The sequence below is a fragment of the Persicitalea jodogahamensis genome (genome assembly GCF_014651615.1).
Taxonomy (GTDB): Bacteria; Bacteroidota; Bacteroidia; order Cytophagales; family Spirosomataceae; genus Persicitalea; species Persicitalea jodogahamensis.
Window position 1 is genome coordinate 1 of record NZ_BMXF01000007.1, and the last position, 57,671, is coordinate 57,671.

General features: G+C 45.4%; 55 protein-coding genes (1 of these 55 running past the window's edge). 30 read left to right on the forward strand and 25 right to left on the reverse strand.

Translation table 11 applies throughout. The features are described from left to right. Positions 1–231: 231 nt before the first annotated feature. The 14 genes from traN to IE117_RS23790 form a co-directional block, all read right to left on the reverse strand. Positions 232–1,254 (reverse strand): conjugative transposon protein TraN, encoded by a 1,023-nt coding sequence (gene traN / locus IE117_RS23725; protein WP_229581388.1) that lies wholly within the window; start codon positions 1,252–1,254, stop codon positions 232–234. After that, complete coding sequence (traM, locus tag IE117_RS23730; RefSeq protein WP_189568125.1) at positions 1,232–2,668, reverse strand: conjugative transposon protein TraM; 1,437 nt, start codon at positions 2,666–2,668, stop codon at positions 1,232–1,234. Before traM ends, traN begins: the two co-directional genes overlap by 23 nt. A gap of 243 nt (positions 2,669–2,911) precedes the next feature. After that, the gene (traK, locus tag IE117_RS23735; protein WP_189568127.1) at positions 2,912–3,529 is read right to left on the reverse strand and encodes a conjugative transposon protein TraK; all 618 of its coding nucleotides are present in this window, start codon (positions 3,527–3,529) and stop codon (positions 2,912–2,914) included. 213 nt (positions 3,530–3,742) lie between these two features. Beyond that, the gene (locus tag IE117_RS23740) at positions 3,743–4,927 is read right to left on the reverse strand and encodes a TraJ family protein (RefSeq protein ID WP_189568129.1); all 1,185 of its coding nucleotides are present in this window, start codon (positions 4,925–4,927) and stop codon (positions 3,743–3,745) included. Continuing rightward, positions 4,924–6,108 carry a hypothetical protein gene (locus IE117_RS23745; RefSeq protein WP_189568131.1) on the reverse strand — a complete coding sequence of 395 codons (1,185 nt, stop codon included), beginning with the start codon at positions 6,106–6,108 and terminating at the stop codon, positions 4,924–4,926. Before IE117_RS23745 ends, IE117_RS23740 begins: the two co-directional genes overlap by 4 nt. A 97-nt stretch (positions 6,109–6,205) precedes the next feature. Continuing rightward, positions 6,206–8,734, reverse strand: a complete 2,529-nt coding sequence (locus tag IE117_RS23750; protein ID WP_229581391.1) for a TraG family conjugative transposon ATPase — start codon at positions 8,732–8,734, stop codon at positions 6,206–6,208. Between the two features lie 15 nt (positions 8,735–8,749). Then, entirely contained in the window at positions 8,750–9,070 is a 321-nt protein-coding gene (locus tag IE117_RS26610) for a DUF4133 domain-containing protein (RefSeq protein ID WP_189568135.1), read from the reverse strand. A gap of 15 nt (positions 9,071–9,085) precedes the next feature. Further along, positions 9,086–9,523 carry a DUF4134 family protein gene (locus IE117_RS23760; protein ID WP_189568137.1) on the reverse strand — a complete coding sequence of 146 codons (438 nt, stop codon included), beginning with the start codon at positions 9,521–9,523 and terminating at the stop codon, positions 9,086–9,088. 12 nt (positions 9,524–9,535) lie between these two features. Beyond that, on the reverse strand, positions 9,536–9,892 hold the full coding sequence (locus IE117_RS23765; protein WP_189568139.1) for a DUF4134 family protein: 357 nt from the start codon (positions 9,890–9,892) through the stop codon (positions 9,536–9,538). A 36-nt stretch (positions 9,893–9,928) separates the two neighbouring features. After that, complete coding sequence (locus tag IE117_RS23770) at positions 9,929–10,252, reverse strand: DUF4134 family protein (RefSeq protein ID WP_189568141.1); 324 nt, start codon at positions 10,250–10,252, stop codon at positions 9,929–9,931. Between the two features lie 36 nt (positions 10,253–10,288). Continuing rightward, entirely contained in the window at positions 10,289–11,023 is a 735-nt protein-coding gene (locus tag IE117_RS23775) for a hypothetical protein (protein WP_189568143.1), read from the reverse strand. Then, positions 11,020–11,562 carry a hypothetical protein gene (locus IE117_RS23780; protein WP_189568145.1) on the reverse strand — a complete coding sequence of 181 codons (543 nt, stop codon included), beginning with the start codon at positions 11,560–11,562 and terminating at the stop codon, positions 11,020–11,022. The genes IE117_RS23775 and IE117_RS23780 overlap by 4 nt, the downstream gene beginning before the upstream one ends. A gap of 3 nt (positions 11,563–11,565) precedes the next feature. Further along, a complete protein-coding gene (locus IE117_RS23785) occupies positions 11,566–12,300 on the reverse strand; it encodes a P-loop NTPase family protein (RefSeq protein ID WP_189568146.1) in 735 nt (244 codons plus the stop codon). A 6-nt stretch (positions 12,301–12,306) separates the two neighbouring features. Next, a complete protein-coding gene (locus IE117_RS23790; protein ID WP_189568148.1) occupies positions 12,307–12,714 on the reverse strand; it encodes a hypothetical protein in 408 nt (135 codons plus the stop codon). Between the two features lie 442 nt (positions 12,715–13,156). On the opposite strand from IE117_RS23790, the gene IE117_RS23795 reads away from it, so the two are divergent. From IE117_RS23795 to IE117_RS23815, 5 genes are all read left to right on the forward strand, one after another. Beyond that, positions 13,157–13,711: a hypothetical protein gene (locus IE117_RS23795; protein ID WP_189568150.1), complete on the forward strand. Its 555-nt coding sequence runs from the start codon at positions 13,157–13,159 to the stop codon at positions 13,709–13,711. Then, the gene (locus IE117_RS23800) at positions 13,701–14,564 is read left to right on the forward strand and encodes a relaxase/mobilization nuclease domain-containing protein (RefSeq protein WP_189568152.1); all 864 of its coding nucleotides are present in this window, start codon (positions 13,701–13,703) and stop codon (positions 14,562–14,564) included. Before IE117_RS23795 ends, IE117_RS23800 begins: the two co-directional genes overlap by 11 nt. Positions 14,565–14,726: 162 nt before the next feature. After that, on the forward strand, positions 14,727–15,686 hold the full coding sequence (locus IE117_RS23805; RefSeq protein WP_189568154.1) for a ParA family protein: 960 nt from the start codon (positions 14,727–14,729) through the stop codon (positions 15,684–15,686). Between the two features lie 4 nt (positions 15,687–15,690). Continuing rightward, positions 15,691–16,755, forward strand: a complete 1,065-nt coding sequence (locus tag IE117_RS23810; RefSeq protein WP_189568156.1) for a ParB/RepB/Spo0J family partition protein — start codon at positions 15,691–15,693, stop codon at positions 16,753–16,755. A gap of 140 nt (positions 16,756–16,895) precedes the next feature. Further along, complete coding sequence (locus IE117_RS23815) at positions 16,896–17,273, forward strand: hypothetical protein (protein ID WP_189568157.1); 378 nt, start codon at positions 16,896–16,898, stop codon at positions 17,271–17,273. Positions 17,274–17,324: 51 nt separating this feature from the next. Here IE117_RS23815 and IE117_RS23820 read toward each other — a convergent pair whose 3' ends face one another. Beyond that, on the reverse strand, positions 17,325–17,786 hold the full coding sequence (locus tag IE117_RS23820; protein WP_189568159.1) for a hypothetical protein: 462 nt from the start codon (positions 17,784–17,786) through the stop codon (positions 17,325–17,327). 107 nt (positions 17,787–17,893) lie between these two features. Here IE117_RS23820 and IE117_RS23825 point away from each other — a divergent pair, with 107 nt between their 5' ends. Continuing rightward, on the forward strand, positions 17,894–20,053 hold the full coding sequence (locus IE117_RS23825) for a YWFCY domain-containing protein (protein ID WP_189568166.1): 2,160 nt from the start codon (positions 17,894–17,896) through the stop codon (positions 20,051–20,053). 101 nt (positions 20,054–20,154) lie between these two features. Further along, a complete protein-coding gene (locus IE117_RS23830) occupies positions 20,155–20,571 on the forward strand; it encodes a hypothetical protein (RefSeq protein WP_189568168.1) in 417 nt (138 codons plus the stop codon). Positions 20,572–20,576: 5 nt separating this feature from the next. Here IE117_RS23830 and IE117_RS23835 read toward each other — a convergent pair whose 3' ends face one another. Continuing rightward, the gene (locus tag IE117_RS23835; RefSeq protein ID WP_189568170.1) at positions 20,577–21,197 is read right to left on the reverse strand and encodes a M23 family metallopeptidase; all 621 of its coding nucleotides are present in this window, start codon (positions 21,195–21,197) and stop codon (positions 20,577–20,579) included. A gap of 168 nt (positions 21,198–21,365) precedes the next feature. Between IE117_RS23835 and IE117_RS23840 the strand changes: the two genes are divergently transcribed. The 13 genes from IE117_RS23840 (at position 21,366) to IE117_RS23900 (ending at position 37,308) form a co-directional block, all read left to right on the forward strand. Further along, positions 21,366–22,268 (forward strand): hypothetical protein, encoded by a 903-nt coding sequence (locus tag IE117_RS23840; RefSeq protein WP_229581393.1) that lies wholly within the window; start codon positions 21,366–21,368, stop codon positions 22,266–22,268. Positions 22,269–22,312: 44 nt separating this feature from the next. After that, complete coding sequence (locus tag IE117_RS23845; RefSeq protein WP_189568173.1) at positions 22,313–22,534, forward strand: hypothetical protein; 222 nt, start codon at positions 22,313–22,315, stop codon at positions 22,532–22,534. A gap of 68 nt (positions 22,535–22,602) precedes the next feature. Further along, on the forward strand, positions 22,603–24,918 hold the full coding sequence (locus tag IE117_RS23850; protein WP_189568175.1) for a toprim domain-containing protein: 2,316 nt from the start codon (positions 22,603–22,605) through the stop codon (positions 24,916–24,918). A 267-nt stretch (positions 24,919–25,185) separates the two neighbouring features. Then, the gene (locus IE117_RS23855; protein WP_189568177.1) at positions 25,186–26,013 is read left to right on the forward strand and encodes a DUF932 domain-containing protein; all 828 of its coding nucleotides are present in this window, start codon (positions 25,186–25,188) and stop codon (positions 26,011–26,013) included. Between the two features lie 64 nt (positions 26,014–26,077). Further along, positions 26,078–26,299, forward strand: coding sequence for a hypothetical protein (locus IE117_RS23860; protein WP_189568179.1), 222 nt, complete (start codon positions 26,078–26,080; stop codon positions 26,297–26,299). 160 nt (positions 26,300–26,459) lie between these two features. Further along, positions 26,460–26,921 carry a hypothetical protein gene (locus tag IE117_RS23865; protein ID WP_189568180.1) on the forward strand — a complete coding sequence of 154 codons (462 nt, stop codon included), beginning with the start codon at positions 26,460–26,462 and terminating at the stop codon, positions 26,919–26,921. Between the two features lie 20 nt (positions 26,922–26,941). Next, complete coding sequence (locus IE117_RS23870; protein WP_189568187.1) at positions 26,942–32,011, forward strand: helicase-like domain-containing protein; 5,070 nt, start codon at positions 26,942–26,944, stop codon at positions 32,009–32,011. Positions 32,012–32,095: 84 nt separating this feature from the next. Further along, entirely contained in the window at positions 32,096–32,533 is a 438-nt protein-coding gene (locus IE117_RS23875) for a hypothetical protein (RefSeq protein ID WP_189568189.1), read from the forward strand. Continuing rightward, complete coding sequence (locus tag IE117_RS23880; RefSeq protein ID WP_189568193.1) at positions 32,520–32,795, forward strand: response regulator transcription factor; 276 nt, start codon at positions 32,520–32,522, stop codon at positions 32,793–32,795. The genes IE117_RS23875 and IE117_RS23880 overlap by 14 nt, the downstream gene beginning before the upstream one ends. A gap of 218 nt (positions 32,796–33,013) precedes the next feature. Beyond that, positions 33,014–33,256, forward strand: coding sequence for a hypothetical protein (locus IE117_RS23885; RefSeq protein WP_189568194.1), 243 nt, complete (start codon positions 33,014–33,016; stop codon positions 33,254–33,256). Positions 33,257–33,622: 366 nt separating this feature from the next. After that, a complete protein-coding gene (locus IE117_RS23890) occupies positions 33,623–34,642 on the forward strand; it encodes a PDDEXK nuclease domain-containing protein (RefSeq protein ID WP_189568199.1) in 1,020 nt (339 codons plus the stop codon). Positions 34,643–35,669: 1,027 nt separating this feature from the next. After that, entirely contained in the window at positions 35,670–36,383 is a 714-nt protein-coding gene (locus tag IE117_RS23895) for a recombinase family protein (protein WP_189568201.1), read from the forward strand. A gap of 232 nt (positions 36,384–36,615) precedes the next feature. Then, positions 36,616–37,308, forward strand: coding sequence for a hypothetical protein (locus IE117_RS23900; protein WP_189568202.1), 693 nt, complete (start codon positions 36,616–36,618; stop codon positions 37,306–37,308). A 130-nt stretch (positions 37,309–37,438) separates the two neighbouring features. On the opposite strand, the gene IE117_RS23905 is transcribed toward IE117_RS23900, so the two are convergent. Together IE117_RS23905 and IE117_RS23910 are read right to left on the reverse strand one after the other, a co-directional pair. Further along, positions 37,439–38,053 carry a hypothetical protein gene (locus IE117_RS23905; protein WP_189568204.1) on the reverse strand — a complete coding sequence of 205 codons (615 nt, stop codon included), beginning with the start codon at positions 38,051–38,053 and terminating at the stop codon, positions 37,439–37,441. 303 nt (positions 38,054–38,356) lie between these two features. Then, positions 38,357–38,770 (reverse strand): hypothetical protein, encoded by a 414-nt coding sequence (locus tag IE117_RS23910; protein ID WP_189568206.1) that lies wholly within the window; start codon positions 38,768–38,770, stop codon positions 38,357–38,359. A 173-nt stretch (positions 38,771–38,943) separates the two neighbouring features. Here IE117_RS23910 and IE117_RS23915 point away from each other — a divergent pair, with 173 nt between their 5' ends. After that, entirely contained in the window at positions 38,944–39,696 is a 753-nt protein-coding gene (locus IE117_RS23915; protein ID WP_189568208.1) for an SIMPL domain-containing protein, read from the forward strand. A 117-nt stretch (positions 39,697–39,813) separates the two neighbouring features. Here the strand turns inward: IE117_RS23915 and IE117_RS23920 are convergent, their stop codons facing one another. Both IE117_RS23920 and IE117_RS23925 read right to left on the reverse strand, forming a co-directional pair. Then, positions 39,814–40,143 carry a hypothetical protein gene (locus tag IE117_RS23920; RefSeq protein ID WP_189568210.1) on the reverse strand — a complete coding sequence of 110 codons (330 nt, stop codon included), beginning with the start codon at positions 40,141–40,143 and terminating at the stop codon, positions 39,814–39,816. Between the two features lie 45 nt (positions 40,144–40,188). After that, on the reverse strand, positions 40,189–40,641 hold the full coding sequence (locus IE117_RS23925; RefSeq protein ID WP_189568213.1) for a hypothetical protein: 453 nt from the start codon (positions 40,639–40,641) through the stop codon (positions 40,189–40,191). A 130-nt stretch (positions 40,642–40,771) separates the two neighbouring features. Here IE117_RS23925 and IE117_RS26445 point away from each other — a divergent pair, with 130 nt between their 5' ends. Next, positions 40,772–40,906, forward strand: a complete 135-nt coding sequence (locus IE117_RS26445) for a hypothetical protein (protein ID WP_262893123.1) — start codon at positions 40,772–40,774, stop codon at positions 40,904–40,906. 53 nt (positions 40,907–40,959) lie between these two features. Here the strand turns inward: IE117_RS26445 and IE117_RS23930 are convergent, their stop codons facing one another. The 5 genes from IE117_RS23930 to IE117_RS23945 form a co-directional block, all read right to left on the reverse strand. Beyond that, a complete protein-coding gene (locus IE117_RS23930) occupies positions 40,960–41,517 on the reverse strand; it encodes a hypothetical protein (protein ID WP_189568215.1) in 558 nt (185 codons plus the stop codon). 668 nt (positions 41,518–42,185) lie between these two features. After that, entirely contained in the window at positions 42,186–42,797 is a 612-nt protein-coding gene (locus IE117_RS23935; RefSeq protein ID WP_189568217.1) for a hypothetical protein, read from the reverse strand. 620 nt (positions 42,798–43,417) lie between these two features. After that, positions 43,418–44,026, reverse strand: coding sequence for an IS3 family transposase (locus IE117_RS26305; protein ID WP_445482620.1), 609 nt, complete (start codon positions 44,024–44,026; stop codon positions 43,418–43,420). Beyond that, a complete protein-coding gene (locus IE117_RS26310; protein WP_308439299.1) occupies positions 43,926–44,264 on the reverse strand; it encodes an IS3 family transposase in 339 nt (112 codons plus the stop codon). The genes IE117_RS26305 and IE117_RS26310 overlap by 101 nt, the downstream gene beginning before the upstream one ends. 62 nt (positions 44,265–44,326) lie before the next feature. After that, complete coding sequence (locus tag IE117_RS23945) at positions 44,327–44,611, reverse strand: transposase (protein ID WP_189568219.1); 285 nt, start codon at positions 44,609–44,611, stop codon at positions 44,327–44,329. A gap of 471 nt (positions 44,612–45,082) precedes the next feature. On the opposite strand from IE117_RS23945, the gene IE117_RS23950 reads away from it, so the two are divergent. From IE117_RS23950 to qatC, 8 genes are all read left to right on the forward strand, one after another. Then, positions 45,083–45,463, forward strand: a complete 381-nt coding sequence (locus tag IE117_RS23950; RefSeq protein ID WP_189568221.1) for a hypothetical protein — start codon at positions 45,083–45,085, stop codon at positions 45,461–45,463. Between the two features lie 205 nt (positions 45,464–45,668). Beyond that, positions 45,669–46,235, forward strand: coding sequence for a hypothetical protein (locus IE117_RS23955; protein WP_189568223.1), 567 nt, complete (start codon positions 45,669–45,671; stop codon positions 46,233–46,235). 1,485 nt (positions 46,236–47,720) lie between these two features. Continuing rightward, positions 47,721–50,477, forward strand: coding sequence for a class I SAM-dependent DNA methyltransferase (locus IE117_RS23960; RefSeq protein WP_189568225.1), 2,757 nt, complete (start codon positions 47,721–47,723; stop codon positions 50,475–50,477). After that, positions 50,474–52,525, forward strand: a complete 2,052-nt coding sequence (locus IE117_RS23965; RefSeq protein ID WP_189568227.1) for a DEAD/DEAH box helicase — start codon at positions 50,474–50,476, stop codon at positions 52,523–52,525. The genes IE117_RS23960 and IE117_RS23965 overlap by 4 nt, the downstream gene beginning before the upstream one ends. Positions 52,526–52,529: 4 nt before the next feature. Then, positions 52,530–53,729 carry a GIY-YIG nuclease family protein gene (locus IE117_RS23970; RefSeq protein WP_229581398.1) on the forward strand — a complete coding sequence of 400 codons (1,200 nt, stop codon included), beginning with the start codon at positions 52,530–52,532 and terminating at the stop codon, positions 53,727–53,729. A gap of 174 nt (positions 53,730–53,903) precedes the next feature. Continuing rightward, complete coding sequence (gene qatA, locus IE117_RS23975) at positions 53,904–55,874, forward strand: Qat anti-phage system ATPase QatA (protein WP_189568231.1); 1,971 nt, start codon at positions 53,904–53,906, stop codon at positions 55,872–55,874. A 6-nt stretch (positions 55,875–55,880) separates the two neighbouring features. Further along, positions 55,881–56,792 (forward strand): Qat anti-phage system associated protein QatB, encoded by a 912-nt coding sequence (qatB, locus tag IE117_RS23980; protein WP_189568233.1) that lies wholly within the window; start codon positions 55,881–55,883, stop codon positions 56,790–56,792. Continuing rightward, positions 56,789–57,671: the 5' portion of a Qat anti-phage system QueC-like protein QatC gene (gene qatC, locus IE117_RS23985; protein ID WP_189568235.1), read on the forward strand. The gene runs 485 nt beyond the window's last position; only the first 883 of its 1,368 coding nucleotides appear in the window; it begins with the start codon at positions 56,789–56,791; its stop codon lies beyond the right edge, outside the window. Before qatB ends, qatC begins: the two co-directional genes overlap by 4 nt.

Sequence of the window (57,671 nt, forward strand, 5' to 3'; positions counted from 1 at the left end):
ATAGCAGTAGTCTCTTTTCCGTGGTGGTGGTTATAGTTAGCCCTTTCTGTCTGCTGACTGACGATGTTTTCGCTGAAATTGCCCTAACGGCTGACAGACCGTTAGGGCGGTGAGCACAAACCTCTTAAAATTTGTCATCACTAGTCAAATATACCAAAGCTAAGGTTTCCAATCATACTTTCATGATGATAACTATACTGATTAAATAGGTAATTAATATAGGAGCCTTTTTCATAACCTCTTGGCCTTTATCAAAATATCGTTTCCCAAATGGAATTTCAAATGTCTTCCACCTGCTTTTTCGTAAATCTCGATTTCCAATATTTTACCATCTGATAAGGTGCTGTATGGTATCGCAATCACTTTTTCCAGACTCTGCAGGCCATTCAGGTGTGTGATACTCACAGGGTAATCCATCAATACCGAAATCTCTTTCTCTTGGGCAGCCATTCGCCTGATGTGGTTTTTATCCCGGACAAAAACTTTGATGAAATCAATTTGGTAAGGCATCAGGCTTTTATTTTTCATGTCCAATTTCAAATACAGGACATTGTTTTCGTCGAGGAATATACCCCTCAGGAGGATGTTTAAGTCGCTCTTCCGCGCTCCCACCTGTCGGATATAATCCTTTCGCACCAATACTTCAAGAGAGGATGCTTTCAATGACTCTTCCAAGTAATTACCTTCCTCCATCACGTATACGTTCGGGGAGTTATTGGAACTCTGACCTATACCCATCGACGTGGTGGCCTGGCCATCGGCTGCCATATTGTTGGAGATGTTGATATTAAAAACCGCTGGATTTTCATTGTACCTAATCAGGAAGCTGAATAGGCCACCGTCTTCTGTAAACACCGTCATATTTGTTTCGCCTGCGAAACCCTTGGTATCCGATTTCACACGAAGCACATTCAGTAGTTTTTCCGGCACAGTGGCAATCACAACGTCGCTACCAGCATCGAAATCCTGGATTTTCGAGGGAAAGATGATGTGGGTCGTTTTGCTGTACGAAAGTTCCATTGGATAACTTCCTCGCACCGATGCCTTGGCAATCGGGAGAATGAAAGGATGAGGTTCTATCTCTATGGGCCTAAGATAGTTTGCTGATCTTATAGCACTATTGGGAACGATGGAATCATTCTTAATTCGTTGTGCAACAACTACTTTGACTGACAAAGTGAATAACCAGAACAGATTTAGCGACCTTATGAGTTTTCTATTAATCATAATTTTAATTGATTTGACTTTCATCATTGTCTTGCTCTTCATCAAGGTTCATCTCAGGCGTAGCCGTCCCGGATCGTAAAAATATCTGGTAATTGGGCCTAATTGACGCCTTGGGTTGCTGGGCCTTTCGAGTCAGAATATTCTTTCCTGCATTCAATGCCATGCCCACTCCCTGGGAGGCTAGTTGGCCACCGACCTGTTGTCCGACCGAGCCTCCAACGATATAGCCTGGGCTGGCAAGCTGAGTTGAACCCTGAACAATGGAACTGCTCGCACGCTGCTTCAACTTCATATCCGGGACGTACAATCCTTTTCGACCATCGAGATCGTAGGCATCCAGATGAACGTTATAGATAAAATTATCCATCCGAATCCTACTAACGGTTATGTCTATACGATCTCCATTAATTCTTGCGACGCCGTACACCAGCGTGTTCTTTGGAAGCACAAGTGGCTCACCATCTATTCCAACTATCGTCTCGTCCTGCATCCTAATAGCTACCGACGATCCATTGGTAACTGTGATCCCATCTCCGTCACCATGAACGACCGCTCTGATTGAACCGCTTGTTTTAGTAGGTCTATTATTTCTGAGTTTGCGACCATTTAGCCCATAAAAGGCATTGCCACCTTCTCGCCCATTCGTGCCTATGGCTACATTTTGAGAAGGTTCGACATGATAATTATCTCTCTTCGCAGCTAGAACAGGATTCCCTCTTTCACTGGCACTACTCATTGGCTGGGGAACAGATGTACCAACACCCGGTTGTCCTTGCTGTTGGATTTGCTTATCAAGTAAATCGAGAAGTTTCTCATTGGCCCTGATTCGCTGTTGCTCCTCCTTGCTCATTCGTGTCTGATCAAACCTCTCCTCTCTGCTCAGCGAGGGGTTTCGGTACATTGCATCAACCGTGCTATTGACATTTCGATTAATGCCCCGCTGCTGCTCGATGCTTTTCTCCCATGCACGGTGCTTTTTCTGTTGGCTACTCAAGTTGACCTCTTTTGAGGTGGCAATGTTTCCATTCCTTGCATTGGCCACCATTTCCTCAGCCAAGGCATCTACTGTCTTATCATTATTGGACGAGATACCCATCGAAGTCCCACCTTCTCCATTCAGCATTTTGGAATTGATATTGGAATTATCGTCAAATGAAATCCCTAGTCCATTAACTTCATTTAGAGGAATTTCCGAAGAGTAATTCCCGTATTTCTTGTCTTTTTCCAAATCCTTCACTTTCGCCTCGGGAACTGACATGGCAACACCAACACCAACATCATAACCTTCTGCTCTGGCCGATTTGCCGATCCAACCCTGAATGTTACCAATGATTCCCGCAGCTATGAGAATAGGGATTGGAAGCAGTACCATAAAAATATGTTTGGTAGGCTTCGATAGCTGCTTGGCCTTGTCGGCTTTTATTTCTGTGGTCTTGTCCATACGATTATTGAAAAAAAGGAAAGAGTAAATGAGCGAAATAATAGAATGCGGCCAGCCACATGAGGCTGATTATAATCGAGGTGGCTCGTACCCCAATCTTGTGCTGAAAAGAGTTAAGCGCGTTCCCGGTCGATCGAGTTTTTCCCTCGATTGCCTTTCTGATTCCTGCTCCTACAGCGTAGCCCGAAAGCCTAGGTTCGCTTTTACTCGTTTTCACCGTATTTTTCTTAAAACGCATGATAATCACCTAGTTATTTCTTCCTTGGCGTCACTACGCTGCGTAATCCTGAAATTTCTGAGCAGAAAACCCTGAGGGTTTACCTCCGACCGGGTAACATCTACAAGGGAAGCCTCAGACGCCAATAGTCGCGTACTTTTGTTGGTCGCCCGTTCCTGAATGACTTTGAATACAGTTCTCACGCTGTAAGGATATTTCTTCATATCTACCTCTACATTTTCCACCACCACTTTCTGGTTGGTGTTGGTCTGGATCAACTTTTGATAGAACGAGTCCTCTTTTAATCGTTCAAATGTCATTTTCACGGATTCATCAGCCAGAAAAGATGCTTTTACGTAGTTGGCCTCAATGGATCGAGCATCGGGTGGATTTGTAAAGAACAGTTCATGGAAGCGGGTTACGTGAAAAATCGCTTCCGCAGGACGGTTCTCCATCACATTGGCACTAAATGCCTCAAGGGCAACACCTCTGTTAACTACAAAAATTCTCTTAGAGGCGTCCGATGAGTGTTTATAAGCCATTACTACCGAGACAATGCAGGTAATCAAGCAGCCAATCACGACGGTGATTACGAGCAACCTGGCACGCTGATGGCCTTTTTCCAAATCGAGCAGTTCTTTCATTTTCTTATTTTAGAATGGCTTCCTGATTCTCTGTGTCATCGAAAACCTGCAAGGTTACCCCGTGATTATGAATGTACGTGACGCTAGTCCTTTCGTTGAATTTTTTATAACACCAGACCACACAGCCAATTGTCATGGCCAATGAAAGCACGGAAATCACTATGGCTTCTAATTGAATTCTCATGAAACTCTCATAAATAGATTTTCTTCCCATTAGTTGCTGTGTCTAGCATTATTTGAAAAACCACGTGAAGGGCCTCTGGCGGTTGAGCCAGAACTTCCGTTAATGTGAGTATCCCCTCCCCTACCCATTCGACTACTCGCTGTGTCTTTAATCATTGAACCAATCGGACCTGAGGTTCCCATCACAGAAGTAGCCATAGTTCCGCCGGACATACGCTTGTTCCCGAATCTTCCTGCGGCATTGGTATTTGAAGCAATCTTTCCTGTCAGCCCTTGAATCATGCCCGATGAACCTCCTACCACCATAATCATATTTGTAATGGATGGAATTTGCATATACAAAACCAAGAGAATGATCAATACCCCGGTGTAAACCAGACCGAAAGCAAAGGGATCCTGGGAAGGCAGCGTACCGGACATATCTCCCGAAATCATCATTTCATCAAGGAAGCCCATATTTAGAGTGACCGCAATGTTCTGATAAATGCCCGCTACCATTGGCAGGAGGGCGTAATTCACATATTTGCCGAACCACTCCAAAACATTGTTACTCAAACCGTCGAAGATCGCAAAAGCGATGGCAAGAGGAGCTACTATCCTGAGTATAATCCGGTACACCGCCGAAATCAAGTACAGAATGATATAGGCGATGTCACCTAATAGAGAGAGCATGGACTGAGTAAAGTCGTACATGGCGGATTTAAAGTCATCCGACATTTTGCCAACGGCAATATTGAAAGACTTGGTAACGGCGGCAAACATATCATCACTTGGTTCACCGAACTCCATCGCGTAGGCATCGTCGTTATCCTCTATTTCCTTCCACTTTTTCTTGACGGCTTCTTCCCGTTTTTTCTGTAGCAAAGCTACTCGGCTCTTGACTGATTCGTTATCGGCTTGGGCAGCCACCGCAACTTTCTGGAAAGTTGTGTCGATGAGCGTGGTGATTTGAGGGACGAGCCCGATCAGAATCATCAGTGCAAAGGGGCGCAGTAGTGGAATAAAGTTAATGCCTTCATTCCTAATAATTTGACCGGATATTTTGGAAGCTACGTAGAAGAGTCCCGCAATGCCGGCAATTGCTCGAGAGGCATTCATAAGTTCGACACCGATTCCGCTGTTATAGGTGTTTTGGGCGATTTCCTTGGTGTACATTGTATCGATAACCTTCAAAAGGTCTGCACTACCAAACGCCAGAATGGTCAGACTACTCATTGTGGTTTCGGTTTGGTGGTGGACTGGCCCTTGTACTTTTCCGCTAGCGCGGCATTGGCCGCATCCAGTTTTTCATTCATTTCCTTAGTGTACTGTTCCTTGAGCGGTGTTATGGTCTCCTGAACGATCTTACTTCTTTGTAAGTCGATTTTCTTCTCGTAAGCATCCCAAAGAGGGCCACAGATCTCCTCCATTTGGTACTCCCAGTCTTTTAGCGCTTTATCGAATGCATTTTTCCCTTTATCCTCGTAATGGGTTGTGAAAGTGGCCCCGCTCGTAGAATCATAGTGCATGGTGGAAGTAAAAAAGGTATTCTGTGGAGTTAGTTGTGGAATCATTGGGCAAGCGCCTTCTCTCATCTTTATGTTAAAGAAACCTGCTTGGGTTGTTTTGGGAATCTGTAAGCTGGCCAGAGATTCGGCTTCCAGTTCGGCGATTTGCAATTTGGTATTGTACTCTTGGTAAAGCTGCTGCTGAATCATGGCTGATTCCTGCGCCATCTTTCTCTCTACGTCAAAATCAACTTCCTCATTGTCATATTCATTTCCATAAGTGTAGCCGGAAAACTCGTCCACACTCGAAAAGCTGCTTCCACCGTTGCGGGTGACATTGGAAGCAATATTGTATAAGCGAGCGGTAGCCGCTTTGTCCTCTACGCCGAAAGAGCGCCGCTGAGAAATGTAGTTTATGCGTCCCACGTAGTGTCGGATTTCGGTATTTAGCCGTTTTAATTTGTCCGAAGCCTCATTTATTCCCCGCAGACGAGCACCGTCGTCCATGGTGGAGTTCTTCTGCTGCACCACTTCCGCCAGATCGGTCGTAATAGCCGCGACTTCTTTGGCGAAAGACACGAAGTCTTTTGATATCACGCCGTATTCAGTAGAAAGAATATGCTTGTCGGCGGCCATTACCTGGCCGTAGTTATTAATCAACGAAAGCGTAGTGCTGGCTTCCTTAGCCAAATCAACCCCTCTACCCACTTGGCGAATGAATTTCGAGATTTGAACCAGTTTTTTCACGTTCCCTACAAGCTGCCCGAAAGAAGGCTCTTGGAAAAACTTGATTATGGTGGTCACTGTCGTGTGGATGGGATCATAGGTCACCATCTGTGCGAAGCCACTGTACGCTCCCAGCAACGAGCAAAGAAGCAGGAAGACGAGTTTTGTTCGGTTTGGTTTCATGCTAGTTAGAATAAAAGGTTATCAGGCTATATTACATACAGGAAATTTGTCTCCAAGGCAAAGTGACACCGTGTCACTTTGAAAGTTCTCACAATGATCAGAATGAAGCGAAATGTTCGGCGCGCTCTCCTTTGCTCCAGGCTCTGATAGCCTTCTCTGTATTTCCTTTATAGACTGTCTCAGCTAATTTTTGAATTTGCTCTACCTCGCTTTTTTTAGTGGTGAAAGCTGCGTAGGCGGTCGGAGAAACTTCAATTCCGTACACCTTAGTCAAATCTTTGAGCATCACGCAAGCCTCCCGGTAAGGCGGCCGCTTGTGGTCGAGGGAACGATTCACACTTTGCACAATAGCCGACTGCTTTGGGCTAAGCCCTAGAAGACTTTCGATTTCGGAGAACCTATTTTCGTAGTTTTTCTGATCCAGCAAAACTTTCACATCAGAATTGTTTATGATTGCGTCTTTCACTACCTCATTGCCTACCAGATCATCAAGCTCCTGGGTTACGACGATCAATGCGCCATCATGCTTCCGAACGGTTTTGGAGGCCCACCGCAGGAAGTTGGCAAATTTCTCCTTAGTCAGCGCTTTCCAAGCTTCTTCAATAATCAATGCTTTTATCACCCCTTTTACATTGAAAAGCTTTCTGACGTATGTATTCATAATCATGATGGTAGTCACCGGGAACAATACCGGATGATCCTTGATGTTATCCAGTTCATAAATGACGAAGCGAAGATCCATCAGGTCGATGTTAGCGCGTGAGTTCAATAAAAATCCGTATTGACCATCCCGGTAGTAGGGTTTGAGACAGTATAGAAAATTGGTCAAATCAAACTCCTGCCCTTCCCTACCCCCGTTGGCGGTAAATATCTCCGGGTAAGTATGCTTGGTGAAATCATAGAAAGTGTCGAAGCATGGAAAGGTTCGACCTGAATTGTGCCTATCGTTTCTGAGGGCAGCATAGTAATTGTGGACAATGTCGCGAATCGTCGTCAGCTCGGCGTTTGTCACTTTCTCATTATCAGATTTCCACAAAGACAGCAGCAGTTCAGCTAATGCATCCTCGTCCTCTTCCTGGGGACTTGCTTCCTTAAAGTAGAAAGGGTTAAAACTGATCGGATTTTCTTTTTCGTAGGTCACGTACCTGCCACCCATCACGTCGCATAACCTGCGGTAACTGTGGCCAACATCCACAATGCTTACGTGCATACCCGCCGTGAGCATATAATACACCATGTTGTTGGTAAAGAATGACTTCCCAGAACCTGAAGGGCCGACAATGAACGTGTTGCGGTTTGAAATTGACCCATTTTTTAATGGTTCATCAAAAAGATCGACCATTTTAGGATTGCCGAACCGATCCGTCATTTTTATACCTGACTTTGAAAAAGGGGCATCGTTGTAATTGGTCTCGATGGCCAGCAAACAAATAGCTTCCTCGACAAATGAGGTAAGCAGATTGTCTGCGCCTAGCTCACCAATGTTGCCAGGGATACATGACCAGTAAAGCGTTGAGACATCATGCCTAGCCAATCTTGGCACAAAACCAATATTACTTAGCGCGGATGCTGTGCTGGAACGGAAAGCCTCCGCCGTATCGCGGTCCCTTTCCCAAACCATGATATTGAAATGGGCTTTCACCGCTGTCCTGGCACTCTTTTCCATTTCAAGGAGATATTCGTCCTTATAACCCATGGAAACCTGGTTTCCTTTTTCCCACTCCGAGAAGGAGGTGTGCCTTTTGATTTCCGCAACCAGCTTCTTTGAAAGAGCGTCGCGGTCTTCGATCATGATGACCTGGTTGTAGATGTGATTGAAAGGCAACCCTAACCCCAGAAACGCGCCAGTACTAACCGGGATACTGTACCGTTCGGAAGAATAAGGCTCGTAAACGAGAGAGTTAGTCACGACCGGAGGAAATACGCCCAGTTCTGAAATGACGTAAGTGAAAGCGGTATTACCACCTACCTGAATCGACCCGTCCACGGCGGTCTCAATCTCATGCAAACTGCGGTCATCAAAACTCAGGCTGGTGTAATTTTCAAGCAAACCAGTTTTGGTCGCGTCACCAACAATTTCCTCTATGAGCAGTCGTCGAAGGCTCGCTTTACCCGACCCATTCAATAGGTACTCGAACTGCTCGCAGGTATCCAAAAAAGTCTCCCAGGTTTCGGGTAAAAGAACATCTTTCGGCACCAGGTGCCGTTTCAACAAGGAAGAGTGTTTTGAAGATTTGGAAGTTCTGCCTTTAACATCACTACTTGGCCGGGTAATGTAAATGTAAGCTCTGTGCTTCAGGCATGAGCGCTCGGAAAAATGCAGTTCATTGTCAAACGCGACAAAGTTTCCGTTCCTAATCGTGGGGCTTTTTAAGTTTGCTTCGTAGGTCTGGGATACATACCAATCCTGCTTGTGCATAATGTAGCCCACGGGTAGCGTCTTGACCGCGCTCACATAGGCTTCGGTTAGAATGTCAATCTCTCCGTCGGAAGAAGTGAAGATCTCAGGATGAGTCACTTCAAAGGCTATAGTCAAGTCACAGTTGACGGAAATGATTACTCCCGTTTCTTCGTCTATCCTAAAAATTGGATATATCTCCTCAAATTTTTTCACTCGATTTGCCATCGCTCTCAATCTTAATTACTTAGTCCTCAGCCTCACAATTGACCTGATTGATTTATATCTTACGATATGCTTTGGTTGTAGGCTTCGTACCGGAAGTTTGTCGAACCCCCACCTTCCATGCGACTTGTTGTAGCTCGTGGGAATGAGATAGGATGCCACTAACCCCGAGCCTAGAAAAACAATGTTGAACAGTATTGGGACACCAAATATGTGCAGCAGCAAAGTCGTCATAATGAACCCGACCGCCCCACCAGCCGCATAGTAGAAGTAGCGTCCACGCAGCCCCTTGAACTCGATCTCGTTGTCGATTCCTCGATAGATAGAATACTTTTTCATATTTGAATGCCTGGTTTAGCCTAAGATCGAATCAATTATCCATCCCATCATAAACAAAAACATCAAAGAGCCGAACCACTTCAACATGAACTCGTAGATGTCGTTGTCCCCCTTCTGGAATTTGCCGTACACCCTGATTAGCCCGAAAATGGCCATTGCGAGTCCCAAGTACAAGGCGGCCTGATGTGCTTCTGCTGCGTAACTCAACGCAAGGAAATGAGGAGCTGAACCTGAACTTGCCCAGGAGCCGCTATCATTGTAGATAAAAGACTCCACAGCATAAACCAACGCGGATGCTCCTGCCAATCCAACCAACCATCTGATGGCTGGTGCTTCAAAGTCTTCTCCCCGTTGCATCCCTTGGTAAATCCGCATTCCTGCGATCAAGCCTGAGACAGCGATGATCGTCAGAGCGATTATTTTGGTCATTATCCAAGCGGCAGCCAGATCCATACCTAGTGCTTTTTACTTATCCATAAAACCTCTAACGTTGGTATCGCCCTGCATTGGCTTTTGGGAAGACGCGATCCCCTGTAAAGCATAACCGATTACGAATAGGGCTATGATTGCCCCCAGCCATCGGAAGGCATGCCGCTTGACGTCGTCCTCTCCATTCATGGCCATGTTGTAAATCCTGAGTCCGCCTAACAATCCCATGATCCCACATACCGCGAAAACAAAATTGGAGAACACGTCCAAATTATTGGAGATGGGATCCGTTATGTACCGATCTACGATGGAACCATCGATAGCCCCTTCCCCGCCACCCAAGTAATGCTGCACTTGGCATAGCAATCCGAAAAGTTTGATATTTACGTTCATGGACACAATAGTTGATTTATTCGCTCTGAGATGCTTTTAGGCAAAGAATACAGCTTGTAATACGGCGGCGATTGATAGAAGAAACAAAACAGCCCCAACCCAGCCGATTGCGCTTTTTTGAACATCCTGATCGCCGTTTTGCCATTTCGAGTAGATTCTAAATCCGCCGAATAAGCCCACCAAGGCTGCGATAATATAAATCAGCGTAGTGACCGGTTCGAAGTATGCTTGGAGGTCGCTCGATGCCTGCTGAATGGCTTGTGCACCAGCTTGGATACCTGGGTTTTGGGCGAATGCCGCTCCAAAAGAGAATAGAACGGCCGATCCGGTAAGACAGAGTTTTTGTAATTGCTTAGTCATAGAATTCTTAGTTTTGGGGGTAATTGAATGGATTTTCTAGGCAGCACGATTGTGTTCTCTCATTGGGAAAGCATTGAAAATCACTTTCTCCCGAGTATTCAGCAGCGTCGAGACAATCTCATCGACACTCTTTCCTGTTTGGAGAACCAACTCATTGACTCTGTCATTGGCGACCATACATTCTTCCACTAACTCAGGATATTGCTCAGCATCGTTTAGTGTGGTTGCACGAATATTGGTAAGTAAGACAAGCTCCTCCGCAGTCAAATCACCAATGATATCACTGCTCAGTGTAAGTTCGTGATCCGAATTTTCGGTCCCGTACTCGATGGCTCTGCCTAACGCAGGCCATTCATCCTCATCCTCGTCATCGTCTATTGATGGGCTGGCAGATGGAGTTTCTATTTCCTCATCCGCCTCGTCCTCCCGTAGGGCTTCGAGTGAGCTGACTACGTATGCTTTGTTGGATTGGCTACCGTAAAATGTAGCCTCATAGTCGTAAGAGGACTCATCCCCATCGCCTGATTTTGAAGGATGAATCAGGCTCTCAATTGCGGCTTTGTCTGCTTCCCCAATATTCCGATCACCATTTCTAAGAGATTCGTAACCAGCTATTACCGGACGGTTTTGCATATCCTCCTTTCGTCCGTTCAGTAAGCCAACGGAGGATAAGTAGATGAAGGCGTAAACGATAAAGGCGACAAACGAGAAAAGAATATAACCACCATTACTTATTATCTGCAATAGCATCATGAAAGAGGCTTTAATCATTTGAATCTTAATGGTACAAGCACTTTTGTGGCATTCTCAGGCAATCTCATAGTTGGATCGACAGTATAGTTTTTGCCTAGAAGGAGTTGGTCTTTTGCCGGGGCCAGTTCCAGAAAAACACCTTGATCCTTTTTCACAATTTTGGCTGATTTGATAAGCGGTTCCAGTAAGGGTAAATTCGGATAGCGCTCTACCACGTGCTTGGCCTGCTGATACTCAGCCATCATTGTTTCCCTACTGTGGTACAACAGAAGCGCGATGCCTAAAAACACCACCGCAGTCCAAGCCCAGGCGTGCTTTCCGAATCCATATGCGAAAGAAACCATGGGATTATCCGTTGTGAAAGGTTTCAGAGAATTGATCTGGGTCATTAATTCCTTTACTGTTGTCTGTTGATTTTGTGCATCGCGATCTCCCTTTTCTCTAACCTCGTTAAGCAGCGCCGCTGTCAACGAATCCATAGCCAGCCCGTACTTTTCCTGAAAATGTCCGCAAATGCGGCGCAGTACCTCGTCGGAAATTTCTTGCGTCGCTTCCATTGACTAAATGTTAATGGCTTTCACCAGTTTTTCCATCTTGGTCTTGGCGAACCATCCAGCAGACAGAATTCCGCTGCTCCCCTCCCCTCTCTCGATATTGCTAATGATCTTGCTGGCTAAGTCAGTATTGGGTTCGATGTCCCCGAAGCTCTCAATCGTCATCCGACACTTTTTTGCTACGGATAAACACTCCTCGCGCTGCTGTGGGAAATTCTGAAAGGTGTTGGCGTTGATCCAGATTACGATCGGAAAGACATTGCCGACCGCCTTGTAAATTTTCATCAAATAATCGACGCAAGAGGTATAGGCAGTCCCGCCCGCAATGACTACGTGAAACATGAATTCTACTCCCAAAAACTGCTCGAATTGCTTAAATTCTTCTTGATCCAGATCGATTGTCAGCAAAGCAGGTACCTGCTCCGATTCTGGCGCACCAAAATCCAGATAGAACACCGCGTTAGTCAGCAGCGATAGTTGTTGAATACTATCGAAAAGCCGATCCCGGGCTATCTTGCGATAGCTGTCCAACAAATCGATTTCTCCCAGGCGCTGCTCTTTTCTTGCCAAGAATTGTAGTTGGGTAGTGCTAGTCTTGGTGGAACTATCGACATCAATGAAGGTGCGGCTGTCGTCCTCCTCGTGTTTAACAGCAATCAAATAAGTCAGGAATGATTTTCCTGCTCCACCCTTGGCCTGGATTATAAAGTTAAATTTCTTGGGTACTGCTGACTGTTCCATGCCTTATCAAGAATTGCTTTTGTCTGCCCATTTTATGAGCGAAGGGGATTTGCTGTGAGCCTCTGAAAACACGTCCATAGGTTTGAATCCATCCATTTCTTTCACAATCGATTGGTAGCCCTCTTGGCAATTGTCGTTTGCACCTTCTTGGACGTCTGCCGAAACGAATCTTTGTACAGTCGTTGACCTCATGTCCTTTACTTTATCGAACTCACCGCACTTATTTCTTAATGTCCGCATGGTCTGAATACCGACGTGAATTCCTAAATCGGCCGAAATCACTTTGGACGCACCGAGTAAAGACAATTCCTTTACCTCGCGACCAAAAAGCTTATACAGCAACTCGAATTTCCCTTTTACCATGTCATTCTCAATCAGGAAAATCAGTCTTTGTTTGTCTTGACCATCCGCCATTGCAATTCCTTATTCTGACATCTATGCTCATTGATGGGTCAAATATCAGAGGAGAAATTCAAAATAAAAAATATTAATTTAATATATTTAATAAATATTTTGCTTGCAACATATTGTCAACACGTGGCTAACATGGGAGCAACACGGGATTAACATTTGGCTAATTCGGCAGAAGCACTTTTCTAACAGAAACCTCTTCAACAGCGTAATGCGATGAGTTATATGGCCATTTTGGAAATTGCCACTTTTTTTGAAAAGTAGAATTCGGCTTAAATATTAATATTATAATGTATTAAATTTGAAATCGTAATTAGCAAGCTATGTTTTCACCCGGTCAAAATTCACCATAAATGTATTTTACCTGGATGAAAACCGCTTGCCCTGCGGGAGCCAATTTGCCAGTAGGCTCATTGTAGGTTTATAAGGAAAGCACCAGTGAAATATGAGGAGACATAAAAAGCCAGGGAGGCCACCTCTAAAAGAAGGCGAAAAGCGGCGTAAGGTTACCTTGATGCTATCTCAGCCTGAGATTGACATCCTCAAAAGGGAATACGAGGGGCATACGGTTGGATTCACAGTGTTCTGTCGTGAGAAACTCCTGAATAGAGAAGCGGCCACACTAAGCAAGCCAATGGGAGAAGACATCAAGCAGCAATTGACGGATCTTCTCAAACTGTCGAGCAGTTTAGCCCTGCTTGCCAAAAAAACCTCGGCACAAAAGTCTATTTCGGAAGACTTTGTATGTATGAGTGAAAATGTGAAGGAGGTGGTTCATCGTACCGTATACTCGGTGAATGAAATCGTTTACGGTCAAAGTCTGGTTCGGGAATTGAATTCGATTGTATCGGACTTAGAAAAAACTCTAGTCGGAGAGATGGACAACCTTTCAAACAGAGGGCAATTGCAAAATGCATTGGATAAGGTGGATTCCATGAAAAACGCTATGGAGCCTTTCCTGGAACTTTACAGACTAAAAAAGCTGCATCATGATCGGTAAAATTGGAAAGTCGGGGCAAAATTTTCTTGGAGTCCTCTCCTACTGTAAATACGAGCGCGCCGCCGTTAAGGAACCGGATGCGCTAAATGTACGCGGAGAGCTAATATACCATCAGCACATCAATGCCTTATTATTTGGTGACAAAGTACCGTTAAGCGTCATTGCCGGCGAACTCAGTAGGGCGGCCGCATTGAATTCCCGTACCAAAAAGCCAGTTAGCCACGTAAGTTTATCCTTTCCGCCTGGCGAGAGCCCCAACAAGGTAACCCTGCGGAGCATCGTCATTGACTTTGCCAAAAGCTTTGGTTTCGAGGGTAATGGTCTAATTGCCTTCAAACATTCGGACAAGGAACACGAGCATATCCACATCATTGCCAACAAAGTCGATTCACGAGGCAAGAATACGGCCCGATCCAGCTACGACTATCTGGAAATTGGCCGTTTCTGTCGAAAGATGGAAGTTAAGTATGACCTTATAAGGGTAAAACAGATGGACGTTATAGAAAGAAAAGATGCATTCGCCCCTAAATCGACTGCTTACCATGAAAAGCTTAGAAGGAATATCGACGACCTACTACCAGAATGTAATAACCTTCATGGGTTACAGATCAAGTTGTTAAAGTTTGGCTTTAAATCTAAGGTCGGGAGCGGCATCGGATTTATCTGCGCGAAAACCGGAACGATAATCAAAGGCTCGTCACTCGGCCGACAATATTCCAAGAATAGCCTTATCCAGAGAATTAACGGAACCTCCCGTGGTAAAGAAAGTCCGAATCCTAAGAAAAAAACGGATGACAAGACTGAGGCAGAGGGCCAGAAATCAGAATTGCGTTTTCATCAAAAAGTGAGGTAAAAGTAACGAGAGAAGGACAACAAAGGCTACTGATTTATCAGAAATGCACATTGAAAGTGACACCGTGTCAATTTCGCCAAAATATTTCTAAATAAAATTGGATAGAAAAACCTCTTTATTACATTTGTATCATAAAGTTTAGAGTTAAATATATCTAACCCTATGATTACTCAGGAAAAAATCGTCGATTTTATCCGTTCACGACCCGGACTCAAAATCCCGCCACTAGAGAAGGAAGCAGGTATACCGCCGCAAACGCTTTCAAAAGCACTTTTGGCTAACGCGGCCAATATTCCTAAAAAGCACCTACCCGCTATTGAGGAGGTGCTACGTCAGTACGGATATTCCGACAATTTTGATAACAGTACGAATCCCGCCCATATACTTTCCATAGTCAACCACAAAGGAGGAGTAGGAAAAACGACGACGGTCATTAACTTGGCGAAGGCGCTCAGCTTGTACGGTCTGCGCGTGCTGATGATCGACATGGATTCACAGGGGAATCTCTCCCAATGCTACAATATTCACGAGCCGGATACCCAAATCATTGATAGTTTACTATCCGATGCTGAGATACCCGTACTGCCAATTGCAGACAACCTATTTCTGGCACCGTCTGACATCCGCATGGCGGCGCGTGAGAGCGACTTGATGAATTCGATAGGCTCAGAGAGAAGATTGACCATCAAACTCAATGCGATTAAAGATCAATACGATTACGTTCTCATCGACTGTCCGCCCAGCCTCGGAATTTGTACGACTTGCTCCCTGGTGGCCTCAAGCGACTGCATCGTACCTATCCAGGCCGAAGCGTCCGCCTATCATGGGGTTGCCAACCTGCTAAATCACATATCCGACATTCGCACCTTTGCCAACCCGAGCTTGAACATCAAAGGGTTTGTTTTCACAATGATAGACAAACGGCTAAACCTCCACGCCGACATGATGGAACATATTAAAAACTCTTTCCAGGGAATTCACGTGTTCGATACGATCATTAGTCAATCCAAAGCGGTGAAAGAATCACAGGTAGCCAAGGAAGACCTGTTTACCAGCGATCCCGCCTCCGTTCCCTGGAATCAGTATAAATCCCTGGCAACCGAACTCCTCAAACTCCAATAAGATCATGGCCAAAACTAGCCCGCTCGACAAGTTAAAAGAAAAGACTGCCGACATGAAAAAACCCATGTTCCAGCAGGAGATCTTCATCAAATCAAATCTAATCGTACTTCCTGAGCTACGGAGTCTCATTCCTCCGCTCAAACAAGAAGAGAAGGAGCAATTAGAATCGAACCTGCTCGCCAACGGTATCAAAGACCCACTTTCTGTCTGGGAAACAACGCCAACCGTGGTCAGAAGCGGACTGAGTTCTGAAAGCGCTTCCAATCAACTATTGGATGGAGTGGCCGATGATTCCAAAGTGTACATACTCATCGACGGCCACAACAGACACGATCTTGCGGAAAACCACGGTCTCGACTACCGTATCAATATCGAAAGCTTTGGCGATATGGAGGCTGTCCGGGATTACATGATCAACTACCAGCTAGGTCGGCGAAACTTAACCCCAGAGCAAGCATCCTACCTACGCGGACTGAGGTATAATAAAATGAAAGAGGGGAATAAATCCGGACGAGATATAAATGTCGCCGAAAAGCTGGCCGGAGAGTACAACGTCAGCCCACGAACGATAAAGAGGGATGCGGGTTTCGCTAAAGGAATGGATGAGCTGTCGCCCGAATTAAAGCAGGAGGTACTATCGGGCCAAACTCAGGTACCACGAGGCGCTGTAAAAGCACTGACTAAGAAAAAACCCACAAAACCGGTTGAGTCCATTGATGAACTGAATGCGGTTTTGGAAAAAATGCCGAAGGCGTTCAAGAGCCTGGACGAATTAAAGCATAAGCCTGAAGATTCTGACAAGAAAAAATCTGGAACAATTGCTTCTTTAATTGAGGGAGTGATGGCTTCAGAGTCTGGCGTAGCTTCGGCGAAAGGAAGCAAGAAAACCCTAGCTGATTCAGATTCAGAACTTGTCAAATTCGTTAAAGAGGATTACTTGGCGGCGGATAGTGAAGCTGCAAAACTTCAAATAGGAATCAGAAACCTGTTGAACGAAGATCTTTCTAAAAAAGAGACTCTAAACCTACTGATTGAAAAGGCAAATCAGCTTCTAAGCGTGCTAGAATGAGTTTTGAAAGTGACACCGTGTCACTTTCAAATTAGAGTGTCACTGATAAAAAAAGCTTTGCTGAAAACAATATTGAAAGAGAAAGTTGCTTTATCAATTATGAAAAAACAATTTCTCATTCCTTTACTGATTGCCCTATTATGCTCGACCGATTGAAATACTTGAGTGCTGTCCTGCTGATATTGATGATGCTGTCATCATGTGATTCCAAAGAGCGCGCAAAGCAAGATGATGATAACCGTACGGAGGAATATATGGGGACATGGAAGAGGATTCCGAAAGAGGGACGACCCGCGACAGCTGATGCTAAGATTGTGACCTTTACAGTTTCCGAAAAGGACGGTGGGTTATTTATGCGGTACAACAACGGCACCACATATCCCCTCAAATACGAATCGGAAGGAAGCTACTATTTCGCAGTAACTCCGATGGGCAGCGTTCCGCTACTTTTCGACCAAGGCGTAATTACGATCAACAACGGATTCGAATTCAAATACAGGAAGATTGGAGAACCTTAGCAACGGTAAAAGGCGGATTTGCAATCCGCACTCTGATCGTACTGCTAAGTCTCACTTCAAGCCTTTAGCACCCATCCGCCGCTTGTATTCTGCCTGAAATGCGCGCTTGGCGTTTTCGTAGTAAGCGGGATCAGACTGGCTTCTATACAACTTTTCGTCTGCCTCTTCTTCAAGGGCCCTCTGCTGTTCTTGAGCGGAAATAATTTTCAAAACTGAAAATTGGCTGGGTATTAACACGGCTCCTTCACCCCCAATAGGTTTTTCCAGGGAGTCAGGAGTAGCCTCATCCGAGAAATCCCCAAATGCTTCTATTTCTGCATAGCTAAATGTTGGGGGGATCAAGTATTCCAGGCGTTGGCTTTCCAGCTGATTTGTGTTGTCCATTGCTTCCAGTACGCTTCTGTACTGGAGCAACTCATAGTTCTTGTACCGCTTTCCCTTAAGTACTCGGTGTTGGCAACCAATGGTTGCAGATAGAATCAGCACAGCCAGTGCAGAAATTTTCTTGTCCATAAATCCTACGGCCCATTCGGGCCTTTATGCGTTAGCGAAGAATTAATTTCCAAAGATTGAAATAAAATTATAGATTTGAAAATTAATAATATATAATTTTATTTCAAATGGCTGCTACTCACGCTGAGAAGGAGGGACGGGCGAAAGGGGTGGATTTACTACTTTCGATTGCGCTACTGCTTGTATTTCTTCATCATTATTGGTACAACAACGATCTGTTTGCAGGCATACCTTCATTCGGTTCATTCAATCCTACTACGCTTCTCAATCTAGTGTTGATCAGGCTCAACGAGCGCTACGATCTCTTTCTTCATCCACTCGTTACTAAGATCGTTGTCTTCTTTCTACTGATACTATATTCAATTGGCTCGAGAGGCAAAATCGATCCCAGCATTAAAGTGAAGCAGGTGTATCTGTACGCATCGATGGGAACGATACTATATTTCCTCAATATCTACTTTCTGTACCAGTCGTTTCTGCTTTCAACTCAAACTGCCGATATAATCTATCTGGTCTCGAACTGCATAGCTATATTTTGGATCATAAAAGCAGGTCAGAATGCATCCCGCATCATGTTTTTTAAAAACAACAACGACATTTTCAACAACGAAAATGAGACCTTTCCCCAGAACGAGGATTTCAAGGAAAATAACGACTCAATCCACTTTAAGACCTTGTATTACTACAACAAAAAATGGCGGGATGGTTGGGTGAACATCATTAATCCATATCGGTCGAATATGATCTTGGGTACTCCGGGCAGCGGTAAGTCGTTCGCCATTCTGGTGCCTGCCATTTGGCAATCCATCTGGAAAGGTTACACCGCCTACATCTATGATTTTAAATACCCTACATTGACGCTGGAGGCCTACAATGCCTATCACAAAACCATTCGGGAGAACCCAACCGCCTGGGGGCGAAATGCCCAGGGGAAGTTGATTATACCCAAATTCTACGTGATCAACTTTGACGACATCGAGTATTCCCATCGTTGCAACCCGCTTGTCCCATCCAGTATGACGGAAATTCTGGATGGCTACCAGAGTGCGGCGACCATTATGCTCAATCTCAACCGAACCTGGGTAAATAAACAGGGCGATTTTTTTGTGGAGTCGGCCATCAATTTCCTCACTTCTGTGATTTGGTACATGAAGCTGGTGACCATCAAGTACACCCGGCTGTTCAACGAAGAAATGGAAAAGCCAGCGGCTCTGCGCGATCCCGAAATGTTGGATTTATACGCTCGCTTCCAAAACGTCTGCACGTTTCCCCATATCCTGGAATTTGCTTGTCAGAAAGAGTACATGGAAATGTTTACCATAATGGCTTCCTACCCGCAATTGGAGGCTTACGTGCGCCCCTTTGCAAGTGCTGCTCAACACGGGGCGGCCGAACAGCTCGAAGGGCAAATCGCTTCGGTACGCATCCCGTTAGCTCGGCTTTCCTCGCCCACATTGTATTGGATCATGTCGGGCAACGACTTTACTCTTGACATCAATAATCCCGACGATCCCAAAATCCTGTGCACGGGTAACAACCCCGAGCGGGATGAAGTGTATGGTGCCGTTTTCTCTTTGTACACTTCCAAAATGACTAAGCTGGTCAATAAGCAGGGAAAACTCAAGTCCGCGCTTTTCTGGGATGAATTGCCCACCATGTTCCTGAAAGGCATTTCATCGCTTATGGCCACCGCCCGGAGCAATAAAGTGGCCACTTGGCTCGGTTTTCAGGATTTCGAACAGTTGGCGTCAGGTTACGGTGAACGGGAATCCAAAGTGATAATGAACTTACCCGGTAATATTTTTTCCGGGCAGGTGGTGTTCGAATCGGCGGAAAAGCTGTCCAGGCGCTTTGGAAAAACGCAGCAGGAATCTGAAAACGTTACTTTTGGAAAAGAGGAAACCTCAGTCACGCTTTCGACCGCCCTGCACGAAGTGATTCCGGCATCTAAAATATCGGGGCTTTCACAAGGCGAGTTTGTGGGCCAGTTTGCCGACAACTTCGGCGAAGAAATCAAACTCAAAACCTTTAAAGGGGTGATAAAGGTAGATCAGGAAGGCATGGAGAAGGTCCACGCTAAACCACCCGTTATCAAAGACATAGCCAAGCTGGTGAGCAAATACTATCCGGGAGAAAAATACCAAGAGAATGATAAGGAGACTTGGAAATTACGCTTGCTCGACGACAACTATCGGTCAATCAAAACCGAGGTAGCCCAACTCATCAAACTCGAATATGAGGAATTTCAAGCCGAAGTCAAACCATGATTTCTTTCTAAGAAAATAGACTTTTGATATTATTTTATTCTAATTTTAGGCCATCAGTAGCATACACACTAAATAGCACTTAGCTCAATCTTTCTGAAATAATGACCTCTAATCCTGAAATCCACCGGAAACTCGATGAAATATACTCCGAGCAGGAAGCCGTAGCCTTCTTCAACAAGCTCGTTTTCTCATTATGCCTCCAGCTTATCGTAGCTGCCAAAAGAGAAAGGGGAGAGCTGACTGCGGAAGAAGCTGATCAGATGTCGAAGAAACCTAGTGAGAAAATGCTGTTGGAGCCCTATGGCCTAAGTTATATTCAGTACAGGGCATTGAAAGATGGTAAGGGCACGGCCGCGAATATCATGACTTTCAAACGAGCCGTCGAGAGGAACGGCTATGATTTTGACAAACTCTACTACTCGGAGGAACTGGTGAATCTCGCACTTTCAAAACTGGAAGAGATAAGAAAGCAGAATCAAACACTCAGTTCAATCAGCGGCCGGGGAGCCGATAGTTGATGAGATTATTTTGCTGAGTTTTCAATCAAAGACGCCCGCAAGGCGTCTTTTCTTTTTATAAAGTCTTCGTATAAAGTGAGATAGGGTAGGGGATCCACCGCCGTACCGTTTATACTGATGGTATAATGGACATGTACACCAGTCGCTTTGCCGGAACTTCCCATCAGTCCCAATACCTCCCCAATTCTCACCGTCTCCCCTTGTTTGACATAGATGGTGCCTAAGTGGCCATAGCCAGTCGTATAACCATCGGCGTGGCTTACCTCTACCGTCAGTCCCAATCCCTTCTTACTTCTCGCAAAAATAACTCGGCCATTCGCCGTGGCGTAAACAAATTGGAAGCCTCGCCGACATACCAGATCAATTCCTAGATGTGGTTTGTGAATCCCGTCGATTGGATGTAGCCGCATACCAAAAAGTGAGGAAATCCGTGGCGATTCCCCGACTTGTAGTGGACTAATACTTGGTATGTCCTTCAAGAAATCATAGTTCGTCTTTCCCAGTTCCTGCTCCAATTGAACGGGATTGTCGGGTTGCGCCTCTTCCCACGACTTTTCGGTGTCCCGTCGCTCAACGGCATTCTGTACACTCGCAAGCGGGCTTTTCGCCTTGGGTAACTGTGCCAAGACAGTCGTGGAAAACGTCAGAAAGCAAATTATCCTCAAACCAGAGTCCATAGACGTCTTTCATTATGATGAGCTTAAAAATAAAATTAATAATTAAAATTTAATATTATTAATTTTATTTTTAAAATTGCACGGACAGAGAAAGATGACTTGAACAAAACAGTAGATATGAGAGCAGGAAAGGACATTAAAAGAATAGCGCAGAGCTATCATGGCGTCGATTTCGCCCATGTAGAAGGGGTTTTATCGAACGATGCAGAAACCAGAGCGATTCTTTCAGAAAAGGCTGTTCGGGACGATCTGATGAGAGGGGAAGTGATTCAGGTTAGGCATACCTCCAAAGATGAGGTCGGTAATCCTAGGCACTTTTTTGGATTCAAGCTACTCCACTTGAATCGACAAGCCGATGCTGCCCAACCCGTTTTGCGGATTGATCTTTCTGGACGTCCACTGAATTCTAGCCATGCGAATAGGTTAGGAGTACAATCGTTGACAGCCAAGCCAGGGTACACCCAGGAAATTCAGACAGCCTTATCGAAAAGCACTAATGGCAATAGCTCTGAGTACGAAAATGAGGTAAAGGAGATTTCCGACGTAATGAGCCAAAAAATCTCCCCCCTTGCCAAGGCAATTGAACTCAAGAGAAGTCTGGCCAACATTGCCGACTGGTATTTTGAGAGCGACTCCCACAAGCGTAGAGAGTTTCTAGCCAAAACGGAATCGCTTTTCACGCTTGGCTATAGACAGGGTACACTCATCAAGAACCCTCAGATTGGTGCCTACAGTACACACATTCGCGAACAACAAATCACACTTTCTGATCTTCCCACTAGCCACAAGGGGGTGCCTATAAGAGCAAGGCAGGTCGAAAAGCTTCTTTCCGGCCAAAGCATTACAGTGATAGCCGATCCAGAAACCGAAGCCGAAGGAATGCCCGAAGCCAGGGTCAAATTCAATCCCATTTCGGGTAATCTCATGGAAATAGGGGAGGGGCAGCCTCGGCTTTCGATTGCTGACCAGCCGAAGAAGAATCTCGAAACCGAAACGTCTTTCGTAAAGCGTCGGATATAAGGCATACCAAAGGAGATTCCACTACCAGCTTTCAACCTACCCCTATGAAAATCAAGAATGAAAATAAGTGTCCACTTTCTGTGGATTACATTCTTCAAACCTACGGTGAAGACGCCCTGGAACCTTGCTGCATTGTCACGGACGAAGAAGATGAGGAGATGATTCTAATCCCAAAAATGAGGGAGGCTATGCCCGCTGAGGCATGGTTCGATTTGTCCCAGGAATTCCGGCTCTTCGTACTCCGAGCTTTTTACGAAAGCCTTTGAGGCGGAGACATGGCCATCAAACCATATCCTGATATAATTCCCTCGTCATTCCAAACTCGTCTTCCACCATGAACGAACCCATCAATTTCGTAGATAATGATAAAGTTGAGCTATTCAACCAGTTGAACGCCAATAATGTACGCTACATGGCCTTCGGTAGCTTCTCGATCAACGCATACGAACAAGCACGAACTGACAGCACCATTAAACTTTGGATCGATCCGGCCCAGGATAACATTGTCCGGCTGAATACTGCACTCCGGGAATTGGGTCGTAAGCCGGTTGATTCGGAGGTGAACCTCGAAAATAAAAAGCCCCTGAAATCTGAATCGGAAATCTCCACTAGGGATAGCTTAGGCGTCGATTTCTACCCTGCTGTCAATGGTTTCCAGGTTACGGATTTTGTTAAGGTGTACGACCGTAAAGCGGTAATCAAAGCGCATGAATTCGCCAGCAGTACCACCGACCGAGCCTTGCAGATTGATCACATGTCGCTTCCAGACTTGTACCACAATGTCGGAAACACTAACGGTAAAGCCAAAGAGTATAATCTGGATGTCTTATTCAAGGCTGCTTCGGCCTTTGCTGTACCCGGTCAGAAAATCGCAGAACCTTCCATCTACCTTCTTATGGATACCAAAAACAAACCCGAACCAGTCGTAAAATTTTCCAAGCCCAAGAAATTCGCACCAAATTACCAGAGAAAGGATTTTGCCCAAATCCGGCAAGAACTGGATATGGAATTAGTGCTTGAGCATTATGGATACCAAATGAGCTCAAAATCCAAGCCCAAAGACAAATGGCGTATTTATAAATCCGGCATCGAAGGCGATAGCCAGCGCTTAGCGGTCATGAATAATTCCAACAGTGGGTTTAAGGGCTTTGTGGATCTCAATAACACAGCATTTAAGGGTGATGTCTTCTCATTCATCATGTTCAGAGAAGGAGATTATAAAAATGCCTTTAAGGTGGTTGATCAAATACTCGGTAGCCCGGATTACCGGGAAAAGGCGGCCCAGCTTCGACCCATAGCCGCTGCCTCGCCAAAACAGTATTTGAATGACGAGAAGCTTCGCCAATCCGACCTGATTGAAGAGTACAACCTGACGCTCTTGCCAGAAAATCAGCCAAATTATCTGACAGAAAAGCGGTTTATTTCATTGGAGGCGCTATTTGCCCCGGAATTTAAAAACCAGGTTTTGGCGTCCAAAAAGGAAGAGTATACAAATATTGTCTTTCCGCTGACCTCGGAGAAGGGGAACATTCTGTCGATGGATATCAGAAATGAGAATTTTAAGAGTTTCCCGCCCGGTCAGAAGGGAGATGCCATCTGGAAGAGTAATGAACACGCCCAGTTAACCGTAGAAAAAGAGGTATTGGTAGGCGATTCAAAAATTCGATTGGATAAAGAAACCAAAGGGACTGTGTCCAAATCAAACGGCAAATTAACCTTTCATACTGTTCATCCTACCGAAGGAAATTTATCGGTTGAAATCGAAAAGTCAGACTTTAAAATAATAACTAATCGGATCATGATCTCGGAATCTCCGATCGATTCCATATCGTACCACATACTTTCCCCACCCGTTAAGGGCGAGTACCGACAGTACATTTCGTCGGCGGGCAATCCGTCCCACCAGCAAATGGAGCAGGTTGGCAAAATAATTAAGTCCAATCCACAAGCCCAATTTGTGATTGGGATGGATGGTGACAACGCAGGAAACCGTTTTGCTATTAATTTGTTGGCTACCGAACACCCACAGCGGGACAATCGCTTCGCGATACTCCCGCATGTGGTTTATAACAACCTCACACCGGCAACCGGAGCGGGGGGGGATAGTTTGACTGCAAAAGAGGTAGGGCATAACGTGATGACAATCGAAATAAAATACCCGTTGAGTAAAGAGGTTGGATTCCGGGAAGTTTTATCAGAAAACGCGGGCGTAATCGACCGGATTTTGGACAAAATGAATATGTTTGAGCGGGTAGGTAAGAAGGCAACCGAAATGCGCCGGGAGAATCTGGTCGAAGCCGAAACAAATGTCATGCGGACGGTCACAGAAGTAAAATTTCCCAACAAGCAGTGTATGCTGGAATCTGCTCTGTATCAATTAGGGGTTGAAATAGAAAGGAGAGACGGAAAGAAACTTACGGCAGTGGTTAAGCCGACGGCTGCCCAGAATGATTTCAACGACGTCCTGAAAAGTCGGAACGGAAAAAGTTTAGCCAGCTCAAGTAATCTTTACCTAGGAGATTTGTCATTACTATCTTTTCTAAAACCTACCATGACAAAGCCGCTCATACCCGTAGTAGAAAAGAATCAGCAAAACCATAAAGATTCTAAGGAAGGGGATCCGCCAAAGCGAAAGGGGCCGAAAATGTAGTCAGATAAAACCAGCACGTTATCAAGGGCTTTCCTCCAAAGGAAGGCCCTTTTTTGTACCAAATGGGAAGAAAGGTTTTCTCTTGAAATTGTGCTTATCTAAGTTGTAGCAATCAAGATAAAGTGGTACCTTTAGGTAGTTAAGCAGTTGACAGACTGCCATTTACAAACCTCTTAATTAATTATTATCATGGTAAATCAAAATCCATCAATCACCACTTCCCTCTCAGATTGGGAGGTAGTCCAGTCCAAAATTTCCGCGTCGTTCTTGGAGAAATCCACGGAACTGCCAGGGTACAAAGCCCTGCTTCGCAGCGATACGGGAGCCTTGCTGAACGTTTGCAAGAAAGGGTATTACCCGATGTCCAACGCTTCGTTCATCCGCAGCGTCGAGCGGTTCGCCGACGTTACCAATTTTCCTATCGAAGCCATTTATGAGCTAGAAGGCGGCAAGAAAATGCTTGGGTTCCTCAAGTGCACGGAGACTTTCGAGGTCGGCGGCTTTGAATTCAAAGACCATCTGATGATTGGCAACGGCCACGACGGACAGACCACGTTTTTTGTCGGAAATTCAAATATGATGATTCGCTGCGGCAATCGTTTTGCCCGGCAGTACCGCGCCCTCAAAGTGAAGCATTCGCGCGGGCTGGAGATTGGCGTCGAAAGGATTCAGGAGGAATTTTACAACTACCGGAAAAGCCTCCGCACCTTTTACAAAACCCTGAACGACTTTTCAAAAGTGGAAGTGTCGAAAGAAATTCACGATAGCCTGGTAGCTAGGTTGGCAAACCTAAGCAGGGAGGAGCGGCTAGGCCAGGCCGAAATCAGCACCCGCAAGCAAAACATCGTTTCCACCATCGAGGCTTGCTTCAGAACAGAAATGGCCGACACTGGCTATACCATTTTTGGCCTGTTCAATGGCTTGACGAACTATACGACGCACGAAATGGGCGTAACGGCTGACAATGGAATGTCCATGTTCAACCGCGCGGAACGGCTCAATTTGGACGGCTATAACCATTGTCTCAGCATCGTAAACGGACACCAGCTTTTGAAATCCTGCGACCTGCCCGTTTTCGCTGACTTGATAGCCTAGTTTTCCCATCTGTTTCCAGTCCGGGTATTCTACCGGACTGGAAACCCTTTTTAAATTCCACAACATGAATATTCAGAACGAAACCTGCTCGCAGAAAATGAGCCAGCTTGCCAAGGAGAAAGTGAGCGCCTACGTGGTCAGAGACAGAGACTTGTTTGTTTTTGGAACCGAAGAAGCCTGTTCCAGACTGTTGCAATTTTTTCAAGGAAGCCACCAATGCGCCACTCTGAATTTTGCCGTTGATCCATGGTATAAACACTACGTGACTGTTTTCGACTATTTTTGAAAACAACAAGGCAGGAGCAAAAAAGGCCGATAGCAACAAGCTATCGGCCTTTTTTGCTCCGTTGGGATTCCAAAATCCGAAAATAGGTGAGCCAATTTATTCGAATCAAAATAAAAATTATAAATTTGAAATATGGAAATTAAAATTTAATATTTCAACTATGATTGAACCAGCAGACACAAGTGGGCATCAGGAGGGATATTTTGAAAACAGGATTAAAAATTATCTGACCGATTATCACCCGGATTTGATTCAGAGCCAGGATTTTGAAACTCATCTGTCAGAGTTGACCCAAGATGCCATCACCCTTTTTCAAGCCTTCGATCGGGCGGGGATGGCAACCTACGAGGCGATGGAACGTGCGCTAACTGAAACCCTGGAAAGCATTATCTCGCCCTATGACATACTGAAAGACTTCTTACTGGAAAACCAGACTTTCCTTACGTACGCGACCGGAATCGAAGATTTGGACGAGCTAGACTTGGTGATGCACATACTTGTCGAAAACACAGCCACCGTTTCTGCCCTCCAAATGGCGACCACGCCCGAAGATGTGGTGAGAGCCAATAAGGAACTTCTCAGCGGAGTCAGGAAAACGCTACTCTCTATCAACAAACATTAAAATCCCGCCCCAACCCACCCATGAACAAGTTGGAACAAATGGGGTCAAACCTGACCGCGCTGCGCCTGGCGTTTGAACTTCACCTAAGTTTTAGAAATGCCAATCCCCAAGAAAACGAGGTATTGTCTCAGTACGTCGGATTTGGCGGCCTAAGTGAGATTTTGATGGATCCAAAGGAAGACTCCCATTGGAGCGAGTCCAATAGGCGGATGCGTCCTGTGGTTCAGGAATTTCACGATTTGGTGGATTTGTACATGCCGAATGACTCAGCTAAATACATCGAGTCAGCCAAGAACAGCGTCCTTACCGGATTTTACACGCCTACCCCTATCATCGAAGCATTTTCTTCTTCCTTGAAAGCGAGCGGTATTCCTTTGAATTCCGTACTTGATCCGTCGGCGGGAAGCGGTAGGTTCATCGACGTGATTAAAACGGAACATCGTCCGAGCGATGTCCTCATGTTCGAAAAGGACTTGCTGACTGGGCTATTGCTCTCGGCAGAATTAGGGGATTCGGTCAGAAATGAAGGTTTTGAAAACGTTGGTGCGCAAAAAGACAATCGATTCGACTTGGTGGCCAGCAACATTCCGTTCGGTAATATCTCAGTATTCGATCCGGCCTTTGCCAGGAAAGGGTCGGTCGAAAAACAGGCCACCGGGCAGATTCACAACTACTTTTTCCTAAAAAGTGTCGAACTTGCTCGACCCGGCGGTTTAGTCGCGTTGATTACCACCGATAGTTTTGCCAATACGGAAAGCAATCGCGTGTTCCGCCAAAACCTCCTCCAAAAAGCCCGACTGATTTCGGCGGTAAGATTGCCTAACAACCTTTTTAAGGATGCAGGCACCCAGGCAGGATCTGATTTTATCATTGTCCAAAAACGAGCAAAGCCTGTCGGTACGCTTTCTGAGCAGGAGAAGCTATTCCTACAAACCTACAGCCCTGTTCCCGATGCAGAGGCTGTCAAATCCAACCTTTATTTTGAAAGTGCGCCGAACAAAATAATCAATACAAGCAGAGACATTGCCACCAATCAATACGGTAAACCCGCGCTCATCTACACTCACTCCGGAGAGGCCGAACAAATAGGAAAAGAGCTTTTTGAGGTATTTCAACAGGACATACTTAAAGAGTTTGATTACCGACTTTACCAGGCAAAATCCGTCACCAGCACAAAACGAAAGTCAGTGTCGGCTGGTCAGCTTGATCTGTTTTCATCGCCCTCGGTAGCGCCTCCTTCCCTGCCAGCTTCAACTGATTTTACAGGCGAGCTTTATGAACACCTCTCCCAGGGCAGCATTGTAAATCAGGCCGGAACGATAGGAAAACTTCAACAAGACGAAGCTGGGAAAGCGGTTGTAGAACCCATGCGCTTGTCCTCTTCGCAGCGAGTGCGTTGGGAGACCCTGATCGATATCCGGGACAATTACTTCAAACTGGTTCACCAGGAGCGGGATAACCAAACCGAAAGTCCACAATATCGCGAAAAGCTTAACGAAAGCTACGATTCTTTCAAATCAAGCTTCGGCTCACTGAAAGACCGCGCGAATATTGACACCATCCTGATTGACCCATCGGGCCGTCAGCTTCTTTCGCTGGAAACTTACAGTGAGGTATTCAAATCCTACGAAAAAACGGATATTTTCCATCGCCCGGTTCACATCGCTAACGCTCAGGTATCTTCCTTTACTCCCCAAGAAGCACTAGCCGCTTCTCTGAACCGGTTCGGGGGAGTCAATTTGGAATACATAGCCGAAATTTCCGGCGAACGAACCGATGGACTGTTGATTAAATTGGCCGAACAGATTTACTATAATCCAATCGGCGGCGATTACCAGATCAAAGATGTATTGGGATCGGGAAATATTCAGCAAAAAATTGAACAAATAACCGCCTTAGGCTCGGGAGCGCAAGTCGATCCCACGGAAATTGAAAGAACCCTCCGTTATCTGGAAAGCGTTAAGCCCGAACCCGTTCCATTTGAATTGATTGATTTTAATTTGGGTGAAAGGTGGCTTGATACGGATTTGTACTCACGCTTTGCTTCACAATTCTTTTCAACCGAAGTCGCGGTTAGCTATTCTTCGGCCATCGACGACTTCGGAATTAAGGGATTCGACCATCGTTACAACCCCAAGCTGACGGAAGAGTTTGCCGTACAGTCCAGCAGCAGAAGCTACACAGGTTTGGATTTGCTCCACTACGCCCTGTTGGACAATGTACCCAATATCACCAAAAAGATTAATGACGGCCAAGGTAAGGAAATCACTGTCCGGGATTCGGAGAAGATCAGGCTGGCTTCCCAAAAGATTGATTCGATTCGAAACGGTTTCGTTGACTGGATGGGACAGCTGCCACATCCTGAGAAAAAAGTGGTCGAGGAAACCTACAATCGGCTGTACAACTCGGAAGTAAAGCAGAAGTACGACGGTGCCCATCTGAAATTTCCGGGATTGCGTCTCCAAAACTTAGGCATCAGGGAATTGTACGGTTCTCAAAAAGATACTGCCTGGATGCTGATACAAAACGCCGGAGGTATCGTGGACCACGAAGTTGGAACCGGAAAAACGCTAACGATGATCGTCACCGCCTACGAGATGAAACGCCTGGGCCTGGTGGCCAAGCCGATGATCGTGGGTATGAAGGCGAATGTCGGGGCCATTGCTGACACTTTCAAAGCAGCCTATCCCGATGCTCGTATCCTCGCGCCATCCGAAAAAGATTTCTCAAAACAGCGGAGGGAAATGCTCTTTGATGCTATGGCCAACACGGCCTGGGACTGCATTATCCTAACGCACGACCAGTTTGCCAAAATCCCCCAAAGTTTGGATGTCCAGAAAAGACTGATAGGTAGTGAGGTCGCTAATCTTGAAAAAGACCTAACTGAACTCAAAAGAAACGACTACAGAGTAGGTACCGCGCTGTTAAAAGGTCTGGAAAGAAGAAAGGTTTCCCTAACGAACAATCTGAATTCGGTTCTTCACCAGATTGACGAGAAGAGAGACGATACCCTTGATTTTGAGAAGATGGGGATCGATTTCCTCCAGGTGGATGAGAGCCATAAATTCAAGAACCTTCTTTTTACCACCCGGCACGATAGGGTGGCTGGCCTAGGGAATCAGGTGGGTTCGCAGCGAGCGCTCAATATGCTTTTTGCCGTCAGAACCATTCAGGAAAAGAGGAGAGGGGATTCCGGGGTTGCATTTTACTCTGGGACACCTATTTCTAACTCTCTGACGGAGCTGTACTTGCTTTTCAAATACCTGCGGCCAAAAGAATTAGAGCGACAGAAAATGGAAAACTTTGATTCCTGGCTGTCTGTCTATGCCAAGAAGACTACTGATTACGAGTATTCCGTCACGAACCAGTTGATCGAAAAGTCCAGATTCCGGCACTTCATCAAAGTGCCGGAATTAGCCGCTTGTTACAGCCAAATCACCGATTTCCGTACGGCAGAAATGGTTGGTGTCGATCGCCCCTCCGCCGTTCACCAATTGATGAACATCAAACCGACCGAGCAGCAGGCCGCGTTCACCGAAAACCTCGTCAAGTTTGCGGCCAGTGGCGATGGTACTTTATTGGGCAGAGGGCGGCTTTCGGAGTCAGAAGAGCGGGCCAAGATGTTGATCGCTACAAATTATTCGAAGAAGTCGGCACTGGATATGCGGCTAATTGACCCTACGGCAGGCGACCATCCGAATAACAAGGTAAGCCAGGCGGCGGCGGTGATTAGTCGACATTATAAAGAATCGACGCCATTCAAAGGCACCCAGATCGTATTCTGCGACTTGGGTACTCCCTCGGGAACTTCCCTTTTCAACGTGTACGACGCCTTGAAGGCAAAACTGATTCAGGAATACGAACTGCCCGCTAAGGAAATCCGATTCATCCACGATGCAAAGAATGACAAGCAGCGTCAGCAAATCATTCGGGACACCAACGAAGGCCGGATCCGCGTGTTAATGGGATCAACCGAGAAGCTCGGAACCGGTGTCAATGCGCAAAAGCACATCGTGGCCATGCACCATCTGGATGTTCCCTGGAAGCCTTCGGATTTCGAGCAGCGTGTCGGCCGGGGCGTAAGGGCGGGGAACCTAACCGCTAAAAACCATTTTGGTAACCAAGTGCAAAACTATGTCTACGCCGTAGAGCGCACGCTGGATAATTTCATGTTCAACTTACTCCAAAACAAAGCACTGTTTATCTCTCAGATTAAAAACCAAAACCTTTCGGTTCGGCGCATCGACGAGGGAGGAATGGACGAAACCAACGGCATGAATTATGCCGAGTACGTTGCCCTACTCTCGGGGAATAAGGATTTGCTGGAGAAGGCCAAAATCGAAAAGCAAATTGCTAGTCTGGAATCAGAGAAGACAATTTTCAACAAAGACATGGCCTCCCAGCGCCGATCCTATTCCGTGTTGGAAAAATCGCTGGATAGGGTAGGGGAGGTGCTGGAAAAAATCAGGGCCGACCAAAAACGTCTCTACGGCGATAAGAAGGAAAGTCTTCCTTTGGTGGCAGAGGAAAAGATAGAGGATTTGGGCATAGCCATGCTGACTGCCCAGCAAAAGCGGGCAATTGGAATTACGAAAATTGCCGATTTCAGAGGCTTCGAACTTTCGGTGGACACGTTCAGGTTCGATGGTCACACGCAGCATAAATGGGAGGTACGGTCGCCCAATGGTATCGTTTACCGCCACAATAACGGCTACCTCAACTCAGAAAAAATCAGAACCGCCGGGGAGTACGTGAACAAAGCCACTTCGAGCGAACAAATTGCCAAATTGTTAAAGCAGCAGCAGGAAAGGCAGGAGGAATTGGCGCGTGATATAAAGATTGCCTCGGAAGCACAAAACAAACCGTGGCCGAAAGAAGCAAAGCTGAGAGAGTTCAAAACCAGTCTTGCTGACGTTGAAAGACGCTTGACCGATAGCTTGAAGCCAGAAGGCGAAAGTAGCATTCAAGGTACGGTAAAGAATCACGAGACCGAGACGATTGCACGTTCAAAGGAAATTGAAGAGTCAATGAGTAAAGAGCCACTCACCCCGATGATGTATCAAAAATCCATCCGCGCCTTGGGGCAATGATTGATTCGTTTGAATCAAAATTTCCATATAGTTTGCTGGGCTTGAATTTTTTATAGGCACAACCCTTACGCTGACGGATTCATCATGGCAAGCTATTTTCCCTATTATTTTTACCGATCCTATAATCTGAGCGATCTGCGATTTCATGCAACCTACGGCGTGATTTTGTCCCTTTATGTCCCTTTTACCCTGATATTTACTACGGAATATCTGCTTTCAGGTAACATTGACAGCGCCAGCGCCCAAGGCCTGATTATCCCGGCAGGGTACAGTTTGGTACTGGCATACGTCATGTTCAGAGCCATCCGAAAAGCTTTTGAGAAGGAGATAGAAAATCGGGAGTATTTGGAAGTGATTGGGATCTACTTTTCGGTTGTCCCGTTCGTGGCCATAGCTTTCTTCCCCGGCATTGATCAGGTCACTGAGGCGATTATTACCAATCTTGGGTTCACCATCCTAACCATTCTGTTCATTCGTCGCTCCATTCTCCAAGCCAGGACTGACCGTGATGGAAAATCTTGAAACCGAGCCACCCCTTAACGGTATCGTCAGCGAAATCGAGAAGAACATCCACATCTTCGAGATCAATATGTCCCTATTTAAACTAACAACACGGGAGAAGCAGGTGGTTCGTCTGGTAAGGCTAGGAAAAATGTACAAGGAAACCGCCGAAGAATTGCACATTGTCGAGCGGACAGTCAAGAAGCACGTCGAAAATATTTTCCAGAAGGCCGCGGTTACCAATAAGGCTGAGCTGCTTCACAAAATGATGCAGAACCACTAGAATGGCCGTTTTTTAGGCTATGTACGTATTTGTACGTATGCGATTCTCTCCCCTTTTTTAGTTGCCGCTCTTCAAAAATAAGGCTAAGTACGTATTGACCCGCCCGATGATTCCCGCTAATTTTGGCCGACCGTAAAACTCTATCCGTTTGGTAGGACAATCTGGACGGATCGGATTCAGGTGTGTGTGTAAGATATGTTGAATGGAAAACCTAACCGATGAAATCAACCAAGCAATCTCCTTTTAAAAATCTCAAAACTAAATGTCCCCAACTACAACAAATTCTCGATCGTTATGGTCAGGACGCTCTTCACCCCAAATTTTTGACTGCCCTATCCGAAGAGGGAACCGACATTGAGCTGGTACCCAAAATGCGCTTCGACATGACCTGCAAAGATTGGTACGCTCTCTGCCCAGATTTAAGGCTGTTCGTTTTGAAAATGTTTTATGAAAGCCTTTGACTTAATCTGGAAGTAATCGGACTTTAGTTTAAATAATGGGTACTTAGTCATTACTTGGGCGCTTGCTCAGTCGTCCACAAAGCTTTAAAACTCCTACTCAGTTCGCAAAAATTACCGTAAATTCGGGTTCAAATTATTCACTTCCGACAGGGACGCACTAACTTGTGTGTCCTTGCTTTTTTAGCTGAACTTGATTAATCCGAATGTCCGGCGATCTTACGAAGAATCTTTACTAGCAAACAGAAACTGCCCTAACTTTCAAAAAAGTCTACTTCAGAAACGTTTGGTGTAGAACCCAGCCGTTGGCCGTTCATTCTTCACATTTTGCCGTAGTGTTTGGCCTCCTAACCCCGCATCGAAATTAGTATGGACCTCATTAATGAACGATACTCTTTTATAGCAGAGATAAAAACCAAGGTTCGCCAGGCTCAGTATGAGGCTTTAAAGGCGGTAAACGTGCAGTTGATCGACCTATACTGGGAAATCGGCAAGTCCATCGCAGAAAAGCAGAGCGAGAGTTGGGGCAAATCCATCGTTGCTTCGCTATCCGAAGAACTGCAAAAAGAATTTCCGGGCGTGGGAGGCTTCTCAACGGCCAATTTATGGCTGATGGCTCAGTTTTATAGTGAATATCAAGGTGTTACAAATCTCGTACCGTTGGTACGAGAAATTAGCTGGAGCAAACATATCACCATTTTAAAAAAATGCAAGGATGATTTGCAAAGGCAATTTTACATCCAGGCGACCAGTAAATTTGGCTGGACTAAAAACGTCCTCATTCACCAGATTGAAAACGAAACGTATGAAAAATACCTGCTGAATCAGACCAGCTTTGACCGGACGCTGCCAGAAGACATGAAACATCGGGCTCATTTGGCAGTCAAGGACGAATACACCTTCGATTTCCTCAATCTTTCCGAGGAGCATAGCGAGAGCCAATTGGAAACTGCGCTCGTCAAAAACATTCGGAATTTCCTGCTCGAAATAGGACACCAGTTCACTTTCGTGGGCAATCAATTCAAGGTTCAGGCAGGTAGTAAGGAGTACTTCATCGACCTGCTGCTCTACCACCGTCAGTTGCAGTGTCTGGTAGCGGTAGAGCTCAAAATAGGGGAGTTCATGCCGGAATACAAAGGTAAAATGGAATTCTACTTATCCATCCTGAATGAAAGCGTTAAGCTGTCGCATGAGAACGATGCTATCGGTATCATTATCTGTAAAGAAAAAGACCGAACAGTGGTAGAATATTCCCTCAAAACAAGCAATATGCCTATCGGGGTAGCGACTTACACCACCATGGCAAAGCTACCGAGTCAATACAAAGAATTGCTACCGGGAAGGGAAGAAATCGCATCCAAAATAGATGAATACTTTGGAATGAAATAAACTTAAAAAATGTCCATTCAACCAGTGAGGGCAAGAGGAAAAGCATACCCGTCTCAGCGTAAATGAATATGAGTTTGCGAAGGTCATCAAATAACTCTGCTAGGAAAATAAGAAAGTTAGCACAGCTCCCGTCGGCTAGGATGATTTCAAAACTGCAAATCGACTTGGGGTTTTCACCCCTCATTCTATGCTAAAAGCCGTTTAGAATTGTCTGAGCTGCATTTTTCTAACCCAATGTTCATAAACCGTACCCCACCATTAAAAAAAAGGTTAAATCGCTTTCGTTAACATGACCCTGGCCAAAAAAGACCGGGCATGTGAAGACTAAGCTTATCCGGAACAATTGTTTCGAGCATCTTTGGAAATTATGTAAATATTCTTCCTGATTCAATTCTTGGGTATGGAAGCACATTTCAGTACCAACAAGTCAGATTGAAAGCTTTCAACGACCAAAGTCCACTTTCGATCTTGCCGATTTCAATACCAGAAAGTCAGATTGAAGGTTTGTGGTCCTGACTGTACTGGCGGCGCTGACCTTATTTCAATACCAGAAGGTCAGATTGAAAGACTTATCATTAAACTTTCCGGACAAAGCAAAGAACATTTCAATACCAAAAGGTCAGATTGAAAGTTTTTTGTGCATTAATTAGGAGAGCATCAAAAAGTGTGGTGGCCCGCCGCTGCGGGGTAATCTAGATTAAGCGGCAATCGAAACGTGTTTCTAGGAAACCTGGCCAAAGCCCGGATAGCGTTGCCGAAAACAGACGTCCCATCCCTCATACAGCACCTTCCTGCGAGCTAGAAATAAGAGGTATTTGACACATTCCGGACGACCGGTCGTTGCTGAATCTCCGCCATGTATGTAATTTTATCAAAATTACTCAGTTGCCCCACACTTTTTGCTGCACTCCAATTACAGACCAATGAGGGTCGTCGTAGGTTTGTAATACCCGCCCGGTTTGGCTACTTTCGCCTGACATTCCGGCAGCAGTGCCGATGGATAACCTGGAAAAACCGAAAACACGTCATGATTGAATTCAACCAGACCGAGCCCGCGGAGTACGTGGCCTACTTCCGCGTCTCGACGCGCAAGCAGGGCGACAGCCAGCTGGGGCTCGAAGCGCAGCGCGCCTACATCGACCACTTCTACCAGGGCAAGAACATCATCGACAGATTCACCGACGTGCGCAGCGGCAAGGACATCAGCGGACGCCCGCAGCTGCAGGCGGCGATGGCGCTCTGCAAACTTCGGAAGGCGACGCTGGTGGTGGCCAAGGTGGACCGCCTCAGCCGGGACACCGAGCAGGCCCTGTGGATTTACCGGGAGTTGGAGACCCGGCTGGAAAGCTGCGATGTCCCCAACCTGGACAAGTTTACGCTGACCCTGTTCATGGCCATCGCCGACCGGGAGCGGGAGCTGGGCGGCATCCGCACCAAGGCCGCGATGCAAGTGAAAGTCGAGCGGGACGGGGAGTGGCGCGTAGGGAGCGAGGCGTTCTACAGCGGCGAGGCAAGCCGACTGGGAACCGCCGAGGTGCGGCGCATCGCCCGGTCGAACACCAACAGCCGCCAGGCGATGGCCCAGATCCGCCACCTCAGAAGCCAGGGGCACGACTACGCCAGCATTGCCCGCCAGTTGAATGCCGATGGGTTTCGGGCGCCCAGGGGAGGGGAATATGCCACCGTCCAGGTGCGGCGGCTCTGGCATCGTATCATGGAGACGGAAAGCAGCACACAGTGAATCCGGATTTTATTTAATATAGTTGGCAAGGAGTTCGGGCTGGTTCATGTGAAATGTTTGGCGAGGCTTCACCACCGATAAATGGCTCCGGAGCCAATATTTCATATGTCTTCTACCGCTGCACAGCCACAACATAGCACAGGGTTATTTCGGATTGATATATTAAAGGATTAAGACAGCGTTTACTATAAACTAATCTATCTATGAGTAACACTTAATCGGTGCGGCAGTCATGATGTACGATCTCTCGTTGAGAACAGGAACATATATTTACTATAAAAGACTGTTGATAAACACATTGAAACTCTTGAACCTGACTGTAATCCTGATGTGCACCGGGTTGCCCGGGTGTGTGAATTCGCGAAGGGATCTACCAAAGGGTGGCAACACCGAAGATAGGCGCGGTATTTTCGTGCCTGGGGGAGGCAAAGCCAGCGTCAATGGCGAAGAGTGGATCGGCACTACGTCGGCTATGAAACATGATAGAGAGGGACTGCCCGTAGCAAAACTGTTTGCGCTTGCCATCTCCGGGAAGACGGAAAGCATGGATGAGTACTATCAGCAAACTGTATTTGTACAAAAAATTCCGTTGAGAACTGGAAAGTTTTCTCTTGATGAGCTTCAAAAGAACATGAAGGCGAATGAACCAGCAGCTTATCTCACTCTAATAGCAGGAGGTGACATGGTTTTTGGGAGGTACTACCCTGTGGGATTAAAATTCAATTCACAGAGTAAAGATGCCGAGGGCCCTGATTCCCCCAATAATTGGATCCAGATAAAAAGATATAACAAAAGGACTGGCCGTGTTACAGGGACTTTTGAGATTACATTTCGGGGAAAAGGATACCAAGACACCGAAATAAAGACATATAGGTTTCTACAAGGAACATTTAAAGCTAATATTATTGAGAACAATATTGAGTGAAAATTTCAAAACTTAAACTATCCGGTAGACTGGGAGAGGCATTACCTGCAAAATCTCACTTCTGCCTTTAACTTCCTAATATCGATCATTTCTTTCCACGCCAAGTGCAGACATTATATTCACCTTGTTTTTAATGAATTATACCGATTTGCTTGGCGAGCCTAACCATGTTGATTCGGTGTCCCTTCTGATGTCGCCAGGCAATCAATTTTCTCAACTCGGCGTAGGCTTCCTCACGACTGCCCAGCCGAGCCAGCATCTGCATACGGGCCGTTGAGGGATTGGGAAGCCCGGCCAGGATGTCCTCGATTGAATCGAATTGATCTAAGTAAGGTAGGATACGAGCCTGCAATAAATCACGTAAATAGCCAATCATCATCCGCTCTGGAACTGTCCCGTCAAGAGCCAGCCACCGATCGCCCCCCAGCTTGTTGTAAAACTTACCCAAGGGTAATTCAAATACGTAGTAACGGTAGTCTTGGGAAGGTAGAACAGGAACAGTCTCATCTGGATAATTCATTTTCCAGAAGTCGTCAGAGGCAATTCTGACGTGAATCGTAAACATTACCACTTGGCCATGATGGGGATGATCCATACCCCGTGTAACAGTGATTAGCTTACCTATCCGTCCCGACTTAAGGTAAAACTGGCTGTCCTTTCGCTCGTAGCCTCTGGCTGAAAGCAGTTTAACGAACGACTCATGGATGACGCGACTATACCGGTTATCGATGACTGATAAATACATTAGATGGGCTTTGGTTCGCCGAACAAACATTCGCGCCGGTCGACCCGGCTTTTCTCATCGGCTTCTCGGACTGATTACAACTCGGCCGCATGGGCGTCCTTTAATTCGAGCACCGGTTTCCCAGCGGAAACGCTCACCAGGGCTTGGGTACGGGTCTTCGCGCCCTAAACTCATGCCAAAGGCTGGTGAACAGCGTGACGCCTGGGACTTGCCCTATGTATCCCAACGACGTACGGTGCGATACATTCATAACGGATGGCAAGACATTCTAATGAATTTTGTCTTTGACTAGATGTCCGCACCTTAAAGAGCAGCGTGAATGGTGCGTTTGATCAACCATAGCAGGAAGCTGTCCCGCGCAAATAAGGTGAGCATGCATATAATGCCCGTAGTCGGCAATGCCACCAGCCGGGCAAGCTCAGGGCGCTGATCCAGCCAGACGGACGCATTGGACCGGTTGAAACGGTACAGCAGCCAAAGCAAACCCAGCCATTCAATGCCTGCAATCGATAACTGAGCCAGGTACCATCCCGTTCGGTCGGCCCTCAGACCGCCGGCCTGGTCCCATCGCAGACTGTTGGGAATAAACACGCCATTCAGATAGCTGTGGGCGTAACCGACGGCATACGGAATAAACAAATAGCCGGCCAGATTGACTGCCACAAATATAATAAAATGCTTCGGCCTGGTATTAACCGTTACGCCCTGACTCATCATACAATGGTAAGTTTCTTTGATCACCACACCTGGGCAAAGTGATTCGTTTCTTCCTAAGAACCCAACAGCCTAACCCCGCCCACGCAACGGGTGCAGATACCTGGGCCTGCTTATTGCTTATACCGAATCGTTGGACACGGCCGTTTTATTGGCTCACCATTTACCGCCTCACCATGTCAGTGCCGTTTTCCGAAGTAATAAGTACAAGCCGGATTTTCATTCTGGTATCGCTAGTAGGAGTGAGCTGTTTGGCTGCTCCGGCGGCAGCGCAGTCTGTCGAAAACCGCATCGTTCTTTTTGGCGATGCCGCCCAGGAAGTGCCCGCCGACGAGGCAACGCTCCAGGTTAACCTGAGCTTCAGCGACGAGCGGGACATAAAGCCTGTGTACGGCGAGCATGAGAAAGCCAGGCTGCAGTTGGTCGACCTGCTCGAACAATCAAAGATTCCCCTCAAAGATATTCAGTTTTCTCAGCTGTTGACCCGTCGGGGGCGGGACAGTTACCGCGGCCAGCCCGGTGAGCGATTCACCAGTTACCAGCGGGCCATGATCAAATTCACCGACCTTGATCGGCTCAGAGAGGTGCAGCAGACTCTGACGACGGGCGGCTTCACGGATCTGACGGCCACGTTTTCGGTAAGCAACCAGCGGCAAATTGAACTTGACCTGATGGAGAAGGCGATAGGCCGCGCCAAGGAGAAGGCCAGTCAGGCGGCCAAGGCCACCTCGCGTACCATCAAGCGAATTGTGCGAGTCAGTGATGTTGGGGAGAACGAAGGCTTCTATTCTTACCGGGAAAATTTCCGGGCCAACCTACCCCAGAATCAGGTCAGTTACGACAACGACGCGCTGCGCCAGATGATGACGATTCCGCAGGTCTTCCGCTTTTCCGCTCTGGTTAGGGTCGACTTTGAGCTGAATGAATGAAACAGGGAGTGACGGTATTGCTCCAAGAATAAAAACCAGGGCTTTGCCATTTACATGATTGCCGCTCATGCGTTGCACTTAGGAATCGGTAGACAAGGCGATATAAAAAGCCGCTATTCAGATTGCCTGCGTTACTCCCACCACCACGGTGGCAGTTTTAGCTGCCTTCATCTGAGAAGGCTTCAACCATTCCTTACCGTACCAAAAGTTAAATTTATTCACCAACCACAGTAGCCAAAAGAGCTCCACGTAGCTGATGGCACAAGACAGGGCATACCAAATCCCAATGTATCGACTTTTGGCCCCGTCGTGCCATCGTAGTCGATCCGGAATGAGAAAGCTGTTGATGCCTGTACCATGAAGATAGAACAACACCCAAAGTGCGACAAGCGAAAAAAGCGACAGCAGCTTCAGGTGCATTATGACCTTGGCAACGGTTATGGGCATTAGTCAGAATATTGGATTATCCCTGTTTAAAGCCTAAAGCAACGATTACAGACTGACTATCCACTTTCCAGCCTTCACCTGGTCGAGCGTCAGCGAATAAACTTTTTTCCATTTTTTGCCTTCCAGAATGCTTTTCCAGTCATTTTTGAGCACCGTCTTGGGTTCAAATATATACACCCAAAGGTGACCGCTGCCGATGTGACTTTCCCAACTACCCACGCCCAGTTGCGCCGATATAGTGTCACCCGGCAGCAGGTAATCCGGGCTGTCAACCAGGACGCTATCCCGGTAACTCCGGCTTGTATCGGCGCGATGAATTTCGTGGAACGGGTCGTAGTCTAAGGAGAGTCCCCTGATAGAATGGTTGGTTCCTTCGGTGTTGTAAAAGATAAGTACGGGTTGATTCGATGTATTGACGATCTTCAACTTTGAATCAATGGGCGGGTCGCAGGCTGCCAAACAAAGGGTTAAGCAGAAGCCGAGTAGGATATTTTTCATAGCCAATATTTCAGTATTAATTTCTCCCCTCTCAAAAGCTCCTTTTTCGCTCGAATCGAAATTCCCAGCTAGGAGTTCGGTTCACCTGGCATGTTTATTTAAAGAACAAAATGGCGAAACTCACTGAACCATGAAGAAAAAAACGATTCTTATTATCCTGATCTCGGTGGTGCTACTTCTGGCGGCTTTTGCAGTGGCGGATTATTTCGCTCTGTCCAATCCATCGACCAAACAAATAGAGGTTAGGAAAGTTAAGACGGAATAAGCTTTTCCAGTGGATATTTAGGAAATACTGCGTGTGCTCTCCACCGCTTCGCCCTATGGGGAGGGCAGGCGTTTGAAAACGAAACTCAGGCCGGTTCTTGGCCCGTACATAACCAGGGTCTCCTCACAGACCAGGATTGTGTTTTTGTATATGTGTGCGTAAGGGGAATCGGGTTTATAGTACCGCCCGGCCCTCTTATCGAGAAAAGACGGGAAAAAGTCAAAATAGGCAGGGGCTCGCGTCTCTTCCATAATGAAGCGAAGTTGCCCCCAGTAAAAATGGAAACTTAATTGAAATGTAGTCAGAAGCTCCCCACCCTGGTAAACCGTTCCCTTCCCCTGATCGGTCAGTACCATTTCCGTATACCGGTCAGGCGCATGGGCAGCCACAAAGCAAGCACCCGCGCCCATCTCCACCAGTTGCCAACGACCCGGCAGCAGTCTGGCCAGTGAGTCGGTCACCAGCTGCCTCCTGACCGAATCGGTTTCAGCGACCCAAATACGATCAAACTGACAAACCTTATAAGGTAATGGGGGAGATTGCAGGCGCTGACCCCAACAGAATACAGGAGCTACCAGTATGTAAATGAATATCCATCGCCGGGAACGCATATATTGTCATTCTTTTTTTGAAATTTAACAACTAATCGACTGGTAAATTATTGCGCCCTTACAACAATTGAAATCACTTGGAAAACCTCGCTGATCTCCCGTCTTCGGAATTTTCAAGCATACCCTGCTCTAATTTCTGCGAGAAAGGAGTGCTTGCCTTTTCTTATTCTTTCCCTTTTAGCCCTCGCCTGTTTGGTCATGATGAAGCCTAAATTCAAATTAGACCCCACTGACGTCATCGATTCATTTAGAAACGGCATCAGTGAAGGCAGTAAAGGGCAATTCTCCAAAAAATCGAGGGCCAATGGCCTGACTAGTTGCACAGTGGTATTGACTCATAAACCGACGGGCGTGAATGTAACGGAGGAAATACCAAGAGGCCATTACAGCCGTCAGGAAATGATCAGACGAAGGGCACAACTGAGCGATAAGCTTTTACCAGAACTGGAAAAAAGTGTCTGCGTTTCTTAGGTTGCCGGGGCGTTGATATGCTGACAGCACATCGTCTGTCCCGTACCTCAAAACTCATGTACATTTAGTTGTAGATAGTGTAGTAAACAGGGCTGCCTAACTTCTCTTAGATGCATCTGTATATAATTCGAATTATACAGCACAAAAGAGCCGCATCATGCGGCTCTTTTGTGCTGTATAACTTAGTACCTGCTACTTCAAGTTATTGTAGTAAACCGCTCGTAGAGGGTTGTGATGGTCACTTCTTTTACACCTTCTCGCGTGTAAATACGACGTTTATTGATTAGCCGAAGTTGATCCCTTGCTTCAATGAAGACCGATTCGGGCCTAGCCCATCGAATTTTGTCCGCTTTTTCATTGGCAGCAACAAAAATCTGTCTCAGATCCTCAGAAAATGAAAACCGATACGGGCCTGCTTGATTAGCATAATTCACTGAATATGCAGGGTTATAACTAAGGGTATCCAATCCATTCCATTCGGGGTTAGGTCCCGTATATGTGTTGACATACTGCTCAGGCCAAGATTGAGAAAACAAAAACACTGAACGGTCCGGATATTTCACCCGTAGTTCTAAGTGAGCTCCGTTACTGCCCAGTCCCGGTATTTCGCTTAGTAAGTTGGTCGAGAAAACACCATCAAAATTCACGTCGAGCGGTTGGCTGCTGATCGAGCTAACTATCCTGTATTTACCGTGAAAACGTTGATAAAGTAATTCCATGTCGTCGTTAGGATTGACCCCAGAGTCTCCGCGTTTACAACTGAGTGTTCCAATACTGATCAGCAGAATGAAAGTCAGAGCAGTTTTCATAAGTCGAGTATATCAGTAATAAATCAATAAATTAATCTCCAAATAGTGAGGTATTTGGTTTAATTGTAGGCGTTTAGTTATCGTAAATGCACTGACAAAACAGGAAAGGCTAAAATTTTTCGAACAGATACCAGAACTCCTTTACAGTCAAACCCGCAATTACCAACCCGGTGACCACAGTCGTTAACCGGGCGATTGAAGATACCCTCTGACCTGATACAAAGTGACCATACTTCATGTTAAATCGGTATAAACCAATTAATAACCCGATCAACTCAGCAGCAATGATTAACAGCATTAACGAATATAAAGGGGTCATATTTTGATTAGGCCGCGTGACGCTGTAAAAGAATCGCCTTGGAATGAACAGGCCGTTGATAACGTAATGTGCCCAAGCCAAAAAACGTGGGACAAAATAGCAAGCGAAGATATTGACGACTGCACATATCAGAAAACGCCTTATCATGTTAGTTCGCCGGTTTGTCTTAACAGAAGACTAATTAATAAGACTGTTCTGATATTTAGGAGGTATTCCGTTAAGTGCAAAAATCTCAGAAGAGTCGTTTAATATGAAAAGGGATATGTTTCCAACCTTCTGTGAAGCATTGGGGTGGTCTAATTTAGCGGCACACTTTACTTGCGAGTTTTTGGTAGTACTGATTCTCAAAATGTTCCGGGCTTTGGTAGTCCAGCGACGAGTGCCTACGCACCCGATTGTAATAGATTTCAATGTAATCAAACATCTCCGCTTGGGCGTCCTTTGCATCTATGAACGCTCCGTCTTCCAGCATTTCTGCTTTCAGTCGGCTCCAGAACGACTCGGCAAAAGCGTTGTCGTAAGGGTCGTCGGCCCGGCTCATACTGGGCCTTATCTTCCACAACCTGACCAGTTCCCGCAGGTCGTTTGACGCGTACTGGCCGCCACGGTCAGAATGAACCACCAGGCCCGCGACGGGTTGCCTCGCCTGTAGGGCTCTGCGCAATGGAACGATGACCAGTGAGTCTTCCATGTTATCGTCGACCCACCAGCCCACTATCTTCCGGCTGAATAAATCCATCCAACTGGCCAGATAGGCCCATCCCCCGCCCACCAGAGGCAAGTACGTGATGTCGCTCACCCAGACTCGGTCAGGGGCACCGGGTAGCGGCTGATCCAGCAGCAGGTTGGGCGGCATGGGCCGTCCCACAATAGCCTCTCTTGTGTGTGCTGTCGGTTGTGCGCGGCACAAATGACTTGGGCTGGATAGGTCGTAACCCACTGGCTTTCATTAGGCTTCGAACCTGGTACCTTCCCAACTCATGGCCCCGTTCTCGCAACTCAGCCGTGATCCGACGGCTCCCGTATCTGCGCTTGTGTTCGCCAAACACGCTTTCCACTAAAAGCTTTTTTTCTTCCCTTCTAGCCGTGGGCTGGTAGCTGCCGCCTCTCCTGTAACGGTAGTAGGCAGTACGACTGGCTCCTAACACTGAGCAGAGCGTACTGATGGCAAACTCGCCGGACAGGGTGTCGATCAGCTCATAGAGCAGGTTCAGTTCGCGCGGCTGAAAATGCTCAAGGCTTTTTTTAAAATATCCCGCTCGGTTTCAAGCTGGCGAACCCGGTCTTTGAGCTGCTGGTTCTCAACTGAAAGCTCTCCCTGCTGAACCGACTTCCCCTTTCCCATTTTGTTCTTGCTTTTCCAGGTGTAAATTAAGCTTTCGGAGATTCCCAGGGCCTCAGCGATATAGTGGGCGGATTGGCCGCTGTCCACCATCCTGAGCACCTCCGCTTTAAAGGCTGCGTCGTACTTGCGGCGTTTTTTCTGTTCATGCATAAGCTTGCTAAGTTAAGCAAGTTCACTGTGCCGATAAACCGGACCATCTCACATCAAGGTCTATGGTGCAAAACCGACACTATGCGAACGACGGCTATTTTATCCTTATTCATTTTATTGAGTTGTAACGACCCTATAAACCAACGATGTGTGAAAGGTCGGTATATCACCAATTATTGCGGGGGTGTAGTTATCCAAGTTCTAAATAATAATCCAGTTGGCAGGGAGTTCAGGGTCAATTTTACTGAACCTGGCCAACGTTACGTGGTAGCGAGCTTGGATAGCGTTGTTTTTAAAGGCTTATCCAATTCAATTCTAACGCAGAGAGATTCTACTTTTTACTTTCAATATCGGGAAGGTGGCTATCCACAGAAAGCGTACGTGCTTTGCAAGCAACCCCCTTTCATAACAATTACTGCCCTGTCAGAGGGCAACTGTAAGTAAAACTATTTCAGTATTCAACGATAGCCCATGAAGATTTTCAAGATGACATATTTATACGCTACGCTGCTGGTGGTGAGTCTTGTATCTTGTAAAGATACAGAACCAAATATTGGTTTAGTATGTGACTGGCCGGCACAGTATAAATATGAAATGACACTGACTGACCAAGTCGGTAGAATGAGGAGCATTTTAAATAGTGGCAATGATACGATATATGTGATTGATGCCTACGGCGTGTCTGACAAAATTACATCAGGGAGTTTACTGACGTGTAATCTTCCTGGAAAAGCCAGAGTTGACGGTAAAGCCGTAAAAATCAGTGGTTATCTGTTGACTTTCCCCAATATTGACAGAACAGACATACCTGGGAATCCCTTCGAGATAACCTCTATTGAGTTAATAGAATAATGGCCGCTCCCGATGGGTAGTAGAGTAAAGGCTTGTTATTTCTTACTCTTCCCGTCTGGCTTGTTTACCTGCTCGGTTAGTGTTTTGGTATCGTTGGGGGCTTCCCGCGCAATTTCGGGCTTCTCGTCTGCTTGCTCCAGCTTTAGTGTCCACTGAACAGGTTTGGGAGCATACCACCTGTCATTGCCTTTGAGACATACTCATCATGAAACAGAATTTCAAGCTTCCAATACTCGAACAACACATTATTGTCAGAAGACGAAACAGGTTAATTGTAAGACTGCTTTACATTCTGCTATTTACTTCTCTTACCGCAGTGAGTCAGTCTGTGGCAGCTCAGGAGGAAAAATCTACTACCGTCCTGATAGCCCCTGCTTCTCAGGCAGACAAGTCGGGACTTTCCGACAGCAGTACGTCCAAATTGACAAGAATGCAGCAGTCTGGAACCTACGGGCTGATTTTGTTGGTCAAAGTGGGCAATCTGGCAAAAATTCAGAAGAATGGTGTCCTGACATTCACTATACCTGGCTTCAATGAGAGCGCTATCTATAAGGCAACGAAAGTGGTCGCCTATTCCGATTCGGATTTCACCTGGTCTGGCTCTTCGGCTAACGGACAACAGGCCCTTTTCATTTGCAAGAACGGAGAACTATCAGGAACCTTCCGTTTCGATGGAAAGTACTTCGGGCTTTATTCTATTGAGGGGCAGGTTTCGGTACTAACCCACCTCCGCACTGATCTGGAAATTAATTGTGACGTTGAGAATCCTTAAAGAAATTATTATTCCAACAGCAGTAAGAAGGAGTACTTACTTTTTCCTATTTCCCTTCAAGCTTCTTTGACTGCTCTGTCAGCGCCCTGCGCCATCTTCGGCGACTTCCCGCTTCTGATATCCTTCCTCAGGCATAATGACCTACTGATTTGCCCCTTCTGGCCGCTTGCCGGAGTCTTTTTTAACATCGACATAAAGTTTCGGGACAGGCTGTCAATAACCTTGCATTCGCCGGTTGTCGGACATATGCTGGTCGCGCTCCCTTTCCAAGTCCAGAGTGTACATACAGCCTGCAAATGTAAGGGCGACCCTCAACCCGTGTGAGATGCAGGCAAATTCGGCACAATGGCTCAGCCGATAGTCATGGTAATTGAGGTATTTGGGACAGCTACCCGCTGCCGTTAGTTAGACCCGATGGGACTGATGTGTTACAGTTTACTCGTTTAGGTGCGCAGTATGATGGAATTTGATTAAGTACACGACAAGGTGTAACGGAAAAAGAGGTGATATGGCTGCCTTTGCGAAATCCGGCGACGTGGCATTCAATTGATCGTTTTAAGGCAACGCCCCATGACCGTGCAAACGACTTGGGAGTTTTCCAGTGGCGGCTATCACCAGCCCAGAAGTGGCTCGAAGACCGCAAGGGACAGGCGCTAGATTTCGAGGGCATTCTGATTTCTGAGAAGAAAAATCAGTGGCGTGCTGCGTATGGTTGGCGGATTGTTTCAATCCTTCTTTATTGGATAGGTGCCTGAGAAGTTCGGAAGTTCGAATCCCTCAGCGCCCAAAAAAGCCGCTAAATCATACGATTTAGCGGCTTTTTTATGTACAATTGTGTATAAATGGCCAAAGTTAACACAACATGACGGTGTACAATTTCAATTTCGGCTACACTTCTGAATTCACCAACTGCTGCCTTTCTTAATGCCTGGTGTATTTCGTTCCATTTTGTTCACAGCCTGAATTACCACTGCAACAGAACGAGAGCTCCCTCAATGCAATAGAATGTGATTCTGAAAACTAGAGTACAGCTAGACGATTGATACCTCAGACCTACATAATCGAATGATGGTAAGAAGGACCCTTGTAAACCAGCGAATATGTTTAGCAGGCTCTTGTGATATGCTGTTCATTGGTAGATTTTTTCGGGAGAGGTGTTAACCTCTCGCCTGGCTTTCCAATGAAAATGCGCCTATAATTCTAGCCGTTTCCGGGACCTTTGCTTAATCCCCCTGCAAATTGCAGAATACGAGGATTTAATTTCAAAAATCGTTTCTTAGCATATAAATCCGCACATTTGGAGCAAGAACTGCTGTTGAATCAGTATTGTATAAAGTAGAAAAAGTCAATCATTTTGCCAAAGCAGTTATGTTTGAAAACTTACAGGAGTATAACAGGAGCATACTTTATGATCTCCGCATTGGGGAAGGGTATAAATGACTGACTATCAGTTATGATAATAATTTTAATTAGTAAAGTGATTAAATGAATGCAGTTGAGATTGAAGAAGCTATTTCGTTGCTAGCAGAACAGCCTTTTGTTCCTGCGGAATTTCCGTTTGCGTTCCTAGAAGCTTTTGGTAATAAGTCTACGACAATAAAACGACTGCAAACTGGCAATAACAACAAATCCGATATTGCGGGTGGTGTTCTACAGCATAACAACATTCATATTGCTGTCTGTGAAAAAGGTACGGTTTCCGACACGCTGAACATCCTTCGCGAAAGCCCAGCTACGACAAAGGCCAAGGCTAAATTCATACTTGCCACTGACGGCATGGAATTTCAGGCTGAAGATGTGAATAGCGGAGAGACAGTCGCTTGTGATTATCCGGCCTTTCATGATCACTTTGGCTTCTTCCTGCCTTTGGCTGGCATTAGCACTGTAAAGCAGATCCGGGAGAATGCCTTTGATATCAAAGCCACAAGCCGCTTAAACAAACTCTATATTGAGCTGCTGCACCACAATCCGGAATGGGCAACGGCAGAACGCCGCCATGACATGAACCACTTCTTGGCGCGGTTGATTTTCTGCTTCTTCGCTGAGGATACTGACATATTCACAGGGGATGGTCTTTTTACCTCAACTGTACAGCAAATGAGTACCGGGGACGCATCTGATACCGATGAGGTTATCAGTGAAATCTTCCGGGCGATGGACACTAAGCTGAATGAACGCTCTGCAAAAAAAATCAAGAATTGGGCAAATAGCTTTCCCTATGTAAATGGGGAATTGTTTTCTGGATCAATCGAAACACCGAAATTCACAAAGATTGCCCGATCCTATTTGTTTCATGTTGGCAATTTGGACTGGAAGCGCATCAACCCGGATATTTTCGGCTCCATGATTCAGGCGGTGGCCGACGATGAGGAACGCGGTGCATTAGGAATGCACTACACATCCGTGCCTAACATCCTGAAGGTGCTGAATCCGCTATTTCTCGATGATCTTCGAGCACAGTTAGAGGAAGCGGAAGATAACAGTAGAAAGCTTCTCAATTTACGCAAACGCATAGCGCGAATTCGCGTGTTTGATCCGGCTTGCGGATCGGGCAATTTCCTGGTGATTGCCTACAAACAAATGCGGGAGATCGAGCATGAGATCAATAAAGGACGAGGGGAGGGCGACCGACCAACCGAAATACCCCTAACCAATTTCAGGGGCATAGAGCTAAGGGATTTTTCGGCTGAGATCGCAAGGCTTGCACTCATCATTGCAGAATATCAATGCGACGTTCTTTATCGTGGACAAAAACTAGCCCTAGCCGAATTCCTACCGCTTAATGCTGAAAACTGGATTACCAGTGGCAATGCTCTTCGAATTGAGTGGTTATCAGTTTGCCCTCCTACCAGTAAAGGTGTTAACTTTTTTGGAGATGACCTGTTCAGCACTCCCCTTGACCAAGCAGAAATTGATTTCGAGAATGAAGGAGGCGAAACCTATATATGTGGAAATCCACCTTACTTAGGATCTACATGGCAAACGAAAGAACAAAAAGCTGATCTTGAGGCCATATTTAAGCATCTGACCCCCACGTGGAAGTCATTGGATTATGTCGCGGGCTGGTTTATGAAAGCGGCTGAATATGGTAGGCACACTAAGGTGGCCTCGGCCTTTGTATCTACGAATTCGATTTGCCAAGGACAACAGGTTCCCATTCTTTGGCCACTAATTTTCAAAACTGGTCATGAAATTGCTTTTGCTCATACCTCATTCAAATGGAATAATCTGGCTAGTCACAATGCAGGTGTTACAGTTGTGATTGTCGGTATATCCAAGCAGGCTGGAAAAACTCGCCGCCTATTTTCTGTCAATGAGGACGTCGAAACCATTGAGAAGAAGGCTGAAAATATCAACGCATATCTAGTTACAGGTGCTGATGTTATAGTCAGTAAAGAATCAAAGCCAATAAACAAATTACCTTCCATGGATTTCGGAAGTAAGCCGGTTGATGGAGGAAGTTTGTTTTTAAATTTAGCCGAAAAATCTTCTATAATTGCCCGCAACACGTCTATTGAGAAGTTTATTCATCCGTATTTAAATTCAGAAGAATTTATTAATGGAAAACAACGGTTTTGCCTATGGATCAACGATAATGATAAAGATGAAGTTTATGCTTATCCTGAAATTGTTTGGCGGCTTGATGCTGTCAAAAAAATGAGAGGAGAAAGCACAAAGATACAAACTCAAGAACTAGCAGCTTTCCCATACAAGTTTGGTGAAATTCGGCATTACGAAAGCAATTACACTATTGTCGTCCCTAGAGTAAGTTCCGAAAACCGTGATTTTCTTCCAGTTGGGCTAGTCAGAGGAAAAACCATTATTGGCGATCGGAACTTTGCACTCTACGATGCCCCCCTATGGAATATAGCTCTGATAGCCTCCCGAATGCATTGGATTTGGATTGGTACTGTTTGTGTTCGACTGGAAATGCGCTTTTCCTATTCCAATACACTTGGTTGGAATACATTTCCTCTTCCAACTTTGACAGCGAAGAATAAGGAGGATTTAAAAATCTGTGCAGAGGAGATTCTGATCGCGCGGGAGCGACATTTTCCTGCCACCATAGCTGATCTGTATGATCCAGACAAAATGCCCGAAGATCTTCGTCGTGCCCATGATCGCAATGATGAAGTACTAGAGCGCATCTATATAGGTAGACGCTTCAAAAACGACACTGAACGCTTAGAAAAACTCTTCGATCTTTATACTCAAATGACTATTAAAGGAAAAACTGTATGACAGAAAGAAAAGCCATACCATCCGTTACCGTAAACTATAAAAGCACCGGTAACTCTACCAAATCGAACGAGCTAGGCATGCGATCAATGCAGGAGCGAGCTTATGAAAAGCGTGGTGAACAATATTTGCTCATAAAATCACCTCCAGCCTCCGGCAAAAGCCGGGCGTTAATGTTTATTGCCCTTGATAAGCTAAACAACCAGGGTATCAAGCAAGCCATTATCGCTGTGCCGGAAAAGTCTATCGGCTCAAGCTTTGCCGATGAGCCGCTAACCAAATTTGGCTATTACTTCGATTGGCACGTGATTCCAAAATGGAATCTTTGTAACGCACCCGGTGAGGATGGCAGCAAAGTCAACTCTGTTAAGTCATTTCTCGAAAGTGAAGACAAAGTACTGGTTTGTACACACTCAACCTTCCGCTTCGCCGTAGAGCGTTTAGGGGTTGAAGCTTTTGACGACCGGCTAATCTCCATTGATGAGTTTCACCATGTCAGTGCCGATGAAGATAATGTTCTCGGATCGCATCTCAAACAACTGGTTGCGCGGGATAAGGTACATCTAGTGGCCATGACTGGCTCTTATTTTCGCGGGGATGCAAACCCTGTCTTAATGCCAGAGGATGAAGCCAAATTCGATACGGTCACTTATACGTATTATGAACAGCTAAACGGTTATGAATTTCTTAAGACTCTAAATATTGGCTATTACTTCTATAGCGGGGCTTATGCTGATGAGATTTTAAGTGTCCTAAACCCTGATGAAAAAACGATCATTCACATACCGAACGTTAATTCACGGGAGAGTATGGGTGATAAGGTCAAGGAAGTTGAGCATATTATTGAAGAATTGGGAGACTGGCAGGGTATTGATCCTGAAACCGGGTTTCATTTGGTCAGAACGCCGGAGGGCAAAACCCTGCGGATTGCCGACCTAGTGGATGATGATGCATCAAAGCGCAATAAAGTTTCTGCAGCATTGAAGCTACCGGAAGTTAAAACGAACCGTGACCATGTTGATATAATTATTGCGCTCGGCATGGCCAAAGAGGGCTTCGACTGGATATGGTGCGAACACGCACTCACTGTGGGCTATCGTTCCAGCCTAACTGAAATCGTACAGATTATTGGCCGTGCCACGCGGGATGCTCCGAATAAAACCCATGCCCGGTTCACTAATCTGATAGCAGAACCGGATGCTACAGAAGGGACTGTTACAGATGCTGTTAACGACACGCTGAAGGCTATTTCTGCCAGCTTATTGATGGAACAAGTTCTAGCACCGAGATTTAATTTTACGCCGAAAAATCCGCAAAGCGGCCCTGTCCAGGGATTTGATTACGGCGAAGGAGGCTATGATCCGAACAAAGAAAATGTTGGGTTTAATGAGGAAACAGGCCAGTATCAAATCGAGATCAAAGGGCTTGCTATGCCTAAAAGCGAAAGTGCACAGCGTATTTGCAAAGAAGATTTGAATGAGGTTATTGCAGCATTCGTGCAAGACAAACAAACCATCGAACGCGGCTTATTTGACGAGGAAGTAGTACCGCAAGAGCTTACTCAAGTCCGAATGGGAAAAATTATCAAGGACAAATTTCCTGAGCTGGATGATGAGGATGTAGAAGCCGTACGGCAACATGCAATCACTGCATTAAATCTGACACAGAAGGCAAAAGAAACCCTCAACAATGACAATGAACTAAGCAGTCGTAGCAATACGGCCCTAATTGATGGGGTGCGCAAATTTACCATGGATGTGCGTGAACTGGATGTTGACTGGATTGACAGCATCAACCCATTTAGTGAGGCCTACGCAATTTTATCCAAGGCAATGACAGAGCAAAGCCTAAAAGCTATGGCAGAAGTCATTTCAGGCAAAAAACTGAATTTATCATTGGATGAAGCGCGGGACCTTGCTAAACGGGCTTTAAAGTTCAAGAATGAGAGAGGCAGGTTGCCCGACATTAAATCTGCTGATCCCTGGGAACAGCGAATGGCACAAGGTATTGCGTTTCTTACTCGAGTAAAAGCAGAAGAAAGAAATGGCTAAAAACATGAAACTCACAGATGAAGATGATGCGCTTTTGGCAGAACTCGGGATTGAGATCGAGGCTAAAACATCTGTTAGGTATACTGCGAGAGAAGAGCGAATTATCGCCGGTTTTGAAGAAATTCAAAAATTTGTGGAAGAACAAGGGCGATTGCCAGAACATGGTGAAGACAAAGATATTTTTGAGAGACTATATGCAGTAAGGCTCGATCAAATTCGGAAACAAAATGATTGTATAAACCTTCTAAAAGATATGGATCATCAAAGCATTTTAGATCCCAATTATAAACCAGAAGCGGACATATTGGATGATATAGATGATGATGAATTACTGGCGCAGCTTGGGGTGGATGAAAATGAAGAGAATTCAATTACAAAGCTAAAACATGTAATACCTCGCGCTGAGAAAAAAGCCGCAGAAGAAATTGCCAACCGTACCCTATGTGAAGATTTCGAACAGTTTAAACCTCTATTTGACGCAGTAAAAAAAGATATTGAAACGGGGTTTAGAAATACTGTGCGATTTAGAAAAGATGCTGGCTTTACCAAAACTACGCTTAAAAAAGAGCAGTTTATTATCATTGGTGGTCAAATGGCATACATAGCCGAAATTGGAGAGACATTAAAGGCTCCAAACGGTGAAGATGATGCACGCTTACGCGTTATTTATGCGAATGGTACGGAAAGCAATATTCTACTCAGGTCTATTATTCGTGCAATGTATAAGGATGAAACAAGTAGATTCATAACGGACCCTAATTCAGGACCACTTTTTTCAGGTGAAAATAGTGAAGATGATCAGGAAAGCGGCACAATATATATACTTCGTAGCCTATCAAATCATCCAACAGTAAAAGAAAACAGGGATATAGTCCTTAAAATAGGGGTGACAGGGGGAGAGGTCAAAAAACGCCTTTCAAATGCCAAAAATGATCCAACATTTCTTATGGCTGATGTAGAGATCATCGCTACTTATAAACTCGCTAACATTAACCGGACGAAACTTGAAAATATTATTCATAAATTTCTCAGCTCAGCGAAGCTGGAAATTGAAATAAAAGATCGTTTTGGGAAGTTAGTGAAAGCAAGAGAATGGTTTTTGGTTCCAGTCTTCATCATTGATGAAATGGTAGAAAAAATCAAAGACGATACTATTGGTGATTATTATTATGATACGGCGTCAGCGAATATAAAAAAGTATTAGATCTAATGATGGAAAATGAGTTGGCTAACGAATTGATAAGGACTTTAATGGAGGAGTGTATGTTAAATAGTTTTAAGTGCTATTTTTGGTAGTTCAAATGGATATTTTTGTATCTATTATTTTAATATACTTTTCTCTATTTATTTTAAATTAATATATTTAAAAGGCCAATCAATGATTTTAACAGATAATGAAACTAAGGTAGATTTACTCAATAGTGAATCCATTGCCCATACTATCGTAAAGGTCATAAGAGAGCGTCCAGAACACCCAGTAACTATCGGGGTGCACGGAGATTGGGGGGCTGGCAAGTCTAGTGTCCTTGAGATGATAGAGGTTAGAGTAAAAAAAGAGGATTTAAAAGATAAAGTTGTCTGCATAAAGTTCAATGGCTGGCGCTTTCAAGGGTTCGAAGATGCGAAGATTGCTCTGATTGAAAATATCGTAACCGAACTCATCGAACAAAGACCATTATTGACAAAGGCCAGCGAAGAGGTGATTGACATCTTTCAGCGGATTGACTGGTTGAAGGTGGCAAAAAAGAGTGTAGGGCTAGGAATAACGGCCTTCACTGGTATCCCTACCGGAGCTGTAGTGGAAACTTTTTTAACTGGACTTCAGAACCTAGCTGCCAACCCCTTGGAAGGCGTCACAAAAGAAGGTGCCGATGATTTATTCAAGCAAGCTAGTTCTCTACTCAAGCCAAAAGATCCAAGTAAAAATGTTCCAAAGGAAATCTCTGAATTTAGAAAATCGTTCGATAAGCTCCTGAAAGCGGCAGGAGTTGAACAGCTTATCGTCCTGGTGGACGATTTAGATAGATGTTTACCGGATACAGCTATCGAAACCCTGGAAGCTATCAGATTATTCATTTTTACCAAAAAAACGGCTTTCGTTATAGCGGCGGATGAGGGGATGATTGAGTATGCAGTTCGGAGACATTTCCCTGATCTGCCCGATACGCTAATGCATCAATCATACACAAGGAATTACTTAGAAAAACTCATACAGATACCTTTTAAAATACCGATTTTAGGAGAAACAGAGACTAAAATTTATGTGACACTACTTTTGGTAGGTTCAGAGATTGGTGAAGGAAAGGATTTTGACAAACTGATTGCTGTAGCCAGGGAACGACTGAAAAAACCCTGGGAGAGTTTACCTCTGGATGCAGAGACAATTAGAAGTACACTTGGTGAGAAAGCAAAGGGTGTACAGAATACAGTTCTGCTTAGTGATCAGATTGGGCCAATCTTAGCAAATGGGGCAAAAGGTAATCCTAGAGTCATAAAACGGTTTTTGAATACCTTGCTTCTGAGACAACTTACAGCTGAGGCCAGAGGGTTTGGATCATCAATAAGTTTACCTGCTCTTGCGAAATTGATGATTGCTGAAAGATTCATCCCTCGTTTATTTGAGCAAATAGCTACTTCCGCAGCAACGGCTTCAAATGGAATATGTGAAGAGTTAAAATATCTAGAGATAAACGTTGCAGCCAAGGAAGAGGAGACAGAAAGTGATACTCTCAATGGCATTGAGAAGGTAAAGACTTCGAAGGAAAAAACGAAAACAAAAAGACAAGAGATTAATAATAAATCAGAGAGTCCTCTATTTTTGGAATGGGCTAATTCCGAAAACATCAAAGATTGGGCTAAAATCAAACCTTCCTTAGCTGATTTGGATCTGCGACCATATATATTCGTCGCAAAAGACAAGAAAGATTTTTTTGGCACATCTACCTCGTTAGGTCATCTTACTTTCTTGATAGAAAAACTGTTTGGAAAAAAATTCTCAGTACAAACACTCGAATCTGAAATCAAAGATATTCCTGCTTCCGATGCAATTCGAATTTTTGATGAAATGCGATCTAGAATAATTGGTAGTACAGATTTCACCAAGGAACCGGATGGAATTCCTGGTTTGATGCTTGTAGTAAAATCACATCCAGATTTACAAGGAAGGCTAATGAACTTTTTGGAAAGTTTACCTACAGCTTCGTTAGGGGTTTGGGTGGTTAGGGGCTGGGAGGGAATAATTACTAGTGAATCTGAGAAAAAGCGATTTGATAAACTTATCGACAATTGGTCTACCAATGGCAATCCGATTCTAATGGCCGCTGCTGGTAACGTTAAAAAAATAAGGTAGATAACTATGGGAACATCAAATTCATATGGAGGGCCGGGTAATAGCACTCCTCTTGTACCATCGTGGCTGAATGACGAATATGACTCAGGGACAGTGCAGGATAGTCCTGAGAATGAATCAGATGAATCTGATAGTACTGCTGCAAATGGGGATGATAATACCACTGACACAGACTCTGGATTAGGAGATTCTAAGCCTTCAGCCGAACCTGATGATGCAATTAATACCGAAAGATATAGACAGGCAAGGACTAATTTTACAAGATTTGTTAAGTCTGGAGGCTCGGGCAGTGCAGCGTTAGGTCGAGCTGTCTCTAATTACGTTTCCAAATCCTCTGGCGGGTCTCGAAAGGCTGCGCAGAAAATGGGTGCTTCGAAGAGGACAACTTCTGGGATAGTCAATTTTCTGGGTTCAGTCAGAACGGAAGGTATCCAAAGCACCTTAGAAAAATATAATTTAGGGCATCTGATTGGAAGGTCGATTGAAGATATATTTCTAGGCCTGAGTGATTATATCTGCCCAGATGGTGGAAATATTGACGAAGGAATAGCGAGAAGTGCATTCATTGAGACTATAGTGGATTTGGCTGAGCAGGGGATTACCGATTTGAGTTCTTTATCTGATGCTCAATTTCAGTTGATTGTAGAAATGTATGCGACAAATGCAATTGAAGCTAGGCTATGCAACGATATTGGTACGAAAATAATTATTGCTCCCGAAAATTTATCTTCAGTAGAAAATATTCAAGAGCAGTTACACGACTTTATTAGTAGGGGTGTTTCTGATGCTGTTAATAGTTTGCCCATTGAATTTAAGGATCTGACAATGAGCGATACTACTAATTTTGTTGAACAGATTTATATTGAGGCATTTAATATATTGAAAATCTTAGGTGAAATCGAAAGCAATTCCAAATGAATAAACATATAATTATTGGAAAATTTGGGAATCAGGATGATATTCACGTATCTGAAGGTTCGGGCGAAACCGTTACGTTCTTTCCACTCATCAATGAAAATCAATCTCTGAATTATGGGATTTCCGATGCTATTCATAATTTATATAAACTGAAACTTTATCCTTCTGAGATTGGCCTAGATCTTCTGATAGTGGCGGCACATGTATATGCAGCTGATACCCGTATTTCTAGAGAACTAGAATCGCAAGATACTTGGACAAGAGAGATCCGTTTAATTATACCTGTTAGTAATGTTTCTATTTGGAACAATGCTTCATCTTCCTTGATAAGACTATTGAGTTTTTTAACAGGAGATATTTGGGAAATTGATTTCAGGCCTCGGCCTGAAAAGCATTTGATATTTTTGAATGAAAAACCAAGTGACTTACCTAGTTCTCCTTTTACCAAGCTTCAACTTTTTTCAGGCGGATTAGATAGCCTAATAGGAGCCATTAATAATCTTGCGGATGAACAGGTGCCATTATTGATTAGTCATTCTGGTGACGGGGCAACTAGCCATGCACAAAATACTTGTTTTGATACCTTAAAGTCACATTACTCCTCCAACGCCTTTGAACGTCTGAGATTATGGATGAATATTCCTAAAGAAACTTTTGGGGATAGACCTATTGAAGATACTACTCGGGGCAGATCTTTTCTGTTTTTCGCCATCGGTGTATTTGCGGGTACGGGTTTAGATAATCCCTTTATCCTCAAAACGCCCGAGAATGGCCTCATAGCATTGAACGTGCCGCTTGATCTACTGAGACTTGGATCACTGAGTACCCATACTACTCATCCCTTCTATATGGGTTTATGGAATACGATGCTGGCGGAAC

Bases quoted from the DNA above. Each gene is read 5' to 3' on its own strand.
- traN (WP_229581388.1), bottom strand. From the start codon at position 1,254: ATGATGAAAGTCAAATCAATTAAAATTATGATTAATAGAAAACTCATA.
- traM (WP_189568125.1), bottom strand. From the start codon at position 2,668: ATGGACAAGACCACAGAAATAAAAGCCGACAAGGCCAAGCAGCTATCG.
- traK (WP_189568127.1), bottom strand. From the start codon at position 3,529: ATGAAAGAACTGCTCGATTTGGAAAAAGGCCATCAGCGTGCCAGGTTG.
- IE117_RS23740 (WP_189568129.1), bottom strand. From the start codon at position 4,927: ATGAGTAGTCTGACCATTCTGGCGTTTGGTAGTGCAGACCTTTTGAAG.
- IE117_RS23745 (WP_189568131.1), bottom strand. From the start codon at position 6,108: ATGAAACCAAACCGAACAAAACTCGTCTTCCTGCTTCTTTGCTCGTTG.
- IE117_RS23750 (WP_229581391.1), bottom strand. From the start codon at position 8,734: ATGGCAAATCGAGTGAAAAAATTTGAGGAGATATATCCAATTTTTAGG.
- IE117_RS26610 (WP_189568135.1), bottom strand. From the start codon at position 9,070: ATGAAAAAGTATTCTATCTATCGAGGAATCGACAACGAGATCGAGTTC.
- IE117_RS23760 (WP_189568137.1), bottom strand. From the start codon at position 9,523: ATGGATCTGGCTGCCGCTTGGATAATGACCAAAATAATCGCTCTGACG.
- IE117_RS23765 (WP_189568139.1), bottom strand. From the start codon at position 9,892: ATGAACGTAAATATCAAACTTTTCGGATTGCTATGCCAAGTGCAGCAT.
- IE117_RS23770 (WP_189568141.1), bottom strand. From the start codon at position 10,252: ATGACTAAGCAATTACAAAAACTCTGTCTTACCGGATCGGCCGTTCTA.
- IE117_RS23775 (WP_189568143.1), bottom strand. From the start codon at position 11,023: ATGATTAAAGCCTCTTTCATGATGCTATTGCAGATAATAAGTAATGGT.
- IE117_RS23780 (WP_189568145.1), bottom strand. From the start codon at position 11,562: ATGGAAGCGACGCAAGAAATTTCCGACGAGGTACTGCGCCGCATTTGC.
- IE117_RS23785 (WP_189568146.1), bottom strand. From the start codon at position 12,300: ATGGAACAGTCAGCAGTACCCAAGAAATTTAACTTTATAATCCAGGCC.
- IE117_RS23790 (WP_189568148.1), bottom strand. From the start codon at position 12,714: ATGGCGGATGGTCAAGACAAACAAAGACTGATTTTCCTGATTGAGAAT.
- IE117_RS23795 (WP_189568150.1), top strand. From the start codon at position 13,157: ATGAGGAGACATAAAAAGCCAGGGAGGCCACCTCTAAAAGAAGGCGAA.
- IE117_RS23800 (WP_189568152.1), top strand. From the start codon at position 13,701: ATGATCGGTAAAATTGGAAAGTCGGGGCAAAATTTTCTTGGAGTCCTC.
- IE117_RS23805 (WP_189568154.1), top strand. From the start codon at position 14,727: ATGATTACTCAGGAAAAAATCGTCGATTTTATCCGTTCACGACCCGGA.
- IE117_RS23810 (WP_189568156.1), top strand. From the start codon at position 15,691: ATGGCCAAAACTAGCCCGCTCGACAAGTTAAAAGAAAAGACTGCCGAC.
- IE117_RS23815 (WP_189568157.1), top strand. From the start codon at position 16,896: ATGCTCGACCGATTGAAATACTTGAGTGCTGTCCTGCTGATATTGATG.
- IE117_RS23820 (WP_189568159.1), bottom strand. From the start codon at position 17,786: ATGGACAAGAAAATTTCTGCACTGGCTGTGCTGATTCTATCTGCAACC.
- IE117_RS23825 (WP_189568166.1), top strand. From the start codon at position 17,894: ATGGCTGCTACTCACGCTGAGAAGGAGGGACGGGCGAAAGGGGTGGAT.
- IE117_RS23830 (WP_189568168.1), top strand. From the start codon at position 20,155: ATGACCTCTAATCCTGAAATCCACCGGAAACTCGATGAAATATACTCC.
- IE117_RS23840 (WP_229581393.1), top strand. From the start codon at position 21,366: ATGAGAGCAGGAAAGGACATTAAAAGAATAGCGCAGAGCTATCATGGC.
- IE117_RS23845 (WP_189568173.1), top strand. From the start codon at position 22,313: ATGAAAATCAAGAATGAAAATAAGTGTCCACTTTCTGTGGATTACATT.
- IE117_RS23850 (WP_189568175.1), top strand. From the start codon at position 22,603: ATGAACGAACCCATCAATTTCGTAGATAATGATAAAGTTGAGCTATTC.
- IE117_RS23860 (WP_189568179.1), top strand. From the start codon at position 26,078: ATGAATATTCAGAACGAAACCTGCTCGCAGAAAATGAGCCAGCTTGCC.
- IE117_RS23865 (WP_189568180.1), top strand. From the start codon at position 26,460: ATGATTGAACCAGCAGACACAAGTGGGCATCAGGAGGGATATTTTGAA.
- IE117_RS23870 (WP_189568187.1), top strand. From the start codon at position 26,942: ATGAACAAGTTGGAACAAATGGGGTCAAACCTGACCGCGCTGCGCCTG.
- IE117_RS23875 (WP_189568189.1), top strand. From the start codon at position 32,096: ATGGCAAGCTATTTTCCCTATTATTTTTACCGATCCTATAATCTGAGC.
- IE117_RS23880 (WP_189568193.1), top strand. From the start codon at position 32,520: ATGGAAAATCTTGAAACCGAGCCACCCCTTAACGGTATCGTCAGCGAA.
- IE117_RS23885 (WP_189568194.1), top strand. From the start codon at position 33,014: ATGAAATCAACCAAGCAATCTCCTTTTAAAAATCTCAAAACTAAATGT.
- IE117_RS23890 (WP_189568199.1), top strand. From the start codon at position 33,623: ATGGACCTCATTAATGAACGATACTCTTTTATAGCAGAGATAAAAACC.
- IE117_RS23895 (WP_189568201.1), top strand. From the start codon at position 35,670: ATGATTGAATTCAACCAGACCGAGCCCGCGGAGTACGTGGCCTACTTC.
- IE117_RS23900 (WP_189568202.1), top strand. From the start codon at position 36,616: ATGATGTACGATCTCTCGTTGAGAACAGGAACATATATTTACTATAAA.
- IE117_RS23905 (WP_189568204.1), bottom strand. From the start codon at position 38,053: ATGTATTTATCAGTCATCGATAACCGGTATAGTCGCGTCATCCATGAG.
- IE117_RS23910 (WP_189568206.1), bottom strand. From the start codon at position 38,770: ATGATGAGTCAGGGCGTAACGGTTAATACCAGGCCGAAGCATTTTATT.
- IE117_RS23915 (WP_189568208.1), top strand. From the start codon at position 38,944: ATGTCAGTGCCGTTTTCCGAAGTAATAAGTACAAGCCGGATTTTCATT.
- IE117_RS23920 (WP_189568210.1), bottom strand. From the start codon at position 40,143: ATGCCCATAACCGTTGCCAAGGTCATAATGCACCTGAAGCTGCTGTCG.
- IE117_RS23925 (WP_189568213.1), bottom strand. From the start codon at position 40,641: ATGAAAAATATCCTACTCGGCTTCTGCTTAACCCTTTGTTTGGCAGCC.
- IE117_RS26445 (WP_262893123.1), top strand. From the start codon at position 40,772: ATGAAGAAAAAAACGATTCTTATTATCCTGATCTCGGTGGTGCTACTT.
- IE117_RS23930 (WP_189568215.1), bottom strand. From the start codon at position 41,517: ATGCGTTCCCGGCGATGGATATTCATTTACATACTGGTAGCTCCTGTA.
- IE117_RS23935 (WP_189568217.1), bottom strand. From the start codon at position 42,797: ATGAAAACTGCTCTGACTTTCATTCTGCTGATCAGTATTGGAACACTC.
- IE117_RS23945 (WP_189568219.1), bottom strand. From the start codon at position 44,611: ATGCATGAACAGAAAAAACGCCGCAAGTACGACGCAGCCTTTAAAGCG.
- IE117_RS23950 (WP_189568221.1), top strand. From the start codon at position 45,083: ATGAAGATTTTCAAGATGACATATTTATACGCTACGCTGCTGGTGGTG.
- IE117_RS23955 (WP_189568223.1), top strand. From the start codon at position 45,669: ATGAAACAGAATTTCAAGCTTCCAATACTCGAACAACACATTATTGTC.
- IE117_RS23960 (WP_189568225.1), top strand. From the start codon at position 47,721: ATGAATGCAGTTGAGATTGAAGAAGCTATTTCGTTGCTAGCAGAACAG.
- IE117_RS23965 (WP_189568227.1), top strand. From the start codon at position 50,474: ATGACAGAAAGAAAAGCCATACCATCCGTTACCGTAAACTATAAAAGC.
- IE117_RS23970 (WP_229581398.1), top strand. From the start codon at position 52,530: ATGAAACTCACAGATGAAGATGATGCGCTTTTGGCAGAACTCGGGATT.
- qatA (WP_189568231.1), top strand. From the start codon at position 53,904: ATGATTTTAACAGATAATGAAACTAAGGTAGATTTACTCAATAGTGAA.
- qatB (WP_189568233.1), top strand. From the start codon at position 55,881: ATGGGAACATCAAATTCATATGGAGGGCCGGGTAATAGCACTCCTCTT.